Genomic DNA, 57,671 nt, shown 5'->3' on the forward strand with positions numbered 1-57,671 from the left:
AGTCAAGCCATATCCCACGCCGAACCCGTCAAAATCGTCCGACCCGTCGTTGATCCCATCGCACTGGTGTGCGACTCCCCCCACAGCGGCACCTACTATCCGCAGGACTTCGATTTTTCCATTGAATTGCAGCAACTGCGGCAGTGCGAAGACACGCTGATCGAGCAGCTTTGGGACGCGGCGCCGCTGGTCGGCGCAACGCTGGTGCACGCGACGTTTCCGCGCAGCTACATCGACCCCAACCGCAGTGAGGACGACATCGACCTTGCGATGCTGGACGGCGAGTGGGCTGAGCCGGTGGCCCCTTCTCAACCCTGCCTGCGGCTGGGTAACGGCCTGGTGTTCAGCAAGACGCCGACGCTACAGCCGATCTACAGCCGCCGGCTTCATGCCAGCGAAATCAAACACCGGATTGAAAGCTGCTGGCGGCCGTATCGCCATGCGCTAGAGGACGCGCTGGCCCAGTCAAGCACCCCGCAGGGTGAACGGTGGCACCTCAACCTTCATTCCATGCCAAGCAACGCGTATGTGCGCCTGGGGTTGCCGGACAAGCCGCTGGCCGACATCGTGCTGGGCAACCTGCATGGCGCCAGCTGCAGCGCGGCTTTCGCTGACTTCGTCGGGGAAGCGTTCAAGCGGCAAGGCTATACCGTCGCACTGAACGACCCCTATGCGGGGCAAGACCTGGTGCGCACTCTTGGCCGGCCCGCACACGGACAGCACAGCCTGCAGATCGAAATCAACAGGGCGCTCTACCTTGACGAAAAGACGCGCGAGCCAAAGCGGCAGTTCCATGAACTCAGGAAGCGCATTCACCTGGTGCTGCAGGCCATCGCGGGACACATCAGGGAAGAAACCACTCACTCGAAACGCCACGTCAACCTCAAGGACACAGCATGATCACCATCCCAAGCCGTCGGAAGTTCCTGGGCATAGCGGCCGGTGCGGCGGGCGCGGTAGCGTGCCCGGCATTCAGCCAGCCGCAGGCTTACCCGAGCCGTCCCATCACACTGATCGTGCCTTTCCCGCCGGGCGGGGCGGTGGACATCTCCGCGCGCGCAATGGCCGACAAACTGGGCAGGCTGCTGGGCCAGCCGGTCGTGATCGACAACAAGGCCGGCGCAGGTGGCGCCATTGGCACCGGCATTGTTGCAAAGGCCGCGCCCGATGGCTATACGCTGGTCGTCACTTCGCAGTCGACCCATGTGGTCAATCCGGCGGTGTCGCCCAACCTGCCTTATGACGCAGTGAACGATTTCGCCTACATCACGCTGATCGACAGGCTGCCGAACGTGCTGGTCGCCAGCGCCAAACTCCCGGTCAAGACCTTTGCCGAATTCGTACGCTACGCCAAAGCCAACCCTGGCAAATTGAACTACGCATCATCGGGCAACGGCTCGGTGGCGCACCTGAGCATGGAGCTGCTCAAGTCGAAGCTGGGCCTGTTCATCACGCACATCCCCTACCGGGGCGCCGGACCGGCACTGACGGACCTGCTCTCGGGGCAGGTTCAGCTGACGTGGAACAACCTGCCCTCCAACCTGGCCATGCTGCAGAGCGGAAGCCTGCGCGCATTGGCCGTCGCCTCGCCGCTGCGCGCGCCGCAGTTGCCTGATGTTCCCACCTTCGACGAACTCAAGCTGCCCGACCTGAACCTCACGTCGTGGACGGGGCTGGCAGCGCCGGCAAAAACGCCGGAGGCCATCATCCAGAAACTCTACGACGCGGTACGCACCATCCTTCGTGACAAGGACACGCTGGAAGCCTGGCGCAAACGCGGTGCGATGCTGCCCGAGAACGTGCGGCCGGCCGAATACCGGCAGGAAGTGATCCAGCGGATCCGCTTCTTCAAGGACATCGCCCAGGCCAACAAGATTGTTCTGGAATAGCCGCGCATGAACCTTCACCACCCCACCACGATGCCGCAGCCAGACGGTTGACGCGCACGTCCACGACCCTGTGCCCTGTGAATTTGCTGCCCTGTTGAAGACGATGTCTTCTCGGGCCTGGGCGAACTTTGCCCGTGAATATCCATACGGCGGTGATTGATCTATCGCCATCAACAAAATGACTTGAGGAGTGAGGAATGAACTACAAAATGGTTTGCTTGGCAGCGGTTGCCGCCGGTGCAATAACCCCTGTTGCCGCGCTCGCACAGAGCACGGTGACGATTTACGGAAAAATCGATACGAGCTTTGAAAATTCGAAGACCGGCTCCGTATCGCAAGCGCTTGTTACGGGCAACGCGTCCCGGTTCGGCTTCAAGGGAACCGAGGACCTGGGCGGAGGGCTCAAGGCCTTCTTCGGGATCGAGGCTGCGATCTCTTCCGACACCGGGGCGACGACCTCGCCGATGTACCGCAACTCTTTCGTGGGGATAGGCGGTGACTTCGGAGTGGTCAACATCGGGCGTATCGACTCGGCCGCACCGAGCCGCACGCCAATCTATGCAATTCTCAGCCGCAATGTGGAGTACGTTATCCACGACGGCGGCGCCACCGCCATCGGTACATCCATTTTCAATGCACGCTCACGTGTGTCCAATGCCATCGGCTACGCCAGCCCAGTGATCGGCAACTTCGTTTTCCGCGCCGGCCACTACCTCAATGGTGAAGGCCTGACCGAAGCCCCGGCGGGCCCGATCCGGTTTGAAAGCGACTACAAGCAGACCGACGTCTCGCTGAGCTACGGTGAAGGCGGCGGCCCGTTGGGCCTGGGTGTCGGCTACGGAAAGGACAGCAAACGCGGGGGTGCCTTGCTCAATGATTTCAAGAACAAGTGGATGCTGGTGGGCTCCTACGACTTCGGCGGGATCCGGGCCTGGGCGGTTTACAACCGTGACAACTTTCAGGGCAATGCGCTGTCGCGCAGCAAGGTGGCGGCGCAGATGATCGGCGCCTCGTGGGACATCACGCCCAGCAGCAAGGTCATGGCCAACTACATCCGCAAGGATGTGCAAAGCGATCCTGCGGCCAAGCTCAAGCGCTTCCAGGCGGGCTACTCCTACAAGATGAGCAACCGCACTTCGCTGTACGCCTTCTACGATCGAAACGATCCCAACAACCGTGTCGCCAATGACGTGATCCGCGTTTACGGCGTGGGCATTCAGCACAACTTCTGAGCGCACAAAGGCACGCGATCAGTATCTGGTCCGCAAAGCCCGCCTCCGGCGGGCTTTTTTCATCAATGCACCGGCCAAGCCTTGGGCAAATTCAATCAATGGGTGTCAACACCCCCTAGTCCCCGCACAGGCCTTTTTCAACCATGTCCAGCAGATGCTCGCCGATCTGCTGCATCTGCGGACCGATGAGAGGGCCCAGCGGGCCGTCGATCACCAGCATGGCCAGGCCGTGCACCGCCGACCAGGCGAGGAATTCGGCGCCAGGGCGGCGTTCGGGCGACAGCACACCCGCACTCACGAGTTTGTCGAGCGCGGCGCCCAGCAGCTCGAACGGGTCCAGGCCGCTTTCCCCTTTGCGCTCGGCATTGGCCGGCGCGCCCTGGGCCCTTTCTTTCAAATCATCCGAGGGGCCAAAGGCCGTGCGGAATAACCCGCTTTCCGCCTGCGCGAAACGCAAATAGCCGGCGCCGACGGCGCGCACGTTGGCGCGGGCGAATTCGGCTGGCGGCAAACCCCGGGGCAGCGCAGCCAGTTCGGCCTCCATCGCGCGGGCCACGGCCGCCAGCGCGGCTGAACGAACCGCATACAGCAAGGCCTGGCGGTTTTCGAAATGCCGGTAGGCCGCGTTGGGCGCAACGCCCGCGCGGCGCGTGGCTTCGCGCAGCACCACGGCCCCGGGCCCGCCGGCGCGGGCCAGCTCCACCCCGGCTTCCAGCAGGGCACGCCGCAGGTCGCCGTGGCGGTAAGTGCTGCGGGGCGGCGGGACTGGCTGGGAGGGAGGCGCACTCGACATGGCTTGTTACTTATTTATGTGGACAGTGTTCATTATCTTTGCTATTCTTTTGTGGACGGTGTACACAATACTGCTGATTTGGCCACCGCACAAGGCCCGCAAGCCTTTAACGATTCTTTAAACGCTCTTCTTTCAAGGAACCAGACCATGCAGAAAATCACCCCCTTCCTGTGGTTCAACGACCAGGCCGAGGAAGCCATGAATTTTTATGTTTCGATCTTCAAGAACTCGAAGATCACCATGCTCAGGCGCTACGGCAAGGAAGGCCCGGGCCCGGAGGGTTCGGTCATGACCGGCAGCTTCCAGCTTGAAGGCCAGGAATTCATGGCGCTCAACGGCGGCCCGCACTTCAGCTTCACGCCGGCTATTTCGCTGTTCGTGGACTGCAAGACGCAGGAAGAGGTGGACGAGCTCTGGGACAAGCTCTCCGCGGGCGGGGCACCCAACCAGTGCGGCTGGGTCCAGGACAAATTCGGCCTGTCGTGGCAGATCATCCCCACCGCGCTCGGCGACATGCTGGGCGACAAGAACCCGGCCAAGGCCGGCGCCGCCATGAGCGCCATGCTGAAGATGCGCAAGATCAATATCAAGGAACTCCAGGAAGCCTATGACAGGGCCTGAAGAAGCACCTACTCATTCAATCATTCAAGGAGAAACCCGTGACGACCAAGATGTTTGTGAACCTGCCCGTGAAAAACCTGAACCAATCGGTGAAGTTTTTCACCGCGCTGGGCTTCAAATTCAACCCGCAATTCACCGATGAAAACGCCACCTGCATGATCGTGAGCGAGGAAAGCTTCGTCATGCTGCTGGTCGAGAACTATTTCAAGACCTTCACCCCCAAGCCGGTGAGCGACGCACGCAAAAGCACTGAGGTGCTGATCTGCCTTTCCTGTGACAGCCGCCAGGAAGTCGACGAGATGGTCAGCAAGGCCGTGGCTGGCGGCGCGACCACGCCCAACAAGGCACAAGACCACGGATTCATGTACCAGCACGGCTTTGAGGATCTGGATGGTCATCTCTGGGAGCTCGCCTGGATGAACGTTGAAGCCCACGCTGCGCAAATGAGTGCCTGAAAAAAATCCCCCAACCTTATCAACCCACGAAGGAGTCCATCATGCTGATCCAGTCTTACCTCTTTTTTAACGGCCGCTGCGAAGAGGCCATCGAGTTTTACGGCAAGGCGCTTGGCGCCGAAGTGAAGATGATGATGCGCTTCAAGGAGAACCCGGAACCCATGACCGAAGGCTGCGGGCCGGACGGCGGCGCCATCCCGGGTGAGAACATCATGCACGCCAGCTTCAGGATCGGCGAAACGGAAGTGATGGCCTCCGATGGCATGGGCAACAGCAAGCCGGAATTCAAGGGCTTCTCGCTCTCATTGACTGCGGCCAGCGATGCCGAAGCGCAGCGCCTGTTCAAGGCATTGAGCGACGGCGGCAAGGTAGAGATGCCCATCATGAAGACCTTTTACGCTTCGTCTTTCGGCATGGTGGAAGATCGCTTCGGCGTGTCGTGGATGGTCATCAAGCCTCTGCCCATGCCCTGATGGGAAGGCCCATGCAATTCCTGCTGATCATTTGCCACGACGCGGCCTTCGCGCCCACGCCGATGCTGGTGGCCGACATAGGCGCCTGGGTCCGGGACATGGAAAGCCGCGGCATCCTCAAGCACGGCAACCCGCTGCGCCCGCCCGGAGACGCGATGACGGTGCGGGTGCGCGGCGGCAAGCGCGCGGTAACCAATGGCTCCTTCACCGATAGCGCGGAAAAAATGGCAGCCTACGGGCTGATTGAATGCGCCGGCATGCAGGAGGCGATCGACATCGCAGCCGGCCATCCCATGGCCAGGGCCGCGACCATAGAGGTCAGGCCGGTGTGGTCCGACCTGCCGCGCATGGCGGCCTGAAAATCAACGATGAAATGAGTCTGCATGAAGCTTTATTACTCGGACACGCTGAACCCGCGAAAAACCTGCGCCGTCGCCAGGCATTTGAAGCTGCCGGTGGAGTTCATCTACGTGGCGCTGGAAAAAGGCGAGCACCGTACGCCGCAGTTCCGCGCAATGAACCCCAATGCCAAGGTGCCCGTGCTGGTGGACGGCACCACGACCTTGTGGGAGTCGAATGCCATCATGTGCCACCTGGCGGAGAAAGCCGGTTCCGACCTGTGGCCACGCGACCAACGCCAGACCGAGGTGATGCGCTGGCTGATGTGGGATGCCACCGAGTTCGCGCCGGCCGCCGGAACGTTTTATTTCGAGCACATCATCAAGCCGCGCTTCCTGCAGCGCGAGGCCGACCCGGCCGAGATTGCGAGGGTGACTCCGACCTTCGAGCGCTACGCAGGCGTGCTCGAAGCGCACCTGAAGGGGCGCGAATACCTCGTCGGCGACGCACTGACGGTGGCCGACTTTGCGGTGGCCATCACCCTGCCGTATGCCGAAAAGGCTCACTTGCCGCTGAACAATTTCCCGGAAATCCGGCGCTGGCACGACCGGCTCAATCAGCTGCCGGCCTGGCGTGAGCCCTTTCCCGAATGACGGCACGGTTAAGCACCTTGTACCCGCCGCTGAAAACAAAAAAGCCGGCGAGCGCTCACGCGTTCGCCGGCCCGTGCGAAAGAACCTTAGCGAGCAGGCGCGGGAACGATCACAACCGTGTCACCCGTGGCACCGGTTCTGCCGGTCTTTCCGGTGTCGCCAGTCGCGCCGGTAGCACCTGTTGCGCCTTCATAGCCGGTAGAGCCCGTCGCTCCAGTCGCACCGGTAGCGCCGGTCGGGCCGGGAATACCAACGCCAGCGCCCGTGGCTCCCTTGGCGCCGTCAGTGCCGGTGGCACCCGTGGCGCCCGCAGGACCTGCAGGCCCCGGCACGGTGACAACTGCCGCAGGCGGCGCGACAACCGTCCGCTCACAGGCAACAAGGCCCAACGTTGCGACCAGTGTGGATAAAAGTAATGCGTGTTTCATTGTCATAGTGATCCTCTGGGAAAATTCGCACCAAGGTGCGTCAACAGTTCGTTCCTGCCTTGACCGTGAACTGTTTTTTTTACGGATCATGTGCATGAAACCGATACCAGCCACAACGCTTTTGCTGAAGGTCACACATTCGAAAACCGCCAACGGCTGCCGTATGCCTGGCCCTCTTGAAAGAATCATTTCTGATGCAGACAACAGGATGAGTGCTCAAGGTACCCATTGGCAAGCGCCCATGCTGTAGGACGGGCCCACGACAGCGTGTCCCGAATCGGCAGCATCGCCAACACGCGCAACCACGTCCAGTAGTGCAAACTTCAAGCTGAACTTTCGCCAAAGCCGCGACCACTGCCAAAACCCATTCTTCATTCACACCAGACAACAAGGCAAGGACATCCATGACTGCAACTTCTTCAACCAGCCCCGTGGCCGTCGTAACAGGGGGTGCACGCGGCATTGGTCTTGCCATCGGGCAATGGTTTCTGGCCAATGGTTACCGTGTGGCGCTTCTGGATATCGACAGCGACACGCTGCTCCCCGCCGCTGCCGCCATTCAGGATGCAGGCCGCGTACTGGCGGTGCACTGCGACGTGGCCGACCCGGCACAGGTGCAATCGGCCATGGAGAAGGTGGACGCCCGCTTTGGCCGTATCGATGCGCTGGTCAACAACGCCGGCATCGCGGTGTTCAAGCCTATCGGTGAGACAACATTTGAAGAATGGCGCCGGGTTTTGGGCGTCAACCTGGACGGCGCATTTTTGTGCAGCCAGGCCTGCGCGCCCATCATGAAGCGCACGGGCGGCGGCAGCATTGTCAACATCGCGTCGATCTCGGGCTTGCGCGCAAGCACGCTTCGCGTGGCGTACGGCACCAGCAAGGCCGCGCTCATCCAGCTGACCAAACAGCAGGCGGTTGAGCTGGGCACCGTCGGCATCCGGGCCAATGTGATCGCGCCCGGGCCGGTGGACACGGAAATGGCCAAGCTGGTTCACAGCGTGGCGATCCGCTCTGACTACCACGACGTGATTCCGCTGGGGCGCTACGGCACCGTGGAAGAAATCGCATCGGCCGTGGGCTTTTTGTGCAGCCCGGCAGCCAGCTATGTCAATGGCCAGGTGCTGGCGGTGGATGGTGGCTTTGAGTCTGCCGGTGTCGGCTTGCCGACGCTGAGAAAAAACCAGGGGGCCTGAGCACGCCGTCTTGAAAACCCTGCTCCCGGCTTTTTCAGCCTTGCTCTATAGAATGATTCGGGTCTCTTCTGGCGTCACATTCTGGCGCCGCTTTCTTGTCAGGATGCCGCGTGCAACCCATTATTTCCCTTCAGAAACTCAGCAAAACTTACGCTTCGGGCTTTCATGCGCTCAAGTCGGTGGACCTGGACATCCAGCGCGGCGAGATTTTCGCCCTGCTCGGCCCCAACGGCGCGGGCAAGACCACCTTGATCAGCATCGTCTGCGGCATTGTCAATCCCAGCTCGGGCAGCGTGACAGCCGATGGACATGACGTCGTCCGGGATTACCGCGCCGCCCGCGCCAAAATCGGGCTGGTGCCCCAGGAGCTTTCGACCGATGCGTTCGAAACCGTCTGGTCCACCGTGAGCTTCAGCCGGGGCCTGTTCGGCAAGCCGCCCAACCCGGCCTACATTGAGAAAGTGCTGCGCGACCTTTCGCTGTGGGACAAGAAGGACAGCAAGATCATGGCGCTTTCCGGCGGCATGAAGCGCCGGGTATTGATCGCCAAGGCGCTGTCGCACGAGCCCACCATCCTGTTCCTCGATGAGCCCAGCGCGGGCGTCGACGTCGAGCTGCGCAAGGGCATGTGGCAAATGGTGCGGGAGCTGCGTGACAGCGGCGTCACCATCATCCTGACCACACACTACATTGAGGAAGCCGAGGAAATGGCAGACCGCATTGGCGTCATCAACAAGGGCGAGCTGATTCTTGTCGAAGACAAAACGGTTCTGATGCGCAAGCTGGGCAAGAAGCAATTGAGCCTGCAACTGCAAACGCCGTTGCAAAGCATTCCGCAGGCGCTGGCAGGGCTGCCGCTTGAACTGACGAAAGAGGGCCACACCCTGGTCTACACCTTCGACACTCAGACCGAGGAGACGGGTATTGCGGCATTGCTCAAGCAGCTGGCCGAACTCGGCATTGACTTCAAGGACCTGCATTCAAGCGAGAGTTCGCTCGAAGACATCTTCGTGAGCCTGGTGCATGCCGACAAACCGGGCGCCCAGAAGGAGGCCGCATGAACTGGCACGCCATCCGCGCTATTTACCGCTTTGAAATGGCGCGCACCTTCCGCACGCTGATGCAATCCATCGCCTCGCCGGTGATCTCGACCTCGCTGTACTTCGTGGTCTTCGGCGCGGCCATCGGTTCGCGCATGGGAGACATCGACGGCATCCGCTACGGTGCCTTCATCATCCCCGGCCTCGTCATGCTGTCGCTGCTCAACGAGAGCATCTCGAACGCCGCCTTCGGCATCTACATGCCGAAATGGTCGGGGACAATTTACGAACTGCTGTCGGCGCCGGTGTCGTCCATGGAAGTGGTGATGGGTTATGTGGGCGCTGCGGCGAGCAAGTCCGTCATGCTGGGGCTACTGATCCTGGCAACGGCGCGCCTCTTCGTGCCTTATGAGATCGCGCACCCTTTCTGGATGCTGTGCTTCCTGCTGCTGACCGCGCTGACCTTCAGCCTGTTCGGTTTCATCATCGGGCTGTGGGCCGACAACTTCCAGAAGCTGCAGATTGTGCCGCTGATGGTGGTGACGCCGCTGACTTTCCTCGGTGGCGCGTTTTATTCGATCAACATGTTGCCGCCGCTGTGGCAAAAGATCGCCCTGTTCAATCCGGTGGTCTACCTGATCAGCGGATTCCGCTGGAGTTTTTACGGCGTGGCCGATGTCAACGTAGGCATCAGCGTGGCGGCCATCATGGGCTTTCTGGGGCTGTGCCTCGGCGCGGTGTGGTGGATCTTCCGTACGGGCTGGAAGCTGAAGGCCTGAGGAAGGGACAGGCGATTGATGACAACGCCCTATAGATGCTATTGATTTTATAGCTGCTTGCGCTTTCTACATAAGGTCCACAAGCATATTTCCCTTAAACCGCCAAGGCCGGGCCGGCCAGGTGGGCTGGCGGTGCAGCTTGAAAGGACAGCGGCCAACCTTATATGTGTTCTTTGAAAGTTTCACGCCAGAAAGGCCTCTTCATGCCTGCCGACCCCACCGCAAGTTCTGTCGCTCACTCCGCCGCCCATCCAGTCCTCCAGGTCAAGCCACTCGGCTTTCCGTGGGCAACGCTCGACCCGTTCCTCTTTTGCGTGTACCACGACGACGCCTACCCTCGCGGCAATGCGCAGATGGGCCCGGACGCCTCGCTCGCGGGGCGCAACATCGGCCAGGACTTTGCCCGCAAGGACGGCTGGAACATGTACCACGGCAGCACGGTCCCGGGCTTTCCCGCGCACCCGCATCGCGGCTTTGAAACCGTGACCATCGTGCGTAAGGGCCTGATCGACCATTCCGACTCCCTGGGCGCGACAGCGCGCTTTGGCCGCGGCGACGTGCAGTGGCTGACGGCCGGCAAGGGCGTGGTCCATTCCGAGATGTTCCCGTTGCTGGACCCGCAAAATCCCAATCCACTGGAGCTGTTCCAGATCTGGCTGAACCTGCCGGCGGCCGGCAAGATGAGTGAGCCGCACTTCACCATGTTCTGGTCGCAGGACATTCCACGCCTGGACATCAAGGATGCCGAAGGGCGCGGCACCGAAGTGGCCGTGATTGCCGGCCGTATTCAAAATACCCAAGCCGCGCCACTGGCGCCGCCGCCGGATTCGTGGGCGTCGCAGGCCAAGGCCGACGTGGCGATCTGGACGATTCGCATGGCGCCCGGCGCACGCTGGACGCTGCCCGCCGCAACAGGCGAAGGCACCCGGCGCCAGCTGTATTTTTTCAAGGGGCAGTCGGCAACGGTGGGCGGCCAGGCGGTGAACGTGGACAGCGCCATCGAGCTGAGGGCCGGCATGGACGCAGAGATCATCAACGGCGGCGAGGAAGCCGAATTCCTGATGCTGCAAGGCAAGCCCATTGGTGAGCCGGTGGTGCAGTACGGCCCGTTTGTCATGAACACGCAAGCCGAAATTGCACAGACCATGGCGGACTACCAGCGCACGCAGTTTGGTGGCTGGTCGTTTGGCGATGACGCGCCGGTGCATGGGCGGGAGCCGGCGCGCTTTGCGCGGCACCCGGGCGGACGCGAAGAGCGGCCGACGGGCGACTGACGGCCGAGCAGCGCCTCGCTGCTATATTTTTAATAGCTGCCCGCGCTTGTTCTTAGCCGCTCCGGGGCACTTTTCGCATAACTCCGGCATTACCAGTCAACCTCCCCGCAGTACCCCCAGGCAATATCGGGTTTCGCAAACGCCGCCTGTGGGGTGCGGCAGCAGACGCCTACACTCCCGCCAACACAAGGAGATGCCATGAGCCAGGAGCCCAACTCCCAAGCGGTCAAAAACGAACTGAATGCGCTGGCGCAGGCGTTCTTTCGCGCCGTCTCGTTTGAGCCGGGCAGCGTGCCGCCTTACGATGACATTCACGCGCTCTTCATCGACGCAGGCCTCCTGATCAAGAACACAGGAACCGCACCCGAGATTTCCAGCGTGCGCGAATTCATCGCGCCGCGGCAGGCTCTGGTGGACAGCGGCAGCCTCACGCGCTTCAGGGAATGGGAGCTGTCGGAAACCACGCAGATCTTCGGCAACATTGCCCATCGCTACAGCGCTTACGGCAAGGCCGGCACGATGAACGGCGAGGCATTCGAGGCGCGCGGCATGATCTCGACGCAGTTCGTCAAAACGCCTGAAGGCTGGAAGATGAGCGCGATGGCCTGGGACGATGAACGGCCCGGCCTAAGTTTGCCGGACTGACTGACTGGCCACTCAGAGAGGCATCAACCCTGCGTTGACCGCCGCCTCATCCAGCGCGGCAAAGGTCATGTTGTGGCGCTCCGTCAGCGGCCCGCCGCCGGGCACCACATGGCCGTCTGCGGTGTAGCCAATGGCCTTGAACTTCCACACGCCGCCAATCAGCTTGAGTTGGCCCGCCAGCTCGCCGTTGTCCAGATGAACACTCACCACTTGTTCGTTAATTTTTTTGAGGGTCAGGGGCATCGACATTAACCTTTCCGGGTGATGGGCGGCCGAAGTATTGCGCCAAGACAAAAAAAGCGCCCGAAGGCGCTTTCTTATTGGCGATGTCGAAGTGAATTACTTCGCCACCACGCGGACCATTTCCAGGCACTTGTTGGAGTAGCCCCATTCGTTGTCATACCAGGCGACGACCTTGATGAAGGTGCCGTCCAGCGCGATGCTGGCGTCAGCGTCGAAGATCGACGTACGGGCATCGCCGCGGAAGTCGGTGGCAACGACCTTGTCTTCGGTGTAGCCCAGGATGCCCTTGAGTGCGCCTTCGCTTTGCGCTTTCATTTCGGCGCAGATTTCCTTGAGCGTGGCTTCCTTGTTGAGCTCGCAGGTCAGGTCAACCACCGACACGTCGGAGGTGGGCACGCGGAAGGACATGCCGGTCAGCTTCTTGTTGAGCTCGGGGATCACCACGCCTACGGCCTTGGCCGCGCCGGTGGACGACGGAATGATGTTTTCCAGGATGCCGCGGCCGCCGCGCCAGTCTTTGTTCGACGGGCCATCCACGGTTTTCTGTGTGGCCGTGGCCGCGTGCACGGTCGTCATCAGGCCGCGCTTGATGCCCCATTTGTCGTTCAGCACCTTGGCGATGGGCGCCAGACAGTTGGTGGTGCAGCTGGCGTTGGAGATGATCGCCTCGCCCTTGTAGGTCTTGTCGTTGACGCCGAAGACAAACATCGGGGTGTCGTCTTTGGACGGTGCCGAGAAGATGACCTTCTTCGCGCCGGCGGCAAGGTGCTTCTCGCCGGAAGCCTTGTCGAGGAAAAGGCCCGTGGACTCCAGCACCACGGTGGCGCCGATGTCGCCCCACTTGAGGTTGGCGGGGTCGCGTTCCTGCGTCAGGCGGATCTTCTTGCCGTTGACGATCAGCGTGTTGCCTTCAACGGACACATCGCCTTCGAAGCGGCCGTGCACCGAGTCGTACTTCAGCATGTAGGCCAGGTACTCAGGCTCGAGCAAATCATTGATGCCGACGATTTCAATGTCGCCAAAGCTTTTGATGGCCGAGCGAAACACGTTGCGGCCGATACGGCCAAAACCATTAATGCCAAGTTTGATAGTCATCTGCTGTTGCTCCTGGAAGTTGAAATCTTGTTGAATTGGGCGGCCGTGTCCGTTATCCGCGTGTTTACTTGCGCAGTACCTTGCGCACGGTGTCGGCCACGTTCTCAGCGGTAAAGCCGAAGTGCTTGAACAGCACTGGCGCGGGCGCCGATTCACCGTAGCTATCGATGCCCACCACGGCGGCGCAGCCGTATTTCCACCAGCCGTCCGTCACGCCCATTTCCACCGCGATGCGGGGGATGCCTTCTGGCAGCACTTCGGATTTGTACGCCGTTTTTTGTTTGTCAAACGTCGTGTTGCTGGGCATGGAGACCACGCGCACTGCGATCTTGTGGGCGGCGAGCAGCTCCTGCGCTTTCAGCGCGAGTTGCACTTCGGAGCCGGTGGCGATGATGACGGCCTGGGCCTTCTTGTTCAGGCCCACTTCGGCGGGTTCGGCCAGCACATAAGCGCCCTTGCTGATTTCACCGAGGTCGTTCTTCGGTGCGTAAGGCAGGTTCTGGCGGCTCAGCAGCAATGCCGTCGGCTTGTTCTTGTTCTCGAGCGCGACGGCCCATGCGACGGCGGTTTCGGCCGTGTCGCCCGGACGCCAGACGTCCAGATTGGGAATCAAACGCAGGCTGGCCGCGTGCTCAATCGACTGGTGCGTCGGGCCGTCTTCGCCGAGGCCGATGGAGTCGTGCGTGAAGACGTGGATGACGCGGATCTTCATCAGCGCGGCCATGCGGATGGCGTTGCGGCTGTAGTCGCTGAAGGTCAGGAAGGTGCCGCCGTACGGAATGAAGCCACCGTGCAGCGCAATGCCGTTCATGATGGCGGCCATGCCGAATTCGCGCACGCCGTAGTTGATGTGGCGCCCGCCCGCGCTCACGCCTTCGGCATTGGCCGTCAGCACGACTTCGCCGTTCATGTCAAAACGCAGGTTGGGCGTGGACTTGGTGTTGGTGAGGTTGGAGCCGGTCAAATCGGCCGAGCCGCCCAGCAACTCTGGCAGGCCGGCGGTGAAGGCTTCGAGTGCGAGCTGCGAAGCCTTGCGGGAGGCCACGGTTTCGGCCTTGGTGTGCGCGCCGATGACGGTGTCGACAGCCAGTTGCGAGAAACTCTTGGGCAGCTCGCCTTTCATGCGGCGCGTCAGCTCGGCGGCGAGAGCAGGGTGCGCAGCCTTGTAGGCAGCAAATTTCGCGTCCCAGGCGGCTTCCGCAGCGAGGCCCTTGGCCTTCGCGTCCCACGCGTCGTAGGTTTCCTTCGGCACTTCAAACGGCGCATGCGGCCAGTTGAGGGCTTCGCGCGTGAGCTTGATTTCTTCGGCGCCCAGTGGCTCGCCGTGAGCCTTGGCAGTGTTTGCGCGGTTGGGCGAGCCTTTGCCAATGTGGGTCTTGCAGATGATCAGCGTGGGCTTGTCGTTCGATTTTTTGGCGCCTTCGATGGAGTTGGCCACCAGCTCGGCGTCATGGCCGTCGATAGGGCCCAACACGTTCCAGCCGTAAGCGGCAAAGCGCACAGCGGTGTTGTCGATGAACCAGGGCGCGACCTGGCCGTCAATCGAGATGCCGTTGTCGTCGTACAGCGCGACCAGCTTGTTCAGCTTCCACGCGCCGGCGAGCGCAGCCGCTTCGTGGCTGATGCCTTCCATCAGGCAGCCGTCGCCCATGAACACATAGGTGTTGTGGTCGACGACGGTGTGGCCTTCGCGGTTGAACTCTTTGGCGAGCAGCTTTTCAGCCAGCGCCATGCCGACCGCATTGGTCAGGCCCTGGCCCAGCGGGCCGGTGGTGGTTTCAACGCCGGGGGTGTAGCCGTATTCGGGGTGGCCGGGGGTTTTGCTGTGGAGCTGGCGGAAGTTCTTGAGTTCGCCGATGGGCAGTTTGTAGCCGGTGAGGTGCAGCACGGCATAAATCAGCATGGAGCCGTGGCCGTTGGAGAGCACAAAACGGTCGCGGTCGAACCAGTTGGGGTTGTGCGGGCTGTGCTTGAGGTGGCGGCCCCAGAGGGCGACTGCCATGTCGGCCATGCCCATGGGGGCGCCGGGATGTCCGGAATTGGCTTGTTGAACAGCGTCCATTGCGAGTGCGCGTATCGCATTCGCCATCATTTGCGTATTGGCCATGTAGGCAGCTCCGGGAGGGGGAAAGATCAGGGGTAACCCGGTATTTTACCGTTTGGGCCCAGCCCGCCGGTTTGGCGGGGGTTTGGCCCCGATTTGGCTGGACGGCCCCTCGCCATGAACTAAAGTCGGGGGGATGCAAGGCCTTCACCTGACCGCCGACCTTTACAAATGCCGCTGCGACCCGGCCTGGCTGACCGACGCTACCCGACTGGGCGACTGGTGCGTGCAGGCGGTGCAGGCAGCCGGCCTGCAGGCCGTTAACCAGCTGTTTCACACTTTTCCCGACACCGTGCACGGCCCAGGCGGCATCACGGCCACTGTGCTGCTGGCCGAGTCGCATGTGTGCGTGCACACCTGGCCTGAACAGAAAGCCGTGACGCTGGACGTCTATGTGTGCAACTTCGGCGGCGACCACTCCGCCCGGGCACGCGGCCTGATGGATGCGCTGGTGCGCCGCTTTAACCCCGAATGGACCGAGCAGCGGTCGCTGGACCGGGGCGATACGCAATGACCGGCGCACCCATCAAGGCCATGATCATGGCCGCCGGCCGTGGCGAGCGCATGCGGCCACTGACCGACACCACGCCCAAACCCTTGCTGGCGGTGCGCGGCAAGCCGCTGATTGACTGGCAGGTTGAGGCGCTGGTGCGCGGTGGCTTTGCCGACCTGGTCATCAACACGGCCTGGCTGGGCGAACAGGTTCCGGCCCATTTTTCGGCGCTTTCTTCAAGCCATTTCGGGCTCCAGCCCAATAAGGACGGGCGCAAGCAGCTATCAATTTCATACTCGCACGAAGGCGTGGATTTTGGTGGCGCACTGGAAACCGCGGGCGGCATTGCGCGTGCGCTGCCGCTGCTGGGCGACATTTTCTGGGTGCTGGCAGGCGATGTGTTTGTGCCCGGCTTTGAATTCACCCAGGCCGCCGTCACCCGGTTTGCTGCAGGCAACAAGCTGGCCCACCTCTGGCTGGTGCCCAACCCCGCACACAACCCGAAAGGCGACTTTGGCCTCAGCCCCGACGGCCTGGCGCTGAACCTGCCCAAGGACAGCCCGCAGCCCAAATTCACTTACAGCACCATCGGCCTGTACCGGCGCGAACTGTTCGACAGCCTGCCCTTCGGCAACCCGCAGGGCCTGAAAGCCCCACTGGCACCGCTTTTGCGTACGGCGATGGACAATCAGGCCGTGAGCGCCGAGCTGTATGAGGGCGCCTGGACCGATGTCGGCACACCGGCGCGGCTGCACGAGTTGAACCAAACCACCACGATCTGAAGCACTAAAGCGGAACGCACATGAGCACCACCACGATCTACGAAAAACGCCGCGCCGCCATTGCCCGCGCCCTGAAGGCGGCCGGCGGCGGCATCGCCCTCTTGCCCACCGCGCCCGAATACCCGCGCAACCGCGACAGCGACTTTCCCTACCGCCACGACAGCTACTTTTATTACCTGACCGGCTTCAGCGAACCCGACAGCTGGCTGGTGATTGAGGCCAGCGGCAAGACCACGCTGTTTTGCCGGCCCAAGGACCTCGAGCGTGAGATCTGGGACGGCATTCGCCTGGGCCCCAAGGCCGCGCCCGCCGCGCTGGGTGTGGACGCCGCCTTCAGTGTGGAAGCATTGGAAGAAAAAATGCCTGGGCTGCTGAGCAACCAGAGCGCCGTGTGGTTTCCATTTGCCACACACAAGGGCCTGGAAACCCAAGTGGACGGCTGGTTGAACAAGGTGCGCGCCCGCGTGCGTTACGGCGCCGAGTGCCCGCAAAGCCAGCACGATTTGTGCAAGCTGCTCGACGAAATGCGGCTCGTCAAAGACAGCCATGAAGTCGCGATCCTCAAGCGTGCCGGCAAGATTTCAGCCGGTGCCCACGTACGCGCCATGCAGACCTCCGCCGCCATGCTGCGCAACGGTGCCAACGGGAAACTGAAGGGCGGCCTGCGTGAATACCACCTCGAAGCCGAACTGCTGCACGAGTTCCGCCGCCATGGTTCGCAGTTTCCGGCGTACGGCAGCATCGTCGCCGCCGGCGCCAACGCCTGCATCCTGCATTACCGCGCCGGCGATACGGAACTCAAACCCGGCCAGCTGTGCCTGATCGACGCCGGCTGCGAACTGGACGGCTACGCCAGCGACATCACCCGCACCTTCCCCGCCGACGGCAAGTTCACGCCGGCCCAGCGCACGCTGTACGACATCGTGCTGGCCGCGCAGGACGCCGCGGTGAAGGTGACGAAACCCGGCAAGCGTTTTCTGGACCCGCACGATGCGGCGACGCGCGTACTGGTGGAAGGCATGCTGGACACCGGCCTGCTCGACAAAAAGAAGCACGGCAAGGTCGACGACGTGCTCGAGTCCGGCGCCTACCGCCAGTTTTACATGCACCGCACGGGCCACTGGATGGGCATGGACGTGCATGACTGCGGCGACTACACCGAGCCCGGCAGCAAGCCGCGCGAGGAAAAAGACGCCCTGGGCCAGACCGTGATGCGCAAGCCCTCACGCATCCTGCGGCCCGGCATGGTGCTGACCATCGAGCCCGGTATTTATGTACGCCCCGGCAAGAACGTGCCCAAGGAGTTCTGGAACATCGGCATCCGGATTGAGGACGATGCGCTGGTGACCGCCAAGGGCTGTGAGCTGATGACGCGGGGTGTGCCGGTGGATGGGGATGAGATTGAGGCGTTGATGAAGGGGTGATAGGGCGCTTTCTGCCGTGGGTTGAGCGGCCGCCCTCAATAGCGCTATCAATTTAATAGCTGCTTGCGCTCATCCCTATTGAGTTTGAGGCCAAAATATCTCTTGAAATGGGCCTGAAACGGGCCCGATTTCAATTTGGGGTGCAAAAAACCTTCTCCCGGCGCGTTCGGGAGGTCTTTCGAGCCTTCGTTTAGACATCAGAAATGGCTTGGGGCCAATAGAGACGGGCGCAAGCAGCTATTGAATTAATAGCGACCTTTTTTGAGGTTGTGTTCGATTTCATTGGAGCGCGCGCTTCTTGGGACTGCTGGCCGGGGGTTGCCCGGCGGCAAGTAACTTTCTTTTGCGTCGCCAAAAGAAAGTCACCAAAGAAAAGGCGACCCTGCTGTCTGCGTCCCTGCGCTTCGCTCCGGGCAACCTGCGGTGCTCGGTTCAGGCGGGGTCTCGCTCGAACTCGCCTTCGGCTCAGACAATCGCGATCCCTGATCCGCCTGAACCTGTGCTCCTCGGCGCAGACAGAAGGGGGTGGGGACAGGAATACCAAACAGCCGAATACCAATACTGAATACCGGAAGAAACAAGGACTCGCCGTGGCGAGTCCTTGTTGGTATTTGTGTTGGTTTTGTATTTTTGTCCCCGCTCCCGATTGGCCCTTGTGGATGCGCCGAGGAGCGCAGGGCCAGACGGATCAGGGCAAAAACTTGTTTGAGCCGAAGGCGAGTTGTTTTTGACCCCGGCTGGCCCGAGCACCGCAGGTTGCCCGTAGCGTAGCGAAGGGACGCAGGAACCAGGGTCGCCTTTTCTTTGCTTACTTTCTTTTGGCGAAGCAAAAGAAAGTGAGTTGCATGCCGGGCAACCCCCGGCCAGCAACACTCAGCAAAAAGCACACAGCCGGAACAACCCCAGCCAAAACAAAACTCAAACCAAACCCAACCCCATCCCCCTCCGATGCCCCTGCGTAAAAGCCTCCTCAAACACCGAATACCCCGATAAATCACTGTGCGCAAAATGCAGCCGCTGCCAAGGCGCCTGCAAACGCCCTTGCAGCGCCCGCAAAGCCGCACTGCTGCGCACACCCGGCACCGGCGTGCTCATCGCATGGCCATAGCGCATGATGTCCATGCGCGTGACCTTGCCGGGCAGATCAGGGTGCGGCACCGACAGCTCGGCCAGCACGCTGTCACGCCAGTGCGTCCAGGGTTTCTCGTACAAGGTTTTGCGCCCCGCCGGTTCAATGCCGAAGGCGCGGTAGTACGTGAGCACCGTGGCGCCGGGCACGGCCTGCAGGCTCTGATGCATGGCATCGACGTAACCCAGGCCTGCCTGCGCGGCGCTGTCTGATGCGTCCCCGCCGTAGATCACGTTGTCCCAGCTGGGTGCGGCGCCGGGCCGGTCGTGCAGCGCGGCCTTGATGTGCAGGTTGGCCACCAGCCAGGGGGCGTAACGCAGCTGGCCGGCGGCTTCGCGCAATGCAGGCGGTGGACTTTCCACCACGCGCGCCGCCACAAACAGCGGCATGGCCAGGATGCATTGCTCAGCCTGCCAGCGCTCGACGGTCTGGGTGGCAGCATTGAACGCATCGACCTCCACGCCATGCCGGCCCGCGGCCACGCGAACCACGGTCCGGCCGGCGTACAGGCGTTCACCGAGTGGCGCGGCCAATTGGCGGGTGAGCCAGCCGTTGCCCTCGGGCCAGGTGAGCACACCCGCTTCGCGCTCCGCAGAAGCGGCGTCACCGGGCGCCTGAAAGCCATGCCGGCTGGCGAAGTAATGAATGCCGGCCCAGGCCGATACCGTGTCCAGGCCCGCGCCGTAATCGTCGCGGCAACAATAGTCGAGGTACCAGCGCAGCGGCGTGTTGGTGAGTTGCTGCTGGTCCAGCCATGCCCTGAACGTCACGGCATCCAGCGCGCGGTGTTGTGGTGCCAGGGGCACTCCGGCAACAGGAATCTGGAATGCGGCCGCAGACGAGGCCTGCTGCACCAGCGCCGCAAAACGCCGGTATTCAGCCAACACGCCAGCATCCACATCCTGCAGCGGCAGCAGCCCTTCCTGCCACTGGCCGTTGATGAACAACCGCTCTTGCGGGCTGTGGCACAGGTGGCGTTCGTCATACACCCAGCGGCCGGCCACGCGCCGGCGCAGTGAAAGCTCCTCGAGCAAATCCTGGACGTCACGCGCCGCATCCCCGGGTACCGGCAGGTAGTGCGCGCCCAGCGGGCAGGGCACGCCACTGACCAAGCCTGCGCGGCTGTTGCCGCCGGCCTGGTCTTCCAGCTCCAGCAGCGCGAAGTCCTGCATGCCGCGCAGGCGCAGCGCACGCGCCGCCGCCAGGCCGGCAACACCGCCGCCGGCAATCAGTACGCGGGTGCGCCGGGTGACGGACGGGGTCGGCCAGGCACGGGCCCTGCCGGTCTCGTCAGGCCGAAGCAGATGGCCGCGCTCATGGTTCGCACCCACAAAACCGCCTTCAACGTACGTGGCCTCCTTGCAGCCCAACAGCGGTAGCGCAGAGGCGGCCAGGAAATCCCGGCGCTTCAATGCAGCACCTTGCCCCATTCCTGCTCGTAGCTGTGCACCAGTTCCTGGCTGGAGAGCCGGTTCACGGGCGCCGGCACGCGTGCCATGTCCACAGGGAAATCAAACAGCAAGGGCAGGGTCTGCGGGTCCAGAAAACGCAGGCCGGCAGGCAGGGTGCCCATTTGCGTCGTGGGGCTGAAAGGCCGCCGGCTGGCGACCACAAAACCCCATTCGCCAAAACTGGGCACATTGGCGTGGTAGGGGGCGGCCTTGAGCCCGACGGACTCCAGCGTGCTCACCACCGTCCAGTAGCTGCGCCGCGCCACCAGGGGAGACGTGGTCTGGATGACGGCATACCCGCTGGCCGAAAGGTGCTGGTCGAGCAGCGCATAAAACGAGTTGGTGTAGAGCTTGCCGATGGAAAAATTGGTCGGGTCGGGGAAGTCCACAATGATGATGTCGAACATGCCGGCGTTTTTGTCCAGCCACTGGAAGGCGTCGGCATTCACGACGCGCACCTTGGGTGACAGCAGCGCGTCGCCGTTCAGGCGCTTCAAGGCGGGCTGCTGGCTGAAGAGCTGCGTCATGGCCGGGTCCAGCTCTACCAGCGTGACGCTTTCCACACTGGGGTATTTAAGGACTTCGCGCACCGCCATGCCGTCGCCGCCGCCCAGCACTGCAACCGTTTTCGGCGCACCGTGCGCGCTCATCACGGGGTGCACCAGTGCTTCGTGATAGCGGTATTCGTCGCGCTCGGCGAACTGCAGGTTGCCGTTGAGGAACAGGCGGTGGCCCCCGCGGCCGTTCGTCACCACGATGCGCTGGTAAGGTGTGGTGGCGGTGAAAATTACACGGTCCTGGTAGAAATGGTCTTCGGCCAGCGTGGTGATCTGGTTCGCGCCCACAAAGCCGGCGCCCAGTGCGCACAAGACACCCAGGCAAGCCAGGGCATGCGACTTGACGTGCCGCAGCTCATGGCGGAACAGCCACAGCGCCCACACCGCGACAGCCGCGTTCATGAGGCCGAACAACAGCCCGGTGCGGATCAGGCCCAGATGCGGCACCAGCACCAGCGGAAACGCCAGCGACACAGCCAGCGCGCCCAGATAGTCGAAGGTGAGCACCTGCGACACCAGCTCCTTGAGCGCCACATTACGCCGCAGGATGCGCATGACCAGCGGAATCTCCAGCCCCACCAGCGTGCCGACCAGCAGCACCATGGCGTACAGCAGGAAACGGAAAGCGCCAGGCACATAGGCATTTGCCAGAAATAGCGTGGCCGGCAGCGCACCGCCCACCAGCGCCACCATCAATTCAATGCGCAAAAAATGGGCCGGCAGCTGCCGCTCGAAAAACCGCGACAGCCAAGACCCAATGCCCATGGCGAACAGGTAGCTTCCGATGATGGTGGAGAACTGCAGCACTGAGTCGCCCAGCAGATAAGACGCCAGGGCACCCGCGGCCAGTTCATACACCAGCCCGCACGCCGCCACCACAAAGACGCTGGCCAGCAGCGCGACCTCAAGAGGGCGCGGTGTGGTGGGCGGGGAGGATTCAGTGTTCAAAATGAAAGGCCGGTATGCGTGAATGCGATGCGAAGCGAGCCGGTATCACGACGGCGTCAGGGGCGTAGCGAGCGAGCTGCGGGCAAGGCGGACGGCGCACAGGAACCGGAATGTACCTGCGGGTACATGAGGATTCCGAGCACCGGCCAACGCCGCCCCCAGTTCGCGCAGTAGCCGGGAACTACCCGTGGATGGCGGCGGCTACTATTACGCAGATGCCTAATGCCATGGCGGCAACCACCAGCGCCAGCGCCACGTTCTGCTTCTCGACAATCTCCAACCACAGGTCGTACGGTGTCATTTTGTCAATGATGACAAAGCTCAGCCAGAAGATGATCACGCCGATCAGCGCGAACAAAATCGAGCCGAGGAATGCGGCGGGTTTAAGCCATTCAAGTCCCATGATGTTCTCCAGAAAAAATCTGCCAGGTTGAATAGGAAGGGGCCGGCGTCATTTATGGCCGCCTCCGCCGGAAAATCCACCGAATGAGCCGCCTGAACTGCGCGAGCTGCTGGACGAAGAACAGTTCTCGACATTCGGGTCGCAGCGTGAGCAGCGTGTGACCAGCAACAGAACCACCAGTATCACCAGCACCACCACAACGATGGTGCCGCAACCCATGCCCGACGCGCTGCTCAGGGGTTTGGCGTCCGCGCGCTTGAAGAGGTCTTTTTTGCCTTCAAGCTTGAAAGCCCTGGCGATCAGTTCGCCGTCCTGCTTGCTGCCGCTGGACCAGGTGACTTCGTTCGGCGCCTCTTCCTGGGACAGCAATGCGCTGCCGCTGGCGAAATCGCGGTTAAAGGTTTTTTGCCCGCGCTGCACCTGCCAGTAGAACTCGCCGGCGGCATACGTGGTCTCGGCGCGGTAGCTGCTTTGCAGGCGGTAGGTGGTCTTGAGGTAGGTGGCGCTGTCGCCACCCGTCTTGAAGGTGGGCGCGCCGGTCAGGGGCTTGACCAGGCTCCAGCCGTCGGTGGCGTCCACCAGAAAGGTAAAGCCGCGCTTGCGGTTGTAGAGCAGGTATTCATCCCAGCCGAAATGCTCGTCCGGGTCGTCGGGCTCGTACCCCATGCGGTGCTGGAACCCGACGACCTGCCATTGCGTGCCCAGCAACTGGCCCGTGCTTCCCAGTGCGATCAGCGGGGCGACCGGTTCATCCTGGATCGCATGCTGAAGCGCGGCGCCTGTGCCCTGGGTCAGGTCGATGAGGCTGTTGCAGGAACTGCAGGTGACGCTTTTGCTGGCAGCCAGTGTGACCGCCACCGTCGCTCCGCAGTTGGGGCAGCTGAACTGCCTGCCGCTTTCTTCCTTGGCAGACTCGTCCTTCAGGCCAGCCAGCTTCAGTTCGTCAAGCAACACCGAGCGGCCCAGCGACAGCACCGGTGCGCCGCTACCGGATGCCGTGCCGTAGTCAACACTGAGTACATCACCATCCGTGCTGCGCAATTCAACCACGGCAAAAGGCATGCCCAGCGCCGGCAAGCGCGGCAACTCGCCCTGGGCTGACAGCAGCACAACGCTCTCGTTGGAGGCCACACTGAAGGGCTTGGCATTGATCGCCGTGGTGGCGCCGATGCGAAAGTTTTCTGCGGGCGGTACGGCGCGCTGCAGGCTGGTGGGCCGGCTGAACACATACGCGCCGTTGTCCTCGCTCAGAAAGGCCGCGCTGCCGTCGTCCAGGATGGCATACCACTCGGTCCAGGTTCCCTGGGCGTACTTGTATTGCAGCCGGCCCACCAGCGTGAAGTTGCGGCCCTGCCAGACCCCGGAGGCCTGCAGCTGCAGGGGGCTGAAATCGTTGAACAGCTCGGCCATCTTGCCGATGCGCGACAGCGTGTCGCCGTCGCGCACGACAGTGCTCTGACAATAGCCGCACACCGCATGGGTGGATTGCGCGCTGCGGAATTCAACAGGCGCACCGCAGCCGGGACACGGCGCGCGGTAGGCGCGTTGCGAGTTGATTTCAGTCACAGCGGCAGCAGGTCAGCGCCAGTCAGAGGACCCGCGCAGCGAAGGGCCGCCCCGAGCAAGCGACGGCCCCCTCGGGGGGCAGCGACCCACACGAAGTGGGAAAGCGTGGGGGCCACATTCTCAGACCAGTTTTTTTAGCAGCTCGGCCTTCTTGGCGTCGAACTCTTCCTGCGTGAGGATTCCCTTGGCCTTGAGTTCCCCCAGCTTCTCGAGCGTTGCCATGACATCGTCTGGCTTGACCGCCGCGGCGGCGGCAGCCGAAGCCGCCTGGGCTGCGCCGCCCTGCAGGCCCTGCTGCAGGTTTTGCGCCAGCACCTGGCCCAGCGCCACACCGGCACCCAGGCCCATGGCGTCACCGGCAATACCGCTGCCGCCCCCGCCGCCTTCGGCGAACTTCGGGATGGCCTGCGCCGTCTGGTACTGCATGAACTTGCCCATGTCGTTGCCGACCATGCCCATGCCGATTTTCTGGTCGAGGATTTTCTGCAGCTCTTCGGGCAGCGAAAGGTTCTGCACCGTCATGCCCTCAAGCTTCAGGCCGATCTTGGCAAATTCGGGCACGAGTTGCGCCGCCAGCGCCTGCGCAAACACGAGCTGGTTCGCAGCCAGGTCGAGGAAGGCAATGTCGCTGGCTGCAATGGCGGCGGAAATGTTCTGCAGCACCAGGCCGCGCAGCTGTCCGTCAAGGTCGGCCGTGGTGTAGCGATCGCGTGTGCCTGAAATTTCGGTGTGGAAAAGCTTGGGGTCGGCAACACGGAAGTTGTAGTTGCCGAAGGCGCGCAGCCGCACGGCACCGAAGTCCTTGTCGCGAATGGTGATGGGCTGGGGCGTGCCCCACTTCTGGTCGATCTGCTGGCGGGTGCTGAAGAAGTAGACGTCGCTCTTGAAAGGGGACTCAAACAGCTTGTCCCAGTTCTTGAGGTAGGTCAGCACCGGAACGGTCTGCGTCGTCAGCTTGTACATGCCGGGACCGAACACGTCGGCAATTTTGCCCTCGTTGACGAAGACCGCCATTTGCGATTCGCGCACAGTGAGCGAGGCGCCGTACTGGATCTCCATGTCGGCCATCGGAAAACGCCAGGCCAGTGTGCCGTCGTCGTCCTCGGTCCACTGGATGATGTCGATGAACTGTTTCTTGATGAAGTCCATTAAGGCCATGGCGCGCTCCCTTGAGTGGTTGTCGGCCACATGATACCCGCCGACAACGACGTTTTTACGTTATTTACTGGCCCTGACCGCCTCCAGTGCAGTTCAGGCCGCGGCCCTGCTCCGCGCAGTCCTGCGGGACCAACCCGGCACTGCGCGGATCAGGGAACCCTGCCAGGCGGAAAGTCGGCACATCGGCCGCAACGCCGCCTTCGGCATCCTTGATGCCGGCGGCGCGCAGGGACTGCTGACGGCGCTCGTCGCCTGCCAGGACTGGCAGTGCCGTACCGTTCACAATGCGCGCGTCACCGGTACGCTCCGCGGTATTGGCCGGGGCCGGCGTGATATTGGCCGTCGTGGCGGCCGTCGCATTCTGCAAGGTGTAATTGCCGGCGTCGGCACCTGACAGGGTGATGCCGGTAATGCTGACGGGCTTGCCGTTGCCGACGGCAGGCGAATCAAAGTTGCCGGTAGCCGCCCCCACGGTGAGAACGTCCGCGCCTATCCGGCCGGTAAACGCCGCACCGCCCGTTGCCAGCGTGGCTGATGTGGTGCCGTCCTGCACCTTGTTCGCGGCGGTGATGCCGCTGACATTCGCAATCGAAGCCGGCGTGATATTGGCCGTGGTGGCGGCCGTGCTGTTGACGCTGTAGTTGACCGCATCGGCACCGGTGATGGCAATGCCGCCGACGTTGACGGTTTTGCCCACGCCGGCGTTCTTGTCGACAAAGCTGGCCGAGGTGTTGCTGGCCGCGAGTACATCGCCGGCGACCCTGTTGTCGGCCAGTGTCACGGTTGCGGCAGTGCCGCCGTCGTACACCTTGTTTTGAGCCGTGGCACCCACCGTCAAGGCGCGTTGCGTGATGTTGGCGGTGGTGGCGGCCGTGGTGTTGGCGCTGTAGTTGCCCGCATCGGCGCCGGTGAGGGCAATGCCGCTGACGTTCACTGTCTTGCCGGTGCCGACGTTCTTGTCGATAAAGCTCGCTGCGGTATTCGTGGTGGTCAGCACATCGCCGCTGAGACGGTTGTCGGTGAGCGTGACGGTAGCTGCAACGCCGCCGTCATAGACACGGTTCTGGCCGGTGGCACTGACCGTCAACGCGCGCGGCGTGATGGTCAGCGCGCCATTGGTCAAGGCCAGGGTGTAGTTTTCGCTGTTGGTCCCTACGCCGGCAGTGATAGCCACCGGTCCGGCCGCCACGGCTGTCCGGTCAACGGCTGTGGTGGTGTAGTTCACGCCCAGGCCGGCGATCGTGTCACCGTCGATCAGCCCGCTTACCACCCCGGTCAGCAGCGGGTTGGTGTCGCCATACACCTTGGTCTTGTTGTCGGCCGTAACCGTCAGGGTCGGCGCAACGCGGTAGAGGAAAGTATTTGCGCTGCCGGCCGGTACATAGCTGGCGTCGCTGTTGTAGCGCTTGCTGTAACCGGCAACGCCCTCGAGCGTGGTGCCGGGGTCACCGCTGTAGACGAGGTAGCGGCCGGATGCGGCCACGATGCCGCCCGCGCCCACATTGTTGATGAGCTGGCCGCCGGTGCTGACGCCGGCCGCATTGGCGCTGCCGGCCTTGAGGACCACGGCATCGCCGGTGGCGGAAGAATTCACGGCATTGTTCAACGTGAGATTTGACGCCGCGCCGGTGGTTTCAATTTTGACCGCGCCGGTGGCCGTTACGCCTGCTGTCGCACCGACCGTGCCCACAATCAGTGCACCGGCCTGCCTGTAGTCCACGCTGCCGGTGCTGGCGGCGAGCGTGGTGACGACATTGCCCGAATGGCCCAGCGTGTAGGCACCCCCCACGCCCGTCAACGCAAGCCCTGACGCCGTGATGGCTGCGGTCTGGCTGACCGCACCAGTCGCAGTCAGGCTAAGCGTGCCGGTGCCGACGTTCGATCCCAAGCCGCCAACACCCAGGTTGATGGCACCAGTGCTTCGCACGAAAGCGTTGGCATTGCCGGTGGTGTTGACGCTCAGATTGGTGGCCGCCACATCGATGCCATTGCTGGCGTTGGCGCCGATCTGACCGTTGGCGTTGAGGGTGACGTTCTGCGCGGTGATGGTTTGCACGCCCACATCGTTGATGGAACCGGCATTGAGCGTAAGCGTCTTTAAGGCCAGGTTGACCGGGCCGCCAATGGTCATGGCACCGGTGCTGGCGGCATCGCCGATGACGATGGGGCCGGTGGCACCGGTAGCAATGGCGGTGAGCTCTGCAGCGGTGAGGTCAAACCCGGCCGCGCCTGCCAGCGACATGGTGCGACTCGCAGTTTTGGCTTTGAGTGTCAGCACGCCGCTGGTGGTCAAGGCGTTGTTACCGGTATTCGCGGTGATGTTGACGGTATCTGCCGTGATGCTGATGGGGCCGCTGCCGGCCGTCACATCGAAGTTGTTCTGGGTGTAGGCGCCCGTGCCGGTGTCGATGGAGACAGCGCTATTGGTGGTGTTGAGGGCGCCTGCCACCGTCACGGCGTTGTTGCCGTTATTGAGCGTGAAGCCGCCCGCCGCCGTGATGGCGTTGAGGGTGACGATGCTGTTGGCCTGGGTGCCTAGGTTCAGCGAACCAGCGCCCGTACCGGCCACCGTCAGTGAAGCAGCCGCTATAGCTCCCGATTGCGTGATGTTGCCGTTGGACTGCAGGCTCAGCGCGCCCGTGGTGTTGATCGCTGCAACATCAAAGCCGGTGGCGTCCCGGTAGGAGATCGCACCATTCGCGTTCGCGGTATCGGTGAGGTTACGAGCGCGCAAATCGACCGTGTTCACCTGGTTGGCGGCATTGCTGAGCGTGATGTTCGCCGTACCCGCGGACAGCGTCTTGGCGATCAATGTGGGTGTGGTGATCGCGCCCGTCTGGGTGATGGCACCGCCGGCTGCCAGGGTCAGGCTGGTGGCCGCGGTGACCGCACCCAGTTGCAGCGCGTTGACGTCCTTGATGCTGACGTCGTTGCCCGAAACAACGCTCAAGGCACCGGAGAAGTCGTTGGCCGGGTTGTCCAGCGTCACGGTGTTGGCTGCGCCGGCCGTGATGCTGGTGGTGCCGCCTGCGATGACGGCACCGGTCTGCGTGACAGCGCCACCAGCCACCAGCGTGAAGCTTCCGGTTGCGGCGCTGCCACTGCCCGCGTTGATGCCGCCGATCACCACTGCATTGGCATCGGTGTAGGCGATGGCCGCGGCGGTGCGATCCGCGTCCGCCGCATTACGGGTTTGCAAAACGATGCTGGCTGCATCATTTCCTGCGTTGGTCAGGGTAATGGCCGCTGGCGTGTTGTTGAGTGTCTTGGCCGACAGCACGTCCGCCTTGATCGCACCGGTTTGCGCGATGGCGCCTCCGGCCACGAGCGTGACGTTCCCCCCAGCGCCGGCGCCGTTGTTGATGCCGGAAATGCTCACGCCATTGACGTCCGTGTACTGGATGGCTGCGGCACTATTGGCGCTACCGGCGGCATCCCGTACCTGCAGGTTGAGGGTGGCGGCGTTGTTGGCGGTGTGGTTGAGCGTGATGGCCGCGCCGGCATTGTTGCGGGTCGTTGCGGTCAAGGTACTGGCCATGATGGCGCCGGTCTGCGTGATGGCGTCACCCGCCACCAGCGTCACCGCGCCTGCTGTGCCGCCCGTGCCGCTGTTGATGCCGGCTACCGAAACAGCATTGGTGTCGGTGTAGAGGATCGCGGCGTTCGCGTTCGCCGTCCCAGGCGCTGCGACCGTGCCAGTTGCAACTTGCAGATTGACGGTGGCGGCATCGTTGCCGGCGTTGGTCAAGGTGATGGCTGAGCCCGCTGCGCTATAAGTCGCCACATTCAGAGAAGGAACCACCAACGCGCCAGTCTGGGTGACAGCGCCCCCGGCTTTCACGGTAAGACTGGAGGCTACCGTCGATGCCCCCAGCACAATGCCGCTGGCGTCGCTGAGCGCAACGTTGTTGCCGCTGGCCACAGCAACGGTGGCGAAATTGTTGGTTGCGGTGGTCAGCGTGATGTCGTTGGCCGCCCCTGCTGCCAGCGTCATGGCACCGGTCACCGTCACTGCGCCTGTCTGGGTGATCGTACCGGAAGTGTTGATGCCCAGCGTGCCCGAAACGGTGGAGGCGCCCAGCGCCAGCGCGTTAGCGTCTACCAGGGCGACGTTCAGCCCAGAGGTCACCGACACCGCGCCGGTAAAGTCGTTGCCCGTGTTGTTCAGGGTGATGCTGTTGGCCGCGCCTGCTGCGAGGGTGGTCGCACCGGCCACGGTGACGGCACCGCTTTGGGTCAATGCGCCATTTGTGGTGACGACCAGGGTTCCGCCCACCGTCGAGCTGCCCAATGCCAGGGCATTGGTGTCCCGCAGCGAGACGTTGTTGCCGGAGACGACCGAAACCGCGCCTGTGAAGTTGTTGGTTGCCGTGTTCAGCGTGATGTCGTTGGCCACGCCCGCAGCAAGTGTGGTGGCGCCTGTCACGGCCAATGTGCCGGTTTGCGTGATGGCGCCGGAAGTGCTGACACCCAGCGTGCCGGACACCGTCGATGCGCCCAGCACCAGTGCGTTGGCGTCGGCCAGACTGACGTTCAGCCCCGAGGTCACGGCCACAGCACCGGTGAAATCATTGCCCGCATTGTTCAGCGTGATGCTGTTGAGCGCGCCGGCCGTGAGGGTGGTGGCGCCGCCCACGCCAAGCGCGCCGTTTTGAGTCAAGGCGCCGTTCGTGGTAACGACAAGGTTACCGCCCACCGTCGAGCCGCCCAATGCCAGGCTATTGGTGTCGCGCAACGAAACGTTGTTACCGGAAACGATAGACACGGTGCCCGCGAAGTCGTTGGTCGTGGTGACCAGCGTGATGTTGTTGGCCGCACCCGCGGCCAGCGTGGCAGCGCCCGTAACCGCGAGTGTGCCGGTCTGCGTGATGGCGCCGGAACTGTTCAGGTTCAGCGTGCCGGAAACCGTCGAGGCGCCCAGCGTCAGCGCGTTAGCGTCGGTCAGCGCGACGTTCAGCCCTGAGGTCACGGAGACGGTGCCGGTGAAGTCGTTACCCGCGTTGTCCAGCGTGATATTGTTGGCCGCGCCCGCAGCGAAGGTGGTGTTGCCGCTTGCGATGATGGCGCCGGTCTGCGTGACGGCGCCGGTGGCCATAAGCGCGAGGCTGCCTGTTGCCGCACTGCCACTGCCCGCGTTGATGCCGCCGATCACCACTGCATTGGCATCGGTGTAGGCGATGGCCGCGGCGGTGCGGTCGGTATCTGCCGCATTTCGCGTTTGCAAGACGATGCTGGCCGCATCATTTCCGGTGTTGGTCAGCGTGATGGCTGCCGGTGTGTTGTTCAGCGTTTTGGCGGACAGCACGCCCGCCTTGATTGCGCCGGTCTGCGTGATGGCGCCGCCAGCCACCAGCGTGACGTCGCCGCCTGCGCCTGTGCCGGTGTTGTTGATGCCCGAAGTGCCGAATCCATTGGCATCTGTGTACTGGATGGCCGCGCCCGCGTTGGCCGCACCAACGGCCGCCACTGTACCGGTACGCGATTGCAGGTTGACAGTGGTCACGTCATTGCCGGCATGGGTCAACGTGATAGTGGCACCGGCGGCATTGGCCGTGCTTGCAGTCAGCGTACTGGCCTTGATGGCGCCGGTCTGTGTGATGGCGTCGCCGGCCAACAGCGTCACCGCGCCTGCTGTACCGCCCGTGCCGCTGTTGATGCCGGCTATCGAAACAGCATTGGTGTCGGTGTAAAGGATCGCGGCGTTCGCGTTCGCCGTCCCAGGCGCTGCGATCGTGCCAGTTGCAACTTGCAGATTGACGGTGGCGGCATCGTTGCCGGCGTTGGTCAAAGTGATGGCCGAGCCAGCCGTGCTGTAAGTCGACACGTTCAGCGCGGGTGCAACCAGTGCGCCCGTCTGGGTGACAGCGCCCCCGGCTTTCACGGTAAGACTGGAGGCTACCGTCGATGTGCCCAAGGCGATTCCGTTGCTGTCGCTGAGCGAGACATTGTTTCCGCTGGTCACGGCCACGTTGGCAAAGTTGTTGGTCGCCGTGGTCAGTGTGATGTCATTGGCCGCGCCCGCAGCCAGCGTCGTGGCACCGATCACCGTCACTGCGCCGGTCTGGGTGATCGCGCCGCCCGCGTTGATATTCAGCGTACCGGACACCGCCGAAGCACCCAGGCTGATCGCATCGCCGTCTGTCAGCGCGACGTTGCGGCCGCTGACGGTTGAAACTGCTCCGCCGAAGTTGTTGGTTGCGTTGTTCAGCGTGATGTCGTTGGTGGCTCCTGCTGCGAGCGAAGTTGCCCCGGTCACGCTCAGTGCACCGCTTTGCGTCACGGCGCCGGCGGTGACGACAGTCAGGGTTCCGCTGACATTGGAAGCGCCAAGCGCCAGTGCATTGGTGTCGCGCAGCGAGACGTTGTTGCCAGAAGCGACCGACACGGCACCCGTGAAGTTGTTGGTGGTCGTGGTCAGCGCGATGTTGTTGGCCGCGCCCGCAGCCAGCGTGGTGGCGCCTGTCACGGCCAATGTGCCGGTCTGCGTGATGTCACCGGCGGTGCTGATGCCAAGCGTGCCGGACACCGTCGATGCGCCCAGCACCAGGGCGTTGACGTCGGCCAGACTGACATTCAGCCCCGAGGTCACGGCCACAGCACCGGTGAAGTCGTTGCCGGCGTTGTTCAGCGTGATGCTGTTGGCCGCGCCAGCCACAAGGGTGGTGGCGCCGCCCACGGCAAGTGCGCCGCTCTGGGTCAAGGCGCCGTTGGTGGTCACCGCAAGGGTGCCGCTGACCGTTGAAGCGCCAAGGTCAAGGGCATTCGCGTCACGCAGCGAGACGTTGTTGCCAGAAGCGACCGACACGGCACCCGTGAAGTTGTTGGTTGTCGTGGTCAACGTGATGTTGTTGGCAGCGCCCGCCGCAAGCGTGGTGGCGCCGGCGACGATCAGGGCGCCGCTCTGCGCGATGGCGCCAGTGGTATTGACGCCCAGCGTGCCCGAGACGGTCGAGGCACCCAGCGTCAGCGCGTTAGCGTCGGTCAGAGCGACGTTGCGGCCGCTGACGGTTGAAACTGCTCCGCCGAAGTTATTGGCTGCGTTGTTCAGTGTGATGTCGTTGGCAGCTCCTGCTGTGAGCGAAGTTGCCCCGGTCACGCTCAGGGCGCCGCTTTGCGTCACGGCGCCGGCGGTGACGACAGTCAAGGTTCCGCTGACGTTGGAAGCGCCCAGCACCAGCGCATTGGCATCGCGCAGCGAAACATTGTTGCCCGACACAACCGACAGATCGCCCTGGAAATCATTGGTGGCCGTGTTCAGGGTGACGCTGTTGGCTGCGCCTGCAGTGACGGAGGTGGCTCCTTTGATCACAAGCGCGCCGGAGGTCTGCGACACGGCGCCGGTTCCTGAGATGGTCAGGTTGCCAGTGCCAATGCCGCCCGTCGTCGTAATACTGCGAAGCGTCTTGGCCGCTCCCGCGATGGCGACATCACCACCGAAAGTGGACAAGGACCCGTTTATGCCGAAGGCGGTGGTACCCACAGCGTTCAGGTTGGTTGACAGCGAAGCGGCCGTCGAAGTGATGGCCGCGTTGATCGCGATGTTGCCGTCGGCGTTGAGGGTCAATGAGCGGGCGGTGGCGCCCGTATATGCGATGTTGTTGGAAACCGTGATGTTGCCCGTACCGCCTGTTCCCGGCGAGGTATTAACGATCACATTGGCGCCCGCGAGTTGGCCGAGCAGGGTACCGACATTCAGGTTGGCCGTGCCGGTGCCGCTCTCAAATGTGGGGCCCGCGCCCAATCCACCCGAGTCGGCGACTGAAGAGATCGTGATATTGGAGGGATCCAGCAAAAGGGTGCCGGTGCTTCCGTTCGCAGCGGTCAGGTCGGTAAAGCCGTTGTAGTCAAGATAACGCTTGCCCGAAACCTCGGCCATGCCGCCGTTGCCTGCATCGCTGCCGGCATGGGCCGCAATGCGGCCGCCGAAGCGGGTGGTGTCGTCGGCCCACACCACCACCTTGCCGCCGTCGCCGCTGCGGTGGGCGCTCGCGTCAATCCGCACCTGCTCGCCCACAAAAGTGGCTGTCGCATTTTGCTCAGGGCCCCGGCCCTGGTAGTTGCCGCCGACCAGCGCCGTGCCCCCGCCTGCGTCTCCCGAGACATCGATGAGGGCGGTGCCTGCCAGTCCCACCTTGTCGCCTAGGACCTTCACGGTGCCGCCGGTCTGTCCGTTTTCAACACCTGCGGCACTCAGCTCGCCGGTCACATGAACCACACCAGTGCCACCGCCGCTCAGCAAAATCGTGCCGTTGCGCTCCACCGCCGAGTTGGCACGTATCACGCCGGACTGGTTGATGACGGTGGCCAACGCATCGCCCATGGCACTGGCCAGCACGGCAACCTGGCCGCCCGTGGCCATGATACTGCCGCTGTTGGTGATCGCGGCCTGCGCGGCCGCGGCGTCCACCGAGAAGCGCACCAGGCCTGTGCCCGAAGTGTCGACCGACACGCGGGAGCCTGCCAGCAGGCCAACCGAGCCAGCGTCTGCGGTGATGGCGCCGGTATTGCTGACCTGGGGTGCGGCCAGCAGCACGTAACCGCCGCGCGCAATGTTGATACTGCCGTGGTTGTCCACCGGGCCGGAGCCGTTGCCGCTGAAGGTGTAGCGGCCCGCCATGAAGTCGCCGTTGCCGATGTCGAGACTGGAGGCGACGAGCCCGCCCACATTGACCTGCGCCCCCGGGGCGAACATCACGCCGGACGGGTTGATCAGGAAGACCTGGCCGTTGGCGCTCAGCGAGCCGAAGATGGACGAGGCGCCGTTACCGATGACGCGGTTCAGCGCGACGGACGAGGCGCCCGGCTGCACAAATTGCATGGACTGGCCGACGCCGATGTTGAAGCTTTGCCAGTTGAGCACCGCCTTGTCGCTGGTCTGGTTGACCACCATGGCGTTGGCCGACGGCGTGCTCACGCTGGCCTGGCCGGCCACCACCTGGGCACCTTCAGGCAAGGCGGTGGCCCAGGGCGAGACAGCCGCCAGCAGTGTTGCAAGCAGGCGCGACAGCCTGCGGTCGCTGCGGATGCGATAGGTGGCCGAGAGCTTGCGCGACAGGCGGACCACCACCGTGCGCACGGACCAGGGGCGGTAGGCGGCGCGAGCTGAAGAAGTGGGGGCGGTCATGATGGGTATGCAGAGCAGGGGTTGGGGCCGGGCTAGAACCAGGTTTGAAGCGAAAGCCATGCGCGCGGCGCACGGTCCGGGTCGCCGGTGGACGGCAGCGCCGTCGTCGTGCGCCAGGCCAGGTAGGTCTTGACCAGAAATTTGCCGGGCTGGCCCAGCGTGGCGCCCACACCGACGGAACCGAGGTTCAGCGTGTTGGCATTGCCCGGCACAGTGGGGCCGTTCTGGTTGAAGCGAATGCGCCCATGGTCATAGAAAGCCAGCAGGGTCAAAGGCTCACCCCAAACCGTTGGCGCGAGCTGGTAACGCGACTCCAGGTTCAACAGGAAACCTGTATCGCCGACGCCTTCGCCCACCGGGTAGCCGCGCACGCCGTTGGGCCCGCCCAGGACCATTTTTTCGGCCGAGCTGAGGTTTTTCGACGCAAGCTGAGCCTGTGCCGCGACGTGAAAGCTGTAAGCGGCATCAAAAAACTGGGAGCGCTGGAATTCCAGGTTCAGCTTGCTGAAACCGCCCGCTGTGCGCAGGCCGCCGAGGCCGTCGTCAAGCGCCTGATCGGCAGCATTCAACGTGAGGCGGCCGAAGGTGGCGTTCACGGCATAGTTGTTCAGGCTGCTGCCGCCCGCCAGCTCGTCGATGAAGTTACCCGCCAGCCCCAGCCTGAGCGCGACGATGTCGCGCTCGCTTTTGAGTGCAGGTGTGCGCGTTTCGTCAACGAGCTTTTTTTGCTCTGCACTGATGAGGCCGTACAAATTGTTGGCGCGCCCGCGCAGCAGGGGGTGGGACAGGTTGAGGCCGAGAATGTCGGCCCGGCCGCTGGCCCCCAGCGGCTCGAATTGCTTGCCCAGCGCGTAATCCAGGCGCACCGCGCTGACACCCACCCGCGTGCCGTAAGCGCCGACCGGCACGGTGTAGCCGGCGCGGTACAGGGTCGAGCCAGCCTGGTCGCTTTGCTGGGTGCTCAAGGCCAGCACGTCACCGCGCCCCAGCAGGTTGTTGAGATTGGCACTTAACGTGACACGCGCGGCACCAGCGGCGCGCGCGCCATGGTTGTCTACGCTGACCGAGCCGTCGGCGCGCGGCCCTTTGCCCTGCACGGTGATCAGGACATCCGCCAGGCCCAGGCGATCTCCGGGCTCGACCGTAGCGCCGGCGTCATATCCCGCCAGGTCGCGCAGCAACAACACGGGCTTGTCGAGTGCGTATTCGGTAACGGCGTCACCGGAGCGCAGCTGGCTGCCCACCAGTTCTTCCGCAAATGTTTTTGAGATGCCGGCGCCGTCGACACGCACAGTGACGCGGCCGACCCGCGCTTCAATGATGGTGATGGCGACAGTCCCGCCTTCCGCGGGAAACGCCTGCTCGGGCAGGTAGGCCTGCGTGAGCAGATAGCCGTTCTGCCGGTAAAGCGCGCTGATGGCATTGGCGGCGTCTGTGAGGCCGGCCAGATCCGTGGGCCGGTGGAGCCGGCTCGACAGCAAAGCCGCAAGTGCTTCACTGGAGAAAACGCTGTTGCCGGAAAAACTGAACGCCGCCGGCGTGATGCGCGCAGCTCCGGCTGCTGGCTCCGCAACCCGGGGTGGTGTCAGTTCGGGCAGTGGGCCGCTACGCGGGGGTAGCAGCGGTAACGAACCTTGCGGCTCCAGCAGCGTTCCGGCATCGGGCCGCACGTCCACGCGGGCCTGCGCCAGCGCAGGGACGTCCAGGGCGATACATGCGCCCAGAACCCCCCAGGCGAAAAGCCTGGATGCCAGAAAGACTGAACTGCGCAAGGAGCGACCTTTCGGTGGACAAATGAAACAAAATGTTTTATTGGTTGTAGCGCTTTAGCCTTACGCTGTCCAATATTTTTCGCTGGAACTCCTTCCATTTTCGCTGTAAGTGTTTGTTTTTGCACGATTATTTAAGCTCTTTAGGAAAATAAAGGGGCGCGCTCAATGGTCATCGACCATTTGTAAATGAATGTTACACAAATTATTCCCGTCGACAGGCAGACAGAAGTGGTCGTCGGCTGCTTGATGGAGCGCTGGTCAACAAGATGAGAAGAAGAGGCAAAGAAGGGGGAACAGCACTCATGGGGGTCTGTGCCAGCCCTCGCCAGTACTGGCGAGGGCTGCGCCAGAAGCCTGCAGACGGTATGCCCAGGCCGTATTTGCTATCTTTTTGAGAGCTGCTTGCGCACGTCCAGCGGGGATGGTGAGCCGTTTTAATGCTCAATCATGGCACCGACCCGTTCACCGGGGTTGCCCACGGGATCGCCGCCAACCGGGAGCCATCTAGCCGCAGCGAAACTGCCGACGCAGCAGAAAGCGCCGGTTAACGGCCTCAAAAACAGGCTGGAGTCAGCCAGGCCCCTCGCTAAAGACACGAGAAGGAGAGGACGACGCGTACCCGTCCCGGGGCCTCAGCTCAGGCTGTGCCCCATACCTCGCGTGCGGTTTCGACCACCAGGCGCAGCTTGTTGCGTTGCGCTTCCACGGCGATGTTGTTGCCGTGCACGGTGCTGCTGAAGCCGCACTGCGGTGACAGCGCGAGCTGCTCCAGCGGCGCGTATTTCGCGGCGTCTTCAATGCGGCGTTTCAGGTCGTCCTTGCTTTCCATTTCACCGAACTTGGTGGTGACCAGGCCCAGCACCACGGTCTTGCCCTTGGGCAGGTATCGCAGGGGTTTGAAGTCGCCGCTGCGGCTGTCGTCGTACTCGAGGAAATAGGCGTCCAGGTCCATCTCCTTGAGCAGCGCCTCGGCCACCGGCTCGTAGTTGCCGGCCGCGGCGTGGGTGCTCTTGAAGTTGCCGCGGCACAAATGCATGGCCAGCGTCATGCCGGCGGGCTTTTGCGCGACCACCTTGTTGATGAATTTGGCGTAGCGGTGCGGCAGCTCATTGGGGTCGTCGCCGCGCTGGCGCGCCGCCTCGCGCATTTTTTCGTCGCACAGGTAGGCCAGATTGGTGTCGTCCATCTGCACGTAGGTGCAACCGGCCGCGGCCAGGCTGCGCAACTCGTCGCCATAGGCTTTTGCCACGTCGTCGTAGAAAGCCGGGTCGAGTTCGGGATAGGCCTCCTTGCTGATGCCGGCGCGGCCGCCGCGAAAGTGCAGCATGGTGGGCGAGGGAATCGTGACCTTGGGCGTGTTGCCCGCACTGACCTGGCTTTTGAGGTACTGGAAGTCGGCGAGCTGGATGTCCTTGACGTGGCGCACCTTGTCGATCACCCGCATCACCGGCGGCGCCAGTTCCATGCTGCCGTCGGGCCGCTGGATGGTGACCGGGATGTCGGTCTTCACGCCGCCGATCTGCTCCAGGAAGTCGATGTGGAAGTAGGTACGGCGGAATTCGCCGTCGGTGATGCTTTTGAGGCCCACGTCTTCCTGGAACTTCACGATTTCGGTGATGGCCTGGTCTTCGACCTTGCGCAGTTGTTCGGGCGTGATCTGGCCCTTGGCTTTTTGCTCGCGGGCTTCCAGCAGGTACTGCGGGCGCAGAAAGCTGCCGACATGGTCATAACGGGCGGGTAGCTTGGCGGTCATGGGAAAGTCTCCGTAGTTGGCAAATCAGGATTTCACAGGCACAAGCCCTCATGGTATTCCAGCAAAATCGCCCCTCATTGAATACATAAACTCCGTATTTACCCTGTATTTCCCTTTTTTTCTTGGATTTTTTGCAATTTATGTATACATTGAGTATCCATGAATGTCCAGAAATCGACTTTTCCCTTGAATGCTTGGTATGCCGCCGCCTATGACGTGGAAGTGGGCCGCACGCTGCTGGCGCGCACGATTTGCAAACAGAAGGTGGTGATGTTCCGCCGCACCGACGGCCAGGTCGCCGTGCTGGAGGACGCCTGCTGGCACCGGCTGCTGCCGCTGTCCATGGGCACGCTGGACGGCGACGAGGTGACCTGCGGTTACCACGGCCTGGTCTATAACGCTCAAGGCCGCTGCACCCACATGCCTAGCCAGGAAACGCTGAACCCCTCGGCCTGCGTGCGTGCCTTCCCAGTGCTGGAAAAGCACCGCTTTGTCTGGATCTGGCCCGGCGACCCGGCCAAGGCCGACCCGGCGCTGGTGCCCGACATGCACTGGAACGACGACGCAGACTGGGCCGGCGACGGCAAGCTGATCACGGTGAAGTGCGACTACCGCCTGGTGGTGGACAACCTGATGGACCTGACCCACGAAACCTTTGTGCATGGCTCCAGCATCGGCCAGCGCGCGGTGGCCGAAGCGCCCTTTGTAGCCACGCACGGCCACCGCACGGCCACCGTCACGCGCTGGATGGAAAACATCGACGCACCGCCTTTCTGGGCCGGGCAGATTGAGCACGCGCGCGGCTACAGGGGCAAAGTGGATCGCTGGCAAATCATCAAATTCGAAGCGCCCTGCACTGTGAACATCGACGTCGGCGTGGCCGAAGCCGGATCAGGCGCGCCACCCAAAGACGGCGAGCCGGGCGACCGCAGCAAGGGCGTCAATGGTTTTGTGCTGAACACGGTGACGCCAGAAACAGACGGCAGCTGCCACTACTTCTGGGCTTTCGCACGCAACTACTGCCTGGGTGAACAGCGCCTGACGCACCAGCTGCGCGAGGGCGTGGCCGGGATCTTCCGCGAGGACGAGCATGTGCTGGAAGCCCAGCAAATCGCCATCGATGAACACCCGGACCACCAGTTCTACAACCTCAACATCGATGCCGGTTCCATGTGGGCCCGGCGCCTGATCGACGGGCTGATCGCGCGGGAAAAACCACCGGCACCCGTCATCGCCATCCGCCGGGCCGCCTGAGGCGGAAATCACCTCCCATGCCAACCACAACAACCGCTATCAATTCAATAGCTGCTGGCGCCCATTCAGAAAGGGCTACAGGCCAAAATAGCCTTGAAAGCGCGCAGGTACGGGCGCAGCTGCAGCTTCGCGAGATGATCCTGGCCGGCGAGTTGCCCGGCGGCGCACGCATTGCCGAGCTGTCCATCGTTGAAAAACTCGGCTTCTCACGCACGCCGATCCGCGCGGCATTGATGCGGCTGGAGCAGGAAGGCCTGCTGGAATCGCTGCCCAACGGGGGCTACGCCGTGCGCACGTTTTCCGAACGCGATGTGTCCGAAGCAATCGAGTTGCGCGGCACCATCGAAGGGCTGTCGGCGCGGCTGGCCGCCGAGCGCGGCGCACCTACCGTGGTGCTGAACGAAGCCCGCGAATGCCTGGGCAAGATTGATGCTGTGCTCAGCCAGCCTGCGCTGGACGATGAGGCTTTCTCTTCCTACGTCGCGCTGAACGAGCGGTTTCATGAACTGCTGGGTGAAATGGCCGGTAGCAGCGTCATTGCCAAAGAACTCGAACGCGTGTTCAGCCTGCCGTTTGCGTCGCCTTCGGGTTTTGTGGTGGTGCAGGCCAATTCCCCGGGCGCGCGCGACATGCTGGTCGTGGCCCAAGACCAGCACCGCCAGGTGCTCGACGCCATTGAGCAGCGCGAGGGCTCGCGCGCCGAAGCGATCATGCGCGAGCACTCACGCCTGGCCCAACGCAACCTGCGCGCTGCCGTGGCCAGCCACAACCTGGACCAGATGCCCGGCGTGCGTCTAATTAGAAAAAAATGACCCCCCGAAGCGGCCTGCGGCCGCCTCCCCCCAAAGGGGGCGCCGCCTGTGGCCCGGCAAAGCCGGTTCCACGGCGGCCCTGAATTGAAGAGACCACGGAGAACTGAAGAATGAGAGCCAACGCTACCTGGACCGATGCAGTCATTGAGTCCTTCTGTGACCTCACGCCAACCGTGCGTGAATTCATCATTCGGCCCACAGACAGTGCCCAAGGCGTGCAGCGCCACGAACCCGGCAGCCACCTGCAGGTGCAGCTGCTGGTGGACGGCAGGCCGCAACTTCGTTCCTACTCCCTGGTCGGCGAGACCGATGACCAAACGTATCGCATCGCGGTGAAGCGGCTCGATGACGGCCGCGGCGGTTCGCGCGCGATGTGGCAGCTGGCCGCCGGCGACCGGTTGCAGGTGAGCGGGCCGCGCAACCATTTCCCGCTGGACTTCAATGCGCCCGCTTACCTGCTGGTGGCCGGCGGCATCGGCATCACGCCGCTGGTTGGCATGGCCGAAGCGCTGGCCGCCCGCTGTGCGCAGTCGGGCCGGCCGCTGCGCATGCTGTATGGCACGCGCAGTGAATCTGAGCTGGCTTACGGCGAAACACTGCGGGCTTTCCTGGGCCAACGGCTGCATGCGGCCGTCGACGCGCGCATCGACTTTGCCGGCGAAATTGCGGCACTGCCGGCGGGCGCGCAAATGTACGTCTGCGGCCCGGTGCCCATGCTGGACGCTGCGCGCCATGCCTGGGAAGCTTCGGGCCGGCCGGCGGCCGACTTGCGCTATGAAACCTTCGGCAACAGCGGGCGCTTCGCACCGCAGGCTTTCCGGGTGCAGCTCCCCCGCCACGCGCTGGACATCACTGTGCCGGCCGACTGCAGCCTGCTGGATGCGCTGGAGCAGGCTGGGGTGCAGGCCGTCTTCGACTGCAAGCGCGGCGAATGCGGCCTGTGCACACTGGACGTGCTGGCGCTGGACGGCGAGATCGACCACCGCGACGTATTTTTGAGCGAGCACGAGAAACAGCAGAACACGCGGCTGTGCGCCTGTGTCTCACGGGTGGTGGGTTCGGTGACGCTGGACTCTTCCTACCGGCCCGACAGTTGATCTCTGAACCGGTCCACCATGGCGCGCCAGTGAAGTTCGCATACAGAACATTGGTACTTGTTGCGAACGCTCAGTAAACTAACGCCAGCATCCCGCCCTTATAAATTCAAAATCGACCACTGGAGACAAACCATGAAAAGACGCCTCTTTACCGCTGCAGCCCTTGCCGTCGCCAGTCTGGCTTCGGCTACTTCGGCACTGGCCCAGGACAACACCTTCAAGATCGGCCTGATCCTGCCGATGACGGGCCAGCAGGCCACTACCGGCCGACAGATCGAAGCGGCCGTGCGGCTTTACATGGCGCAGAACGGCGACAGCGTGGCGGGCAAGAAAATCCAGCTGATCGTGAAGGACGACACCTCACTGCCGGACACCACGCGCCGCCTGGCGCAGGAGCTGGTGGTCAACGACAAGGTCAACGTTCTGGCAGGCTTTGGCATCACGCCCTCGGCCCTGGCCACCGCGCCCATCGCGACACAGTCCAAAACACCCATGGTGGTAATGGCTGCGGCAACGTCCAGCATCACGCAGGCCTCGCCCTACATCGTGCGCAGCAGCTTCACGCTGCCGCAGGTCTCGGTCGCGCTGGCTGACTGGGCGCCCAAGAATGGCATCAAGACGGTGGTCACGCTGGTGTCTGACTACGGCCCCGGCATTGATGCCGAAAAATTCTTCAAGGACCGCCTGACCTTCAATGGCGGCCAGGTGACCGACGCGCTGCGCGTGCCGCTGCGCAATCCCGACTTCGCGCCCTTCCTGCAAAAAGTGCGGGATAACAAGCCTGATGCGCTCTTCGTCTTCGTGCCCTCCGGCGCGGGCGCGGCGGTGATGAAGCAGTTTCTTGAGCGCGGCCTGGACAAGGCCGGCATCCGCCTGATCGCCACCGGCGATGTGACGGACGACGACCAGCTCAACGACATGGGTGACGGCGCGATCGGCGTGGTGACCTCCCACCACTACTCGGCGGCGCACCCCTCGGCCATGAACAAAAAATTCGTGGAAGCCTTTGCCAAAGCCAACAAGGGCCTGCGCCCGAACTTCATGGCCGTGGGCGGCTATGACGGCATGCGGGTAATTTACGAGGCGCTCAAAACCAGCAAGGGCCAGGGTGGCGGCGACGCGCTGCTCGAAGCCATGAAGGGCCAGCTCTTTGAAAGCCCGCGCGGCAAGATCTTCATCGACGCACAGACGCGCGACATCGTGCAGGACGTCTATCTGCGCAAAGTCGAGAAGAAGGACGGGCAACTCTACAACGTGGAATTTGACGTGATCAAGGACGTGAAAGATCCCGGGAAGAATAAGTAACCCCCCGAAGCGCCGCTTCGCGTCGCCTCCCCCCTGCTGGGGGCAACACCAGCGGCCCGGCGAAGCCGGTTCCGCGGTGTTCCTGGTAAAGACACATGCTCACTATTCTCTTCGACGGTATCGCTTACGGCATGCTGCTGTTCATCCTGGCGGTGGGCCTGGCGGTGACCATGGGCTTGATGAATTTCATCAACCTCGCGCATGGCGCCTTCGCCATGGCCGGCGGCTACATCACCGTGTTGCTGATGCAGCACTTCGGCGTGCCTTTTTTGCTGTGCCTGCCGCTTGCCTTCGCCGGCTCAGCGCTGCTGGGCGCTGTGCTGGAGCGCACGCTGTACCGGCCGCTGTACAACAAGCCGCACCTGGACCAGGTGCTGTTTTCGATCGGCCTGGTGTTCATGGCGGTGGCCAGCGTGGACTACTTCGTCGGCTCGACGCAGCAGATCGTGCAGCTGCCCCAATGGCTCAAGGGCCGCACCGAGATCGGCAGCGGCGCCTGGATGCTGGGCATGGGCCACTACCGGCTGTTCATCATTGCGGTGTGCGCCGCGCTCACGCTGGGCCTGCAATACGTGCTGACTCGCACGCGCTTCGGCAGCCGCTTGCGTGCCTCGGTGGACGACCAGCGCGTGGCGGCCGGCCTGGGCATCAACGTCAACATTGTGTTCCTCTCGACCTTCGCCGTCGGCTCGGGCCTGGCCGGCCTGGGCGGCGCGCTGGGCGCCGAAGTGCTGGGGCTGGACCCGAGCTTTCCGCTCAAGTTCATGATTTACTTCCTGATCGTGGTGGCCGTGGGCGGCACCACGTCGATCACCGGACCGCTGCTGGCCGCGCTGCTGCTGGGCATTGCCGACGTGGCGGGCAAGTACTACATCCCCAAGCTGGGGGCCTTCATCGTTTACAGCCTGATGATCGCGATCCTGATCTGGCGGCCGCAGGGCCTCTTTGTGCGCAAGGGCGGCAGATAAATGAACCCTCAAACGTCCCTGCTTAAAAACAGCCGCTGGAAGCTCTGGGAACCGGTGCTCTGGCTCGCCGCCTTCGCCGCGCCGGTGCTGATGCCCAGCCACGCGTCCATCATCAATGAGATCGCCATCGTCGCGCTCTTCGCGGTGTCGCTGGATCTGGTGCTGGGTTACACAGGCATCGTCTCGCTGGGCCATGCTGCTTTTTTCGGCATAGGCGGCTATGCCGCCGCGCTGTTCGCCAAGCTGGTCATGCCGGACCCGCTGGTGGGCCTGGCGGTGGGCATCGCCACCGCCACGCTGCTGGGTGCTGTGTGTTCACTCACCATCCAGCGAGGCAGCGACCTGACACGGCTTATGGTGACACTGGGCGTGGCGCTGATCCTGCTGGAGCTGGCCAACAAGCTTGACTGGCTGACCGGCGGCGCCGACGGCCTGCAGGGCGTGGTCATGGGCCCGCTGCTGGGCCGCTTCGAGTTTGACCTGTCGGGCCGCACCGCCGCCTATTACTCGCTGGCCGTGCTGCTCATTTTGTTTGTGCTGATGCGTCGCCTCGTGCATTCACCGCTGGGCGCGACACTCAAGGCGATACGCGACAACCGCCTGCGCGCCATGGCGATCGGTATTCCGGTCGCCTCCCGCCTGGCGGTGGTCTATACGGTGGCGGCGGGCGTGGCGGGTGCCGCCGGGGCGCTGCTGACGCAGACCACCGGTTTCGCTTCGCTGGACTTGTTTGAGTTCCACCGCTCCGCTGACGTGCTGCTGATCCTGGTGGTCGGCGGCGCGGGCTGGCTGTATGGGGGCGTGGCTGGGGCGATTGTGTTCAAGCTGATGCAGGACGCGCTGTCGTCCATCACGCCGCAGTACTGGACCTTCTGGATAGGCCTCTTCCTGGTGGTGCTGGTGCTGGTGGGGCGCGAGCGCCTGGTCCGGCCCTGGACATGGTTGCCCAAGCGCCAGCGCGGAGGCCAGCCATGAGCGCGACACCGAACAGCGACGCGGTACTGTCCGCGCAAGGGCTGGTGATGCGCTTCGGTGGCATTGCCGCCACCAACAGCGTGAGCCTGAACCTGCAGCGCGGCGCGCGCCATGCGCTGATAGGCCCGAACGGCGCGGGCAAGACCACGCTGGTCAACCTGCTGACGGGCGTGCTGCAGCCGACGGAAGGCCGCATCCTCCTCGACGGCGAAGACATCACGCGGCTGGCGCCGCACCAGCGCGTCAAGCGCGGGATGGTGCGTACCTTCCAGATCAACCAGCTCTTCGATTCGCTCACACCGCTGGAAACGCTGGCACTGACCGTATCGCAACAAGCGGGGCTCGGCGCGAAATGGTGGCAAGCGCTGGGGCGCAACCAGCGCGTGGCCGAGCGCTGCGAACAGTTGCTGGAGCAGTTTCACCTGACCGGAGTGATGGATCAACCGACCCGCATGCTGGCCTACGGCAAGCGCCGCCTGCTGGAAATCGCCGTGGCGCTGGCCTGCGAGCCGCGTGTGCTGCTGCTCGACGAACCCGTGGCGGGTGTGCCGGCCGGCGAGCGCGAAGAACTGCTGCAGACCGTGGCCGCACTGCCCGCTGACGTGTCGGTACTGCTGATCGAGCACGACATGGACCTGGTGTTCAGCTTCGCCACCACCATGACGGTACTGGTCAACGGCACGCTGCTGACCGAGGGCACGCCTGAGGAAATCGCGGCCGACCCTCAGGTCAAGGCGGTCTATCTGGGCCATGGCGAAGGGGTGGCTCATGGCTGAACTCCTCAAGGTCGACAAACTGCGCGCCGGCTACGGCGAGGCAGTGGTGCTGCACGAGGTGTCGTTCGCACTGGGCGAGGGTCAGACGCTCGCGCTGCTGGGCCGCAACGGCACCGGCAAAACCACGCTGATCAACACACTGGCAGGCGCGACGCGGCAGCACGGCGGCACCATCTCGTTCGGGGCAGGCACATCCATGGTCGCGTTGCACCATTTGCCCTCGCACGAACGCGCGGCGGCCGGCATAGGCTGGGTGCCGCAGGAGCGCAATATCTTCAAGTCGCTGACGGTGCACGAGAACCTGACGGCGGTGGCGCGCCCGGGCAAATGGAACCCCGAGGGCGTGTACGCCATGTTCCCGCGCCTGGCCGAGCGCAAGGGCAACCTGGGCACGCAGCTGTCGGGAGGCGAGCAGCAGATGCTGGCGGTGGGCCGGGCGCTGGTACTCAACCCGAAGCTGCTGCTGCTTGACGAACCGCTGGAGGGCCTGGCGCCCATCATCGTGGAGGAGCTGCTGCGCGCCATACGCCGCATCACGCGCGAAGAGGGCCTGAGCGCCATCATCGTGGAGCAGCACCCCCAGGCCATTCTGGCGATTTCCGACAGCGCCGTGGTGCTGGACCGCGGCATGGTAGTCCACACCGGAACGGCCCAGGCGTTGCGCGAGCAGCCCGAGCGCCTGGACCATTTGCTGGGTGTTGCGCGCTGAGCGGCGGCAGGCCCGCCAACCTGCCCTTTTTTAATTTGCGCTTAAAGCGCTCAAATAACGGCTACGCGTCGCCATCATGAATGAGCTCCGGGGCAAAGCGGCTTTCTGTGCTGAAAAGTCAAAAGCAATACACCTTTTTGCGTAGATTCACTTACTAGGGTTTTCCCCTTCGACGGCCTACAATCGCAGACCTTACAAGAAATTGACGGTCGACCCGACCGTTTCCGCTGGAGACCTTGCTGATGCCGACACCCCCCACCGCGACGCCCAATAGCACTGAAGCCAATCGCGAAGAAAAACGCGCCGAATTGCGCCTCGCCGCACTTGAATACCACGAGTTTCCGACCCCGGGCAAGATCGCCATCGCAGCGACCAAACAGCTGACCAACCAGCGCGATCTCGCCCTGGCTTATTCCCCAGGCGTCGCGGCACCTTGCGAAGAAATTGTCAAGGACCCGAACAACGCCTTCAAGTACACCAGCCGCGGCAACCTTGTGGCTGTCGTGACCAACGGCACCGCCGTGCTGGGCCTGGGCGACATCGGCCCGCTGGCTTCCAAGCCGGTTATGGAAGGCAAAGGCGTGCTGTTCAAGAAGTTCGCAGGCGTGGATGTGTTCGACATTGAGATCGACGAAAAAGACCCGGCCAAGCTGGTCGACATCATTGCTTCGCTGGAGCCGACCTTCGGCGCCATCAACCTTGAAGACATCAAGGCGCCCGACTGTTTTTATATCGAGCGTGAGCTGCGCAAACGCATGAAGATCCCGGTCTTCCATGATGACCAGCACGGTACCGCCATCACCGTAGGTGCGGCCGTCCTGAATGCGCTCAAGGTTGTCGGCAAAGGCCCGGGACAAGTCAAGCTCGTGACGTCCGGCGCGGGCGCGGCCGCCCTGGCTTGCCTGAACCTGTTGCTCAAGCTGGGTATCCAGCGCGAAAACGTGTTCGTGACCGATCTGGCCGGCGTGGTCTATGAAGGCCGCACCGAGCTGATGGACGAAGACAAGATTCAGTTCGCGCAGAAGACCGATGCACGCACGCTTGCCGACGTCATCGCTGGCGCGGACATCTTTCTGGGCCTTTCCGCCGGCGGCGTGCTCAAGAAAGACATGGTTGCCAAAATGGCCGCCAAACCCATCATCCTGGCGCTGGCCAATCCCAATCCCGAAATCACGCCGGAGGACGTCCGGACCGTGCGCGACGACGCCATCATGGCGACCGGCCGCACCGACTACCCGAATCAGGTCAACAACGTCCTGTGCTTTCCCTACATCTTCCGCGGCGCACTGGATGCCGGAGCATCCACCATCACCATCGAGATGGAAATCGCGGCTGTACACGCCATAGCCGAGCTGGCACAGGCCGAGCAAAGTGAAGTCGTGGCAGCCGCCTACGTGGGTGAAAAGCTGGCGTTCGGGCCCGAATACCTGATTCCCAAGCCTTTCGATCCGCGCCTCATGATGAAGATCGCGCCCGCCGTCGCGCAGGCGGCGGCCGACAGCGGTGTGGCCCTGCGGCCCATTCAGGACATGAACGCTTACCGCGAGCGGCTGCAAAGCTTTGTCTACGCCTCGGGCACGGTGATGAAACCGATTTTCGCGGCCGCCAAGGCCGCCAGCCGCAAGCGTGTGGCCTATGCCGAGGGTGAGGAAGAACGCGTGCTGCGTGCCTGCCAGATCGTTGTGGACGAAGGACTCGCACGCCCGACACTGATTGGCCGACCCGCCATCATTGCCCAGCGCATCGAAAAATTCGGCCTGCGCCTGAAGGAGGAGCTCGACTACGACGTGGTCAATGTCGAGCAGGATCATCGCTACCGCGACTTCTGGCAAACCTATCACCGCCTCATGGAACGCCGCGGTGTGACGGTGCAGATCGCCAAAATCGAAATGCGCCGCCGCCTCACATTGATCGCCGGCATGTTGCTGCACAAAGGCGATGTAGACGGGCTGATTTGCGGCACCTGGGGCACGACGGCCCATCATCTGGACTATCTGGATCAGGTCATCGGCAAGCGCGAAGGCGTCAACACCTATGCCTGCATGAACGGCTTGTTGCTTCCGGGGCGCCAGGTGTTTCTGCTCGATACGCACGTCAACTGCGATCCGACTGCGGAGCAGCTCGCGGAGATCACCACCATGGCGGCCGAGGAAATGATGCGCTTTGGCATCAAACCGAAGGCGGCTCTGCTGTCGCATTCGAATTTTGGCTCTTCCAACCTGCCCAGCGCCCTGAAGATGCGCCGCACGCTGGAGTTGCTGCGCGAAAAAGCGCCATGGCTTGAGGTTGATGGGGAGATGCATGGCGACATGGCACTGGACGCCGATGCGCGCGCCCTCATCATGCCGAACAGCACCCTGACGGGTGAGGCCAACCTCCTGGTACTGCCCAATATTGATGCAGCGAACATTTCCTACAACCTGCTGAAAACAGCGGCAGGGGGCAATATCGCCATCGGCCCGGTTTTGCTGGGAGCAAACAAGCCCATGCACATCCTGACCGCCACGGCAACGGTGCGCCGTATTGTCAATATGACCGCACTGACGGTAGCGGATGCTAATGCGAGTCGATAAGCAAAAATTAGATAGCTAGCACTAACTTAGCGCATCAATGACCTCTCTCTTTACTGCCTAAATTTTCAGCATCCACTTGCGTTTTTTAGCCACATGCGGCAAACTACCTCTCTTGAAATTTAAGGGTTAACCCGAAAAATCGGTGGGTAACTCTGGATTCGAGAAAAAGGTTTTTTTCATGTTGCGCAATGGGTGGGCGGCCAAAACGGCCATGTTGCTGGTTTTGGCAACCGGTCTGGCCGGGTCAATCCCCAGCATGGTGCAGGCAAAGGGCCCGGTTCCGATCGGGACCATAGCGACCGTCCAATTGCCCCCCCAGGGTCGCGACATGATGGTGCTGATCTACCAGGGCGGGCCTTTCAAGCATGAAAAGGACGGCGTGGTGTTTGGGAACCGGGAACGACTTCTACCGGCTCAACGTCGCGGTTACTACCGTGAATACACCGTCAGAACGCCCGGTGAGCGCAGCCGGGGAGCCCGGCGCATCGTTTGTGGTGGCTTGAAACCTGTCGCACCTGATGCCTGTTATTACACCGACGATCACTATGCGAGTTTTCGCAAAATCGTTCAATAAATTGAACTGTGATCGTTATTTTGAGTTTTTGACTTAAGAGAAAGAGTAGCGGAGATGGATACACCACTTCGTCGGGACAACGAAACGCCTTTGCGCAAGGACGGTGAAACGCCCTTGCGCGGCGTACGTCCCAATATCGTTCAATCCATACGGGCCTTCCGGGTGCAAGACCTGCAGGATGCCGCGACACATCTAAACCAGCATTTCCTGTACGCCAACCTGGGCAACGCCCAGAGCAAGCAGGACGTGCTGGACATGATTGCGGCGCAGTACACCTTTCCGGCGCATTTCGGCAAGAACTTCGACGCACTGTATGACTGCATGACGGACCTGGTCCACAAGTCAGGCCCGCAACCCGGCTTTATCGTCGTGCTTGAGCAAATTCCGGCCAACGCCAAATTTGACAAGGAAGCGCGCGAGCAGTTGCTCGACATCTTCCGGGATGCCTCTGATTACTGGGCGGATCGCAAGATACCGTTCAGATGTTTCTATTCTTTTCTGTAGCCCGCTCCCCAGACATTGGCCAAGGGGATCGGGCGAATGAGGCCCAGCAAGCAACCGCGGAAGGCGAAGAAGTCATGCCAACCGACAAATTGGTAGACGTGTCGCCACTGGCGTTGCGCATGAGCAGCCCGTTTAATGCGGGTTACTGGCTGGCAGCTGCCTGAAAAAGGCGCGCTGTCCGGTTCACGAAAGGCCCGCTTGTTGCGGGCTTTTTTTCGCCAGACCGGGAGTTAAAGACAATGGCCGCATCCGACAACACCGCGCCACGACTTAAAACATGTAGTAAAGAATGCGGTGAAAATATTTGCTGATATCAATCGGGATGCGCACCAGCATCAGCTGAAGACGCGCGATGCCGGACAATCGCGGTCGAACCCGATGGCCGATTTGCGTGTCGGTTCCCGCCTGGCGGACCGGATAGGGCAACAAGGCATAGGTATTGATACCGTGTAAATGCCTCGCCTCCATAAAGTCGTCAACGGCCATGTAAAACCGCGCTGATCGCCGTATCAACTCCGTGGCCTCTCGCGGTCCCAGCACATAAGCCGCCGCGCCGGAAGGGTCACCCCAGTACTTTGCGTACGATGTGCCGCTGATGAATTTGTGTCGTTTCTCAAAAACGCCTGCGAGCCTGACCATGGGATACGGTGCCAATTCAAGCTTGGCGAGCAACGCTGTACTTAGCGCGGAAATTAATACGTCATCTTCCAGCACCAGGCATTTTTCGCCTTGGGCCTGCACTGCTCTCCATGCATCCCGATGCGCCAGAAAACAGCCGACCTCCCCAAGCGACATGCCGTAACCATAGCGAGTCAAACGCATGCTTTCGCTATAGCCGACCTCGGCCAGTCGTCCTGGATCAACCCGCACACCATCAATCAGGCTATAGCGCAACCCTAGCGCCATCATTTGCCTGTCAATGCTTGCTCGCCTGGTGGTCGCCTCGGGAAGTGAGATGACAAATATCTTCATATCAGGTGTACCGAACCGCTAATTGTGCAGTTGCGCTACGCTCTGCGCCAGGGCCACATACTCGGTCACCGCGACTTCTTCAGCACGCCGCTGGACATCAAACCGCCCGCTAAAACCGTGGCTGTCCAGCCACTTTCCCAAGGTGTGACGCAGCAGCTTGCGGCGCTGACTAAAAGCGACCTGCACCAGCTCACTCAGGAGTTTGACGTCCAGCGTCACAGGCGCCGCATGCGGCACCATGCGCACCACGGCACTGTCGACCCGCGGCGGTGGATCAAAACTGTGCGGCGGCACGAACAGCACGTTTTCCATCGCGTAGCGCCACTGCAGCATCACGCTGAGCCGGCCGTAATCGCTGGTAGCTGGCACCGCCACCATCCGGTCTATCACTTCTTTTTGCAACATGAAGTGCTGGTCTTCTATGACCTCCACGGCATCCAGCAAATGAAACAGGATGGGTGTAGAAATGTTGTAGGGGAGATTGCCGACCACCCGAAGTTTTTGCCCTTCGACGCAGGCTGTTCGCGCCAGCTGGCGGACATCCACTTTCAACACGTCGGACTCAACCACGGCAAGCTGGGGATGCAGCCGCAACTGACGGGCAAGATCGCGGTCCAGCTCAATGACCGTCAAGTGCCCCACCCGTTCAACCAAGGGTTGGGTCAGCGCAGCCAGCCCAGGCCCGATCTCCACCATGGCCTGCCCGGGACGTGGAGCAATCGCCTGCACAATCCCCTCAATGATGCCTTGGTCGGTGAGGAAATGCTGGCCAAAACGCTTGCGCGGAATATGTTTCACATTGAGGGCGACCTAAAGCCGCCAGACTGGCATACAAACAAGGCTGCCGTTTTTGGAGAAGTCACCCGGAAAGTTGACGCGCCCACGCAGCGCGAATGGAGCCTGAAGGAAGGCCTGAGGCGACCTTCACAGCTGCGGAGCGTCACGGTACTCCACATAGGCGCGGCCCCGAATCTCCTGAATCCACAGTGCATAGGCTTCGTTTTGCTTTTTCTCGCGCAGCACACCGCGCGCCATCTCCCGCTGTTCACGTTGCGATAGCTGGGTCTCGCGGCGTTCAAGTACCTGAATAAGATGGACGCCAAAACGGGATACCAAGGGATCCGAGACCTGATTGGGTGCCAGCCCGTTCATGACTTTCTCGAACTCAGGCACAAACATGCCGGTGCTTGCCCAGCCGAGGTCACCGCCTTCCTTTGCGGAGGCATCGTCGCTGTTCTCACGTGCGAGTGCCGCGAAATCAGCCTGCCCGGCCTGGATGCGTCTTTTAAAACCCGCCAGCTTCTCCACCGCGGCGGCTTCACTGAGCTGTGGCGTCAACCGGAGCAGGATATGCCTGGCATGGGTTTGTGCCACCATCATGCCGGGCATGCCGCCTTGCCGTTTTTCGATGACTTTGAGGATGTGAAATCCCGCCCCGCTTCGAACCGGCCCCGCGAGACCTCCCGCCTGCAATTTGCTTGTCGCCTCAACAAAGAGATCAGGATAGCGGTCTGCAGTCCGCAGCCCCATCAGGCCACCTGAAGCGCGCGTAGGAGACGCTGAAACTTCGGCGGCCAGTGCCGTGAAGTCGGCACCGTTGCGGGCACGGTCCATCACCTGCTGGGCCTTGGCCTGCAGTGCTGCGACTTGATCGGGCGTGGCATTTTCCGGCACGGCCACCAGAATTTCCGCGAGGTTGAGAGCCAGCGAAGACGATGGGGTGCCGCCATCCTGATCACGCAGAAATTGGTCGACTTCCTGCTCCGTAACCGTCGCACGCGCCTCCAGTTCTCGCTGGCGCAGGCGGCTGACCAAAAGCTCGTCCCTCAATTCCGAGCGGAATTGGGCATAGTCAATCCTGTCTGCCTTCAGGCGGTTGCGCAGCTCGTCGACCGTGATCTGGTTTTGGCTGGCGACGGTCTGGACCGCAGCTTCGACGGCATTGTCATCGACCCGCAGACCCGAATTGCGCGCCATTTGCAGCTGCGCCTTGTCGCTGATCAGGCGTTCCAGAATTTGTCCGACCAGCTCACTGCGCGACGGCACTGTCGCGCCCATCTGAAGCATTTGTTGCTCGGTCCGAATCAACTTGCTTCGAACCTCGTTGTTGGTAATGGGTTCGGAGTTGACCACGGCAACAATGAAGTCAGCCTGCCGCTGCGCGCTTCCTTGCGCCGACGCAGTCCGGGAGCCCGTGGCCGCGTCGGGCAGGCGCAATGTACCGGATGGCCGCAACCCCTGCGCCTGAGCACCCACCATCAGCACAATCGTCAATGCCAAGACCGTTGTGGCGGCTTGAGTGGAGTTCAAAAAGAATCTTGGGACGGCGCGGTTATTAGTCATAAGTAGTAAAGCGGCTTGGCGTGCTGGTATTCTCACGCAGATATTGGTAACGTGGAACATTCGACTTCAGGGTTTCCAGGGGGTTGGAGCCGAGGCGCGAAAACCCCACAAGTTCAAGCTGAAACAGGATTTTGGTATCCGAGCTTCCGGTCCCGGTTTGAGAGCGCTGCAGAACCACGCGCCCTATCCAGCAGCAACCATCGTATTCAACACCGATGATCGAGTCGACCAGTTTTTTGTCCAGCACGCTGTAATTCAGGCGCCCAACGGCATAGTAGCGGCCGCCTCCCTGGCCCTGCCCAGCGCCCAGATCTTTTCCCTTGTCGCCCCATAAATCATTGATGGGCCACTGCCAGCCCACGTCAATTTGTTCACTGACATTGCGCTGGCGCCGGAATGCGGCGCTGATAACACGGTAATTGCTGGGGTTGTAACGCACACCGATCGACGTCCGCTCGGACTGCCTGGTTTTCGGGTTGTACTGGACTGTGCTGTCGAAAGACCACTGCGGCACCCAATTGACGGACGCACCAACCAGCAAGTCGCTGATGCGATCAGTGACCGGCAGCGCCCCCGGCAAGGTCACTTTCTGATCCTCGAATCGCAAGCGCTGAGCAATGCCGACGCGCACGGCTTCTGCGCCGGTCGCAGGATCCAGCAGGCGCGAGGTAACGCCCAAGGTCAACAAGTTGGCGTCTGAAATGCGGTCATTGCCGACAAATGCGTTTTCGGTGAAGACCGTGGCAAAGTTGAAGTCGTTGGACCCTGAGTCGTAGTTGGGCAGCAGGCTCTGGTCACGATAGGGCGTGCGCACATAAAAGGCGCGCGGTTCCAGCGTCTGGGTAAAGTTCCGGCCCAGGAACCCGGCGTTACGCTCAAACTGCACGCCGCTGTCCAGGCTGAACGTAGGCACCACACGTGACGCCGTTGTTGCGCCGTTGGGCAGCGCCGAATCAAATTTGTAACTCGTGGCATGCAGCTGCACTTTGGGGGTAATGTACCCCGCAGGCAGCAGCCAGGGGCGGCTCAGTTGCAGCCGCGTGAACGCCCGATCACTGTTGGGCTGGTTGGTCAGCTGGCGGTTCGCGGAAAAACGGGTGAAGTCCCCCTCCACCGACCAGTCAAAGCCTTTGCCCAATCCCACCACGGGCGCGTCCACACGGGTGTATGCCGCTGCAAACTGGGGCAGACGGTCGTAGGGTGGGACGATGGGCGAAGTGACATCCTGCAAGGTCTGCCACTTGAGCGTTCGCACGGACGAAGAAAAGAATCCACGATTCCACGACAAACTCGCATCTTGGGACAGAAGGCGCTGGGTCGTCGCGCCCTTGAGAGTCGGGAAGTCACGCCAATAATCGTTGTCGCTCACCCGGTTCAGATTGAGGTTGATGCCCAGGTCGCCGACGGATGACAGGCCGCTACTGATGGCACCCGCGTGCTGATAACTGTAGGACCAGCGGTCGCGGTTGCGCAATTTGTCGCCGGGAAGGAAATTTCCTCGCAGCTCGCCCGTGTACTTTGGCTCCAGGTAACGAAATTCGCCAGCGAAGTCTATCCCGCGTTTGGTCAGGATTCCCGGTGAAAAAGTCGCGTCCCGATTGGGCGCAATATCAAAGTAATAGGGCTGCCGATACTCAAAACCGTTCACCGAACCCATGCCGACCGTGGGCGGCAAAAGGCCCGACTTGCGCTTGTCGCTCAATGGAAAACTCACCCGGGGGAAGCCCAAAATGGGTACATCCTTGAAACGCACAACCGCCCCGTTGGCAACACCCACCTCTCGCTCCAGGTCGAACTCGAAGCTCCTGGCGCTCAATACCCACGAGGGCTCCCAACTGGCCTCGTCATTGCGCTCGCAGGTGGTATAGCTCGCGCGCTGTGCTGTCAGGTTATTTTCATCAATGAAATCGACCCGTTCCGCCTGTCCGTTGCCCCCATTACTGAGGAAACGGTAAGTCGGCGTGGTGAAAAAGCCTTCAAACCGGTCCAGCTTGATCTCAAGCTCGGGACCCTCAAACCTGTTGCCCGCCCGGTTGATGCGAACATTGCCGCGGCTTTTAAGCTGGTCTTCAGGCTGGTAGTACTCAATGCGGTCCGCGCGGATGGCGGTAGACCCGCGGCGCAATTCCGCATTGCCGTCAATCACGGTTTCAAGATCGGGGCGGCCGGAAATCCGGTCGCCAAAAACAAATGTGGGGCCCTTGTCCTGGGGATCGCTGGAAACCTGCTCGGCCAGCTGGGGCGAAGACTTGAGTTTCGGGGTGTCGCCTGCGGGCCGGTCCGCGGGGGGGACGGCGGAAGCGGCCTGAAAAGGAGCAGGTGACGCAGCCGGAGTTTGGGCGAACGCCGTCCCGGCACCGGTCATCCCCAGTGCTGCGCAAACCACCAGCGTGGAGACAGCTTGAGCTATCGGGGAAAGAATAAAGGGCGAAGGGGATGCGCGGCGCATCGTTTATGTGAGATAAACCCGTTTGTAAAATCAGGCCTGATTATCCATGACCCTCCACCCCGTCCCCACAATGTCGAACCAGCGCCCAATTGCAGGGCTGGCAGGGACTCCAGAAACATGACCACTCCTTCCATTGCCTGGGCCGACCCGGCACGTGCCATGGCCTTCGAAGCCTGGCTGACTGCCGCTGCCCCCCAGCACAATCTGCGGATCGACACCATCAGGCCGGCATCAGCTGACGCAAGTTTTCGCCGCTACTTCCGGGTGGACGCCGCAACAGGCGATGGCAGTTACATCGTCATGGACGCACCACCTGCGCAGGAAGATTGCAAACCTTTCGTCAAGGTCGCCGGCCTGATGAGCGGCGCCGGCTTGATTGCCCCGCGCGTACTGGCCTGGGATGAACCAATGGGCTTCATGCTGCTAAGCGACCTGGGTGCGCAGACCATGATGGAAGCAATTAGACCGCCCGCCGAGGTTGACGCTATCGCCAGCCCCACTCCGGCGCACTACGACCTGTATGTAGATGCGGTGGAGGCCTTGGTGCGCTGGCAACTCGCCTCCACGCCCGGCGTGCTTCCGCCCTATGACGACGCACTTCTCTCGCGCGAGCTGTCGCTCTTTCCAGACTGGTATGTCGCCAAACATCGCAGCCTGGCGCTGGACACTGGCCTTCAGGACAAGCTGAACGTCATCTTCGAACAGATCAAGGCCAGCAACCTGAATTCGCTGGATGGCGCACGGGTGTTTGTGCACCGCGACTTCATGCCCCGCAATCTGATAGCCCCCACGCTTGTCGCTTCGCGTACTACGCTGCCCCCTCAAGGGGCTAATTTTCCTAGGGGCGGCCCGTCGGAAAATTTCACGGCCCCTCAGCGCGGCGCGACAGGCCTTGGCGTGCTGGACTTTCAGGACGCGGTCTACGGCCCCATCACCTACGACATCGCCAGCCTGATGCGCGACGCCTTCCTGAGCTGGGAAGAAGATTTCGTACTGGACATCACCGTGCGCTATTGGCAAAAAGCCCGCAAGGCCGGCCTGCCGGTCGGTGACGATTTTGGCGAGTTTTACCGGGCCGTGGAATGGATGGGCCTGCAGCGCCACCTCAAGATTCTGGGCATCTTTGCGCGCCTCACGCTGCGTGACGGCAAGCCCAAATACCTGGCCGACACGCCCCGCTTCATCAAATACGCCCGCAACACCGCTGCGCGCTACCGGCAGCTCGGGCCGCTGATGGTGCTGCTCGACGAGATTGAGGGCAATGAAACCCGTGTGGGCTACACCTTCTGATGCACCATCAGGCCATAGCGCCCGCTGGTTCTGCGCAAGCAGCTATTATTTTTATAGCATTCACAGCAAGCACCTAACAATGCATCCTCCTGCACCAGCACCATGACCGCCCGGTTTTTCGCTGACATCGCACTGGCGTCTGGCAGCACCGTCAGCCTGCCGCCGTCCACTGCGCGCCACGTCCAGGTCTTGCGGATGCAGCCCGGCGACGCCCTGACAATATTCAACGGCCAGGGCAACGGCCAGCCCGGCAGCGAAGGGGAATTTGCCGCCACCGTCGAGCGCATGGGCCGCAGCGACGTGGAGGTCCTTATCGGCGGCTACACCGCCACGGCACGCGAAGCCAGCCGTTCCGTTCACCTGGCCGTCGGCATGCCCGCCAATGACCGCATGGACTGGCTGATTGAAAAAGCCGCCGAATTGGGCGTGGCCAGCATCCAGCCCTTGATGAGCGAGCGCAGCGTGCTGCGCATCAAGGGTGAGCGAGCCGACAAAAAAATCGCGCACTGGCGGGGCGTCGCCATCGCGGCCTGTGAGCAATGCGGCCGCAGCCGCATACCACCCGTTCACGACGTCGATAACCTGTCTGACTGGCTCAAAAGCGCGGGGCAGGGCACAGCTGGCGGCACCCGGCTGCTACTCTCATTACAAGACGGCAGCCGGCCGCTGGCCGAAGCGGTGGCCGCAGCTGGTGCCGGCGCGCTGACCTTCCTGAGCGGTCCCGAGGGCGGCCTCAGCGCGGCTGAAGAAGCTGCTGCCATGGCTTGCGGCTTTGCGGCCGTCACCCTCGGCCCGCGCGTGCTTCGGGCCGAAACCGCACCGCTCGCCTGCCTGTCGTTTCTCGCAGTGACAGGCGGCACGCCATGAACCGCAATCTCTGGCTGCTGGCCGTCTGCCAGGGCCTCTTTCTCACCAACAACGTCACCTTCATCGCCATCAACGGCCTGGTCGGCCTGAACCTGGCGCCGCTGGGCTGGATGGCGACACTGCCCGTCATGGGTTATGTGGTGGGTGGCGCGCTGTCCACGTCCGTGGTGGCGCGCACGCAAATGCGCTTCGGGCGCAAGATTTCCTTCCAGCTGGGCCTGCTGGTGGCCGCCGCCTCGGCCCTGCTGTGCTGCTATGCGGCTTACAGCAAAAATTTCTGGCTTCTGGTGGCCGCCACAGTGGTGGCGGGCTACTACAGCGCCAATGCACAGCTTTACCGCTTTGCCGCGGCCGAGCTCGCCCTGCCGGCCTTTCGCGAGAAGG

47 protein-coding genes (2 of these 47 cut by a window edge) are annotated in these 57,671 nt (G+C 62.5%); 30 read left to right on the forward strand and 17 right to left on the reverse strand.

Annotated features, from left to right (window positions below):
* The 3 genes from AC1D1J_RS15455 to AC1D1J_RS15465 all read left to right on the forward strand — a co-directional run.
* Window positions 1–900, forward strand: the 3' portion of a protein-coding gene (locus AC1D1J_RS15455) for an N-formylglutamate amidohydrolase (protein ID WP_477695158.1). It extends 3 nt beyond the left edge of the window; the window shows 900 of its 903 coding nt (coding positions 4–903); its start codon lies off the left edge, out of view; its stop codon occupies window positions 898–900.
* A complete protein-coding gene (locus tag AC1D1J_RS15460) occupies window positions 897–1,889 on the forward strand; it encodes a Bug family tripartite tricarboxylate transporter substrate binding protein (protein WP_477695159.1) in 993 nt (330 codons plus the stop codon). The genes AC1D1J_RS15455 and AC1D1J_RS15460 overlap by 4 nt, the downstream gene beginning before the upstream one ends.
* Before the next feature lie 197 nt (window positions 1,890–2,086).
* Complete coding sequence (locus AC1D1J_RS15465; protein ID WP_477695160.1) at window positions 2,087–3,121, forward strand: porin; 1,035 nt, start codon at window positions 2,087–2,089, stop codon at window positions 3,119–3,121.
* 115 nt (window positions 3,122–3,236) lie between these two features.
* On the opposite strand, the gene AC1D1J_RS15470 is transcribed toward AC1D1J_RS15465, so the two are convergent.
* Window positions 3,237–3,914, reverse strand: coding sequence for a TetR/AcrR family transcriptional regulator (locus AC1D1J_RS15470; protein WP_477667088.1), 678 nt, complete (start codon window positions 3,912–3,914; stop codon window positions 3,237–3,239).
* Window positions 3,915–4,061: 147 nt separating this feature from the next.
* Here AC1D1J_RS15470 and AC1D1J_RS15475 point away from each other — a divergent pair, with 147 nt between their 5' ends.
* From AC1D1J_RS15475 to AC1D1J_RS15495, 5 genes are read left to right on the forward strand one after another with little or no spacing between them, the layout of a single operon-like run.
* Window positions 4,062–4,535, forward strand: coding sequence for a VOC family protein (locus AC1D1J_RS15475; protein WP_477670496.1), 474 nt, complete (start codon window positions 4,062–4,064; stop codon window positions 4,533–4,535).
* Window positions 4,536–4,585: 50 nt separating this feature from the next.
* Window positions 4,586–4,990 (forward strand): VOC family protein, encoded by a 405-nt coding sequence (locus AC1D1J_RS15480; protein WP_477688225.1) that lies wholly within the window; start codon window positions 4,586–4,588, stop codon window positions 4,988–4,990.
* Between the two features lie 41 nt (window positions 4,991–5,031).
* Window positions 5,032–5,463: a VOC family protein gene (locus tag AC1D1J_RS15485; protein WP_477695161.1), complete on the forward strand. Its 432-nt coding sequence runs from the start codon at window positions 5,032–5,034 to the stop codon at window positions 5,461–5,463.
* Window positions 5,464–5,474: 11 nt separating this feature from the next.
* Entirely contained in the window at window positions 5,475–5,822 is a 348-nt protein-coding gene (locus AC1D1J_RS15490; RefSeq protein ID WP_477688167.1) for a YciI family protein, read from the forward strand.
* Between the two features lie 24 nt (window positions 5,823–5,846).
* Window positions 5,847–6,455 carry a glutathione S-transferase family protein gene (locus tag AC1D1J_RS15495; protein WP_477688168.1) on the forward strand — a complete coding sequence of 203 codons (609 nt, stop codon included), beginning with the start codon at window positions 5,847–5,849 and terminating at the stop codon, window positions 6,453–6,455.
* An 86-nt stretch (window positions 6,456–6,541) separates the two neighbouring features.
* Here AC1D1J_RS15495 and AC1D1J_RS15500 read toward each other — a convergent pair whose 3' ends face one another.
* A complete protein-coding gene (locus AC1D1J_RS15500) occupies window positions 6,542–6,889 on the reverse strand; it encodes a collagen-like protein (protein WP_477695162.1) in 348 nt (115 codons plus the stop codon).
* A gap of 398 nt (window positions 6,890–7,287) precedes the next feature.
* Here AC1D1J_RS15500 and AC1D1J_RS15505 point away from each other — a divergent pair, with 398 nt between their 5' ends.
* From AC1D1J_RS15505 to AC1D1J_RS15525, 5 genes are all read left to right on the forward strand, one after another.
* Window positions 7,288–8,079 (forward strand): SDR family NAD(P)-dependent oxidoreductase, encoded by a 792-nt coding sequence (locus tag AC1D1J_RS15505; RefSeq protein ID WP_477695163.1) that lies wholly within the window; start codon window positions 7,288–7,290, stop codon window positions 8,077–8,079.
* A 110-nt stretch (window positions 8,080–8,189) separates the two neighbouring features.
* Window positions 8,190–9,140 (forward strand): ABC transporter ATP-binding protein, encoded by a 951-nt coding sequence (locus AC1D1J_RS15510; RefSeq protein WP_477695164.1) that lies wholly within the window; start codon window positions 8,190–8,192, stop codon window positions 9,138–9,140.
* Window positions 9,137–9,898 (forward strand): ABC transporter permease, encoded by a 762-nt coding sequence (locus tag AC1D1J_RS15515; protein ID WP_477649495.1) that lies wholly within the window; start codon window positions 9,137–9,139, stop codon window positions 9,896–9,898. Before AC1D1J_RS15510 ends, AC1D1J_RS15515 begins: the two co-directional genes overlap by 4 nt.
* Before the next feature lie 203 nt (window positions 9,899–10,101).
* Window positions 10,102–11,172 carry a pirin family protein gene (locus AC1D1J_RS15520; protein WP_477695165.1) on the forward strand — a complete coding sequence of 357 codons (1,071 nt, stop codon included), beginning with the start codon at window positions 10,102–10,104 and terminating at the stop codon, window positions 11,170–11,172.
* A 198-nt stretch (window positions 11,173–11,370) separates the two neighbouring features.
* Complete coding sequence (locus AC1D1J_RS15525) at window positions 11,371–11,817, forward strand: hypothetical protein (protein ID WP_477695166.1); 447 nt, start codon at window positions 11,371–11,373, stop codon at window positions 11,815–11,817.
* Window positions 11,818–11,829: 12 nt separating this feature from the next.
* On the opposite strand, the gene AC1D1J_RS15530 is transcribed toward AC1D1J_RS15525, so the two are convergent.
* The 3 genes from AC1D1J_RS15530 to tkt all read right to left on the reverse strand — a co-directional run bounded on the left by AC1D1J_RS15530 (window position 11,830) and on the right by tkt (window position 15,262).
* Window positions 11,830–12,060 carry a hypothetical protein gene (locus tag AC1D1J_RS15530; RefSeq protein ID WP_477688172.1) on the reverse strand — a complete coding sequence of 77 codons (231 nt, stop codon included), beginning with the start codon at window positions 12,058–12,060 and terminating at the stop codon, window positions 11,830–11,832.
* Between the two features lie 96 nt (window positions 12,061–12,156).
* Window positions 12,157–13,155, reverse strand: a complete 999-nt coding sequence (gap, locus tag AC1D1J_RS15535) for a type I glyceraldehyde-3-phosphate dehydrogenase (protein WP_477688173.1) — start codon at window positions 13,153–13,155, stop codon at window positions 12,157–12,159.
* A gap of 64 nt (window positions 13,156–13,219) precedes the next feature.
* A complete protein-coding gene (gene tkt, locus AC1D1J_RS15540) occupies window positions 13,220–15,262 on the reverse strand; it encodes a transketolase (RefSeq protein ID WP_477695167.1) in 2,043 nt (680 codons plus the stop codon).
* Window positions 15,263–15,395: 133 nt separating this feature from the next.
* Between tkt and speD the strand changes: the two genes are divergently transcribed.
* Genes speD through AC1D1J_RS15555 form a run of 3 tightly spaced genes read left to right on the forward strand, consistent with a single transcriptional unit; the run spans window position 15,396 to window position 17,958 of the window.
* Window positions 15,396–15,773 carry an adenosylmethionine decarboxylase gene (gene speD, locus AC1D1J_RS15545; RefSeq protein WP_477651193.1) on the forward strand — a complete coding sequence of 126 codons (378 nt, stop codon included), beginning with the start codon at window positions 15,396–15,398 and terminating at the stop codon, window positions 15,771–15,773.
* The gene (murU, locus tag AC1D1J_RS15550) at window positions 15,770–16,534 is read left to right on the forward strand and encodes an N-acetylmuramate alpha-1-phosphate uridylyltransferase MurU (RefSeq protein ID WP_477695168.1); all 765 of its coding nucleotides are present in this window, start codon (window positions 15,770–15,772) and stop codon (window positions 16,532–16,534) included. The genes speD and murU overlap by 4 nt, the downstream gene beginning before the upstream one ends.
* A 20-nt stretch (window positions 16,535–16,554) precedes the next feature.
* A complete protein-coding gene (locus AC1D1J_RS15555; RefSeq protein ID WP_477695169.1) occupies window positions 16,555–17,958 on the forward strand; it encodes an aminopeptidase P N-terminal domain-containing protein in 1,404 nt (467 codons plus the stop codon).
* 918 nt (window positions 17,959–18,876) lie between these two features.
* Here AC1D1J_RS15555 and AC1D1J_RS15560 read toward each other — a convergent pair.
* The 8 genes from AC1D1J_RS15560 to AC1D1J_RS15595 form a co-directional block, all read right to left on the reverse strand.
* Window positions 18,877–20,517, reverse strand: coding sequence for an FAD-dependent oxidoreductase (locus AC1D1J_RS15560; RefSeq protein WP_477695170.1), 1,641 nt, complete (start codon window positions 20,515–20,517; stop codon window positions 18,877–18,879).
* Window positions 20,496–22,043: a polyamine aminopropyltransferase gene (locus AC1D1J_RS15565; RefSeq protein ID WP_477695171.1), complete on the reverse strand. Its 1,548-nt coding sequence runs from the start codon at window positions 22,041–22,043 to the stop codon at window positions 20,496–20,498. Before AC1D1J_RS15565 ends, AC1D1J_RS15560 begins: the two co-directional genes overlap by 22 nt.
* Before the next feature lie 181 nt (window positions 22,044–22,224).
* Entirely contained in the window at window positions 22,225–22,446 is a 222-nt protein-coding gene (locus AC1D1J_RS15570; RefSeq protein WP_007871890.1) for a DUF350 domain-containing protein, read from the reverse strand.
* A gap of 48 nt (window positions 22,447–22,494) precedes the next feature.
* Window positions 22,495–24,012 (reverse strand): DUF4178 domain-containing protein, encoded by a 1,518-nt coding sequence (locus tag AC1D1J_RS15575; protein WP_477695172.1) that lies wholly within the window; start codon window positions 24,010–24,012, stop codon window positions 22,495–22,497.
* A 120-nt stretch (window positions 24,013–24,132) separates the two neighbouring features.
* A complete protein-coding gene (locus AC1D1J_RS15580) occupies window positions 24,133–25,170 on the reverse strand; it encodes an SPFH domain-containing protein (protein ID WP_477695173.1) in 1,038 nt (345 codons plus the stop codon).
* A gap of 64 nt (window positions 25,171–25,234) precedes the next feature.
* The gene (locus AC1D1J_RS15585; RefSeq protein WP_477695174.1) at window positions 25,235–34,294 is read right to left on the reverse strand and encodes a YDG domain-containing protein; all 9,060 of its coding nucleotides are present in this window, start codon (window positions 34,292–34,294) and stop codon (window positions 25,235–25,237) included.
* Window positions 34,295–34,326: 32 nt separating this feature from the next.
* Window positions 34,327–36,066 (reverse strand): ShlB/FhaC/HecB family hemolysin secretion/activation protein, encoded by a 1,740-nt coding sequence (locus AC1D1J_RS15590; protein WP_477688182.1) that lies wholly within the window; start codon window positions 36,064–36,066, stop codon window positions 34,327–34,329.
* Window positions 36,067–36,703: 637 nt separating this feature from the next.
* On the reverse strand, window positions 36,704–37,819 hold the full coding sequence (locus AC1D1J_RS15595; protein WP_457281944.1) for a 5-methyltetrahydropteroyltriglutamate--homocysteine S-methyltransferase: 1,116 nt from the start codon (window positions 37,817–37,819) through the stop codon (window positions 36,704–36,706).
* A gap of 159 nt (window positions 37,820–37,978) precedes the next feature.
* On the opposite strand from AC1D1J_RS15595, the gene AC1D1J_RS15600 reads away from it, so the two are divergent.
* The 11 genes from AC1D1J_RS15600 to AC1D1J_RS15650 all read left to right on the forward strand — a co-directional run bounded on the left by AC1D1J_RS15600 (window position 37,979) and on the right by AC1D1J_RS15650 (window position 49,366).
* Window positions 37,979–39,073, forward strand: a complete 1,095-nt coding sequence (locus AC1D1J_RS15600) for an aromatic ring-hydroxylating dioxygenase subunit alpha (protein WP_477695175.1) — start codon at window positions 37,979–37,981, stop codon at window positions 39,071–39,073.
* 17 nt (window positions 39,074–39,090) lie between these two features.
* Window positions 39,091–39,885: a GntR family transcriptional regulator gene (locus AC1D1J_RS15605; RefSeq protein WP_477695176.1), complete on the forward strand. Its 795-nt coding sequence runs from the start codon at window positions 39,091–39,093 to the stop codon at window positions 39,883–39,885.
* A gap of 110 nt (window positions 39,886–39,995) precedes the next feature.
* Complete coding sequence (locus tag AC1D1J_RS15610; protein ID WP_477695177.1) at window positions 39,996–40,982, forward strand: PDR/VanB family oxidoreductase; 987 nt, start codon at window positions 39,996–39,998, stop codon at window positions 40,980–40,982.
* Between the two features lie 132 nt (window positions 40,983–41,114).
* Window positions 41,115–42,287, forward strand: a complete 1,173-nt coding sequence (locus AC1D1J_RS15615) for an ABC transporter substrate-binding protein (protein ID WP_477651321.1) — start codon at window positions 41,115–41,117, stop codon at window positions 42,285–42,287.
* A gap of 95 nt (window positions 42,288–42,382) precedes the next feature.
* On the forward strand, window positions 42,383–43,255 hold the full coding sequence (locus AC1D1J_RS15620; RefSeq protein ID WP_477688186.1) for a branched-chain amino acid ABC transporter permease: 873 nt from the start codon (window positions 42,383–42,385) through the stop codon (window positions 43,253–43,255).
* On the forward strand, window positions 43,256–44,230 hold the full coding sequence (locus tag AC1D1J_RS15625) for a branched-chain amino acid ABC transporter permease (RefSeq protein ID WP_477688187.1): 975 nt from the start codon (window positions 43,256–43,258) through the stop codon (window positions 44,228–44,230). It abuts the gene before it with no gap.
* Window positions 44,227–45,006, forward strand: a complete 780-nt coding sequence (locus tag AC1D1J_RS15630; RefSeq protein WP_477695178.1) for an ABC transporter ATP-binding protein — start codon at window positions 44,227–44,229, stop codon at window positions 45,004–45,006. The genes AC1D1J_RS15625 and AC1D1J_RS15630 overlap by 4 nt, the downstream gene beginning before the upstream one ends.
* Window positions 44,999–45,715, forward strand: a complete 717-nt coding sequence (locus AC1D1J_RS15635) for an ABC transporter ATP-binding protein (protein ID WP_477695179.1) — start codon at window positions 44,999–45,001, stop codon at window positions 45,713–45,715. The genes AC1D1J_RS15630 and AC1D1J_RS15635 overlap by 8 nt, the downstream gene beginning before the upstream one ends.
* Window positions 45,716–45,957: 242 nt before the next feature.
* Window positions 45,958–48,288, forward strand: a complete 2,331-nt coding sequence (locus AC1D1J_RS15640; RefSeq protein ID WP_457281935.1) for an NADP-dependent malic enzyme — start codon at window positions 45,958–45,960, stop codon at window positions 48,286–48,288.
* 178 nt (window positions 48,289–48,466) lie between these two features.
* A complete protein-coding gene (locus AC1D1J_RS15645; protein WP_477688190.1) occupies window positions 48,467–48,862 on the forward strand; it encodes a guanyl-specific ribonuclease in 396 nt (131 codons plus the stop codon).
* Between the two features lie 54 nt (window positions 48,863–48,916).
* The gene (locus AC1D1J_RS15650; protein WP_348050784.1) at window positions 48,917–49,366 is read left to right on the forward strand and encodes a barstar family protein; all 450 of its coding nucleotides are present in this window, start codon (window positions 48,917–48,919) and stop codon (window positions 49,364–49,366) included.
* 270 nt (window positions 49,367–49,636) lie between these two features.
* On the opposite strand, the gene AC1D1J_RS15655 is transcribed toward AC1D1J_RS15650, so the two are convergent.
* The 4 genes from AC1D1J_RS15655 to AC1D1J_RS15670 form a co-directional block, all read right to left on the reverse strand.
* Window positions 49,637–50,338 carry a glycosyltransferase family 25 protein gene (locus AC1D1J_RS15655; RefSeq protein ID WP_477688191.1) on the reverse strand — a complete coding sequence of 234 codons (702 nt, stop codon included), beginning with the start codon at window positions 50,336–50,338 and terminating at the stop codon, window positions 49,637–49,639.
* Window positions 50,339–50,356: 18 nt separating this feature from the next.
* Window positions 50,357–51,136, reverse strand: a complete 780-nt coding sequence (rsmA, locus tag AC1D1J_RS15660) for a 16S rRNA (adenine(1518)-N(6)/adenine(1519)-N(6))-dimethyltransferase RsmA (protein ID WP_477688192.1) — start codon at window positions 51,134–51,136, stop codon at window positions 50,357–50,359.
* A 126-nt stretch (window positions 51,137–51,262) separates the two neighbouring features.
* The gene (locus AC1D1J_RS15665) at window positions 51,263–52,681 is read right to left on the reverse strand and encodes a peptidylprolyl isomerase (RefSeq protein WP_477688193.1); all 1,419 of its coding nucleotides are present in this window, start codon (window positions 52,679–52,681) and stop codon (window positions 51,263–51,265) included.
* Window positions 52,674–55,130 (reverse strand): LPS-assembly protein LptD, encoded by a 2,457-nt coding sequence (locus tag AC1D1J_RS15670; RefSeq protein ID WP_477688194.1) that lies wholly within the window; start codon window positions 55,128–55,130, stop codon window positions 52,674–52,676. Before AC1D1J_RS15670 ends, AC1D1J_RS15665 begins: the two co-directional genes overlap by 8 nt.
* A gap of 117 nt (window positions 55,131–55,247) precedes the next feature.
* On the opposite strand from AC1D1J_RS15670, the gene AC1D1J_RS15675 reads away from it, so the two are divergent.
* From AC1D1J_RS15675 to AC1D1J_RS15685, 3 genes are all read left to right on the forward strand, one after another.
* Window positions 55,248–56,420, forward strand: a complete 1,173-nt coding sequence (locus AC1D1J_RS15675) for an aminoglycoside phosphotransferase family protein (RefSeq protein ID WP_477695180.1) — start codon at window positions 55,248–55,250, stop codon at window positions 56,418–56,420.
* Window positions 56,421–56,522: 102 nt separating this feature from the next.
* Window positions 56,523–57,287: a 16S rRNA (uracil(1498)-N(3))-methyltransferase gene (locus AC1D1J_RS15680; RefSeq protein WP_477695181.1), complete on the forward strand. Its 765-nt coding sequence runs from the start codon at window positions 56,523–56,525 to the stop codon at window positions 57,285–57,287.
* On the forward strand, window positions 57,284–57,671 hold the 5' portion of the coding sequence (locus AC1D1J_RS15685; RefSeq protein ID WP_457281929.1) for an MFS transporter. Its footprint extends 782 nt past the window's final position; 388 of the gene's 1,170 nt are visible here — the first part of the coding sequence; the start codon lies at window positions 57,284–57,286; its stop codon lies beyond the right edge, outside the window. Before AC1D1J_RS15680 ends, AC1D1J_RS15685 begins: the two co-directional genes overlap by 4 nt.

Source organism: Polaromonas sp. P1_F8 (genome assembly GCF_056405635.1).

Excerpts from the sequence above, each read along its gene's own strand:
- AC1D1J_RS15520 (WP_477695165.1), top strand. The coding sequence starts at position 10,102 with ATGCCTGCCGACCCCACCGCAAGTTCTGTCGCTCACTCCGCCGCCCAT.
- AC1D1J_RS15665 (WP_477688193.1), bottom strand. The coding sequence starts at position 52,681 with ATGACTAATAACCGCGCCGTCCCAAGATTCTTTTTGAACTCCACTCAA.
- AC1D1J_RS15505 (WP_477695163.1), top strand. The coding sequence starts at position 7,288 with ATGACTGCAACTTCTTCAACCAGCCCCGTGGCCGTCGTAACAGGGGGT.
- AC1D1J_RS15675 (WP_477695180.1), top strand. The coding sequence starts at position 55,248 with ATGACCACTCCTTCCATTGCCTGGGCCGACCCGGCACGTGCCATGGCC.
- AC1D1J_RS15595 (WP_457281944.1), bottom strand. The coding sequence starts at position 37,819 with ATGACCGCCAAGCTACCCGCCCGTTATGACCATGTCGGCAGCTTTCTG.
- AC1D1J_RS15465 (WP_477695160.1), top strand. The coding sequence starts at position 2,087 with ATGAACTACAAAATGGTTTGCTTGGCAGCGGTTGCCGCCGGTGCAATA.
- AC1D1J_RS15525 (WP_477695166.1), top strand. The coding sequence starts at position 11,371 with ATGAGCCAGGAGCCCAACTCCCAAGCGGTCAAAAACGAACTGAATGCG.
- AC1D1J_RS15625 (WP_477688187.1), top strand. The coding sequence starts at position 43,256 with ATGAACCCTCAAACGTCCCTGCTTAAAAACAGCCGCTGGAAGCTCTGG.
- AC1D1J_RS15495 (WP_477688168.1), top strand. The coding sequence starts at position 5,847 with ATGAAGCTTTATTACTCGGACACGCTGAACCCGCGAAAAACCTGCGCC.
- AC1D1J_RS15485 (WP_477695161.1), top strand. The coding sequence starts at position 5,032 with ATGCTGATCCAGTCTTACCTCTTTTTTAACGGCCGCTGCGAAGAGGCC.
- AC1D1J_RS15460 (WP_477695159.1), top strand. The coding sequence starts at position 897 with ATGATCACCATCCCAAGCCGTCGGAAGTTCCTGGGCATAGCGGCCGGT.
- AC1D1J_RS15570 (WP_007871890.1), bottom strand. The coding sequence starts at position 22,446 with ATGGGACTTGAATGGCTTAAACCCGCCGCATTCCTCGGCTCGATTTTG.
- AC1D1J_RS15585 (WP_477695174.1), bottom strand. The coding sequence starts at position 34,294 with ATGACCGCCCCCACTTCTTCAGCTCGCGCCGCCTACCGCCCCTGGTCC.
- AC1D1J_RS15645 (WP_477688190.1), top strand. The coding sequence starts at position 48,467 with ATGTTGCGCAATGGGTGGGCGGCCAAAACGGCCATGTTGCTGGTTTTG.
- AC1D1J_RS15680 (WP_477695181.1), top strand. The coding sequence starts at position 56,523 with ATGACCGCCCGGTTTTTCGCTGACATCGCACTGGCGTCTGGCAGCACC.
- AC1D1J_RS15480 (WP_477688225.1), top strand. The coding sequence starts at position 4,586 with ATGTTTGTGAACCTGCCCGTGAAAAACCTGAACCAATCGGTGAAGTTT.
- gap (WP_477688173.1), bottom strand. The coding sequence starts at position 13,155 with ATGACTATCAAACTTGGCATTAATGGTTTTGGCCGTATCGGCCGCAAC.
- AC1D1J_RS15500 (WP_477695162.1), bottom strand. The coding sequence starts at position 6,889 with ATGACAATGAAACACGCATTACTTTTATCCACACTGGTCGCAACGTTG.
- AC1D1J_RS15555 (WP_477695169.1), top strand. The coding sequence starts at position 16,555 with ATGAGCACCACCACGATCTACGAAAAACGCCGCGCCGCCATTGCCCGC.
- AC1D1J_RS15475 (WP_477670496.1), top strand. The coding sequence starts at position 4,062 with ATGCAGAAAATCACCCCCTTCCTGTGGTTCAACGACCAGGCCGAGGAA.
- AC1D1J_RS15630 (WP_477695178.1), top strand. The coding sequence starts at position 44,227 with ATGAGCGCGACACCGAACAGCGACGCGGTACTGTCCGCGCAAGGGCTG.
- AC1D1J_RS15605 (WP_477695176.1), top strand. The coding sequence starts at position 39,091 with ATGCCAACCACAACAACCGCTATCAATTCAATAGCTGCTGGCGCCCAT.
- AC1D1J_RS15635 (WP_477695179.1), top strand. The coding sequence starts at position 44,999 with ATGGCTGAACTCCTCAAGGTCGACAAACTGCGCGCCGGCTACGGCGAG.
- AC1D1J_RS15490 (WP_477688167.1), top strand. The coding sequence starts at position 5,475 with ATGCAATTCCTGCTGATCATTTGCCACGACGCGGCCTTCGCGCCCACG.
- AC1D1J_RS15515 (WP_477649495.1), top strand. The coding sequence starts at position 9,137 with ATGAACTGGCACGCCATCCGCGCTATTTACCGCTTTGAAATGGCGCGC.
- AC1D1J_RS15610 (WP_477695177.1), top strand. The coding sequence starts at position 39,996 with ATGAGAGCCAACGCTACCTGGACCGATGCAGTCATTGAGTCCTTCTGT.
- AC1D1J_RS15530 (WP_477688172.1), bottom strand. The coding sequence starts at position 12,060 with ATGCCCCTGACCCTCAAAAAAATTAACGAACAAGTGGTGAGTGTTCAT.
- speD (WP_477651193.1), top strand. The coding sequence starts at position 15,396 with ATGCAAGGCCTTCACCTGACCGCCGACCTTTACAAATGCCGCTGCGAC.
- AC1D1J_RS15600 (WP_477695175.1), top strand. The coding sequence starts at position 37,979 with ATGAATGTCCAGAAATCGACTTTTCCCTTGAATGCTTGGTATGCCGCC.
- AC1D1J_RS15650 (WP_348050784.1), top strand. The coding sequence starts at position 48,917 with ATGGATACACCACTTCGTCGGGACAACGAAACGCCTTTGCGCAAGGAC.
- murU (WP_477695168.1), top strand. The coding sequence starts at position 15,770 with ATGACCGGCGCACCCATCAAGGCCATGATCATGGCCGCCGGCCGTGGC.
- AC1D1J_RS15670 (WP_477688194.1), bottom strand. The coding sequence starts at position 55,130 with ATGCGCCGCGCATCCCCTTCGCCCTTTATTCTTTCCCCGATAGCTCAA.
- AC1D1J_RS15560 (WP_477695170.1), bottom strand. The coding sequence starts at position 20,517 with ATGGGGCAAGGTGCTGCATTGAAGCGCCGGGATTTCCTGGCCGCCTCT.
- AC1D1J_RS15620 (WP_477688186.1), top strand. The coding sequence starts at position 42,383 with ATGCTCACTATTCTCTTCGACGGTATCGCTTACGGCATGCTGCTGTTC.
- AC1D1J_RS15580 (WP_477695173.1), bottom strand. The coding sequence starts at position 25,170 with ATGGCCTTAATGGACTTCATCAAGAAACAGTTCATCGACATCATCCAG.
- AC1D1J_RS15615 (WP_477651321.1), top strand. The coding sequence starts at position 41,115 with ATGAAAAGACGCCTCTTTACCGCTGCAGCCCTTGCCGTCGCCAGTCTG.
- AC1D1J_RS15655 (WP_477688191.1), bottom strand. The coding sequence starts at position 50,338 with ATGAAGATATTTGTCATCTCACTTCCCGAGGCGACCACCAGGCGAGCA.
- AC1D1J_RS15470 (WP_477667088.1), bottom strand. The coding sequence starts at position 3,914 with ATGTCGAGTGCGCCTCCCTCCCAGCCAGTCCCGCCGCCCCGCAGCACT.
- AC1D1J_RS15640 (WP_457281935.1), top strand. The coding sequence starts at position 45,958 with ATGCCGACACCCCCCACCGCGACGCCCAATAGCACTGAAGCCAATCGC.
- tkt (WP_477695167.1), bottom strand. The coding sequence starts at position 15,262 with ATGGCCAATACGCAAATGATGGCGAATGCGATACGCGCACTCGCAATG.